At 67.6% G+C, this 55,850-nt stretch carries 57 protein-coding genes (2 of these 57 cut by a window edge); 18 read left to right on the top strand and 39 right to left on the bottom strand.

Going from position 1 to position 55,850, the window contains the following annotated elements:
• The 3 genes in view from ACLBYA_RS17950 to ACLBYA_RS17960 are tightly spaced (each overlapping or abutting the next) and all read right to left on the bottom strand, a layout consistent with a single transcriptional unit that may run on beyond the window.
• A protein-coding gene (locus ACLBYA_RS17950) for a 2OG-Fe(II) oxygenase (protein WP_447710778.1) crosses the window boundary here: on the bottom strand, positions 1 to 627 show its 5' portion. Its footprint begins 48 nt before the window's first position; 627 of the gene's 675 nt are visible here — the first part of the coding sequence; the start codon lies at positions 625 to 627; the stop codon falls past the left edge of the window.
• On the bottom strand, positions 624 to 1,217 hold the full coding sequence (locus ACLBYA_RS17955; RefSeq protein ID WP_447710779.1) for a methylated-DNA--[protein]-cysteine S-methyltransferase: 594 nt from the start codon (positions 1,215 to 1,217) through the stop codon (positions 624 to 626). The genes ACLBYA_RS17950 and ACLBYA_RS17955 overlap by 4 nt, the downstream gene beginning before the upstream one ends.
• Positions 1,214 to 1,690 carry an RNA polymerase sigma factor gene (locus tag ACLBYA_RS17960; RefSeq protein WP_447710780.1) on the bottom strand — a complete coding sequence of 159 codons (477 nt, stop codon included), beginning with the start codon at positions 1,688 to 1,690 and terminating at the stop codon, positions 1,214 to 1,216. Before ACLBYA_RS17960 ends, ACLBYA_RS17955 begins: the two co-directional genes overlap by 4 nt.
• Before the next feature lie 53 nt (positions 1,691 to 1,743).
• On the opposite strand from ACLBYA_RS17960, the gene ACLBYA_RS17965 reads away from it, so the two are divergent.
• The 4 genes from ACLBYA_RS17965 to ACLBYA_RS17980 are packed head-to-tail and all read left to right on the top strand — an operon-like array spanning position 1,744 to position 5,769.
• A complete protein-coding gene (locus ACLBYA_RS17965) occupies positions 1,744 to 2,163 on the top strand; it encodes a hypothetical protein (protein WP_447710781.1) in 420 nt (139 codons plus the stop codon).
• 36 nt (positions 2,164 to 2,199) lie between these two features.
• Positions 2,200 to 3,399 (top strand): acetyl-CoA acetyltransferase, encoded by a 1,200-nt coding sequence (locus ACLBYA_RS17970; protein ID WP_447710782.1) that lies wholly within the window; start codon positions 2,200 to 2,202, stop codon positions 3,397 to 3,399.
• The gene (locus tag ACLBYA_RS17975; protein WP_447710783.1) at positions 3,396 to 4,880 is read left to right on the top strand and encodes a carotenoid oxygenase family protein; all 1,485 of its coding nucleotides are present in this window, start codon (positions 3,396 to 3,398) and stop codon (positions 4,878 to 4,880) included. Before ACLBYA_RS17970 ends, ACLBYA_RS17975 begins: the two co-directional genes overlap by 4 nt.
• A 40-nt stretch (positions 4,881 to 4,920) precedes the next feature.
• Positions 4,921 to 5,769, top strand: coding sequence for a winged helix-turn-helix transcriptional regulator (locus ACLBYA_RS17980; RefSeq protein WP_447710895.1), 849 nt, complete (start codon positions 4,921 to 4,923; stop codon positions 5,767 to 5,769).
• On the opposite strand, the gene ACLBYA_RS17985 is transcribed toward ACLBYA_RS17980, so the two are convergent.
• Positions 5,740 to 6,327: a GNAT family N-acetyltransferase gene (locus ACLBYA_RS17985; RefSeq protein ID WP_447710784.1), complete on the bottom strand. Its 588-nt coding sequence runs from the start codon at positions 6,325 to 6,327 to the stop codon at positions 5,740 to 5,742. The two genes, ACLBYA_RS17980 and ACLBYA_RS17985, sit on opposite strands and share 30 nt — an antisense overlap.
• Positions 6,324 to 6,752 (bottom strand): hypothetical protein, encoded by a 429-nt coding sequence (locus ACLBYA_RS17990; protein ID WP_447710785.1) that lies wholly within the window; start codon positions 6,750 to 6,752, stop codon positions 6,324 to 6,326. Before ACLBYA_RS17990 ends, ACLBYA_RS17985 begins: the two co-directional genes overlap by 4 nt.
• 42 nt (positions 6,753 to 6,794) lie before the next feature.
• On the opposite strand from ACLBYA_RS17990, the gene ACLBYA_RS17995 reads away from it, so the two are divergent.
• Positions 6,795 to 7,265, top strand: coding sequence for a cupin domain-containing protein (locus ACLBYA_RS17995; protein ID WP_447710786.1), 471 nt, complete (start codon positions 6,795 to 6,797; stop codon positions 7,263 to 7,265).
• A 178-nt stretch (positions 7,266 to 7,443) separates the two neighbouring features.
• On the opposite strand, the gene ACLBYA_RS18000 is transcribed toward ACLBYA_RS17995, so the two are convergent.
• From ACLBYA_RS18000 to ACLBYA_RS18025, 6 genes are read right to left on the bottom strand one after another with little or no spacing between them, the layout of a single operon-like run.
• A complete protein-coding gene (locus ACLBYA_RS18000) occupies positions 7,444 to 7,875 on the bottom strand; it encodes a type II toxin-antitoxin system Rv0910 family toxin (protein ID WP_447710787.1) in 432 nt (143 codons plus the stop codon).
• Position 7,876: 1 nt separating this feature from the next.
• Positions 7,877 to 8,161 (bottom strand): Rv0909 family putative TA system antitoxin, encoded by a 285-nt coding sequence (locus ACLBYA_RS18005; protein ID WP_447710788.1) that lies wholly within the window; start codon positions 8,159 to 8,161, stop codon positions 7,877 to 7,879.
• Between the two features lie 10 nt (positions 8,162 to 8,171).
• Positions 8,172 to 10,541, bottom strand: a complete 2,370-nt coding sequence (locus ACLBYA_RS18010) for an HAD-IC family P-type ATPase (RefSeq protein WP_447710789.1) — start codon at positions 10,539 to 10,541, stop codon at positions 8,172 to 8,174.
• The gene (locus ACLBYA_RS18015) at positions 10,538 to 12,094 is read right to left on the bottom strand and encodes a serine hydrolase (protein ID WP_447710790.1); all 1,557 of its coding nucleotides are present in this window, start codon (positions 12,092 to 12,094) and stop codon (positions 10,538 to 10,540) included. The genes ACLBYA_RS18010 and ACLBYA_RS18015 overlap by 4 nt, the downstream gene beginning before the upstream one ends.
• 18 nt (positions 12,095 to 12,112) lie before the next feature.
• Positions 12,113 to 13,222, bottom strand: coding sequence for an MBL fold metallo-hydrolase (locus ACLBYA_RS18020; protein ID WP_447710791.1), 1,110 nt, complete (start codon positions 13,220 to 13,222; stop codon positions 12,113 to 12,115).
• Positions 13,222 to 13,968: an enoyl-CoA hydratase gene (locus tag ACLBYA_RS18025; RefSeq protein WP_447710792.1), complete on the bottom strand. Its 747-nt coding sequence runs from the start codon at positions 13,966 to 13,968 to the stop codon at positions 13,222 to 13,224. The genes ACLBYA_RS18020 and ACLBYA_RS18025 overlap by 1 nt, the downstream gene beginning before the upstream one ends.
• Before the next feature lie 26 nt (positions 13,969 to 13,994).
• Between ACLBYA_RS18025 and ACLBYA_RS18030 the strand changes: the two genes are divergently transcribed.
• Positions 13,995 to 15,440 carry a carboxyl transferase domain-containing protein gene (locus ACLBYA_RS18030; RefSeq protein WP_447710793.1) on the top strand — a complete coding sequence of 482 codons (1,446 nt, stop codon included), beginning with the start codon at positions 13,995 to 13,997 and terminating at the stop codon, positions 15,438 to 15,440.
• On the opposite strand, the gene ACLBYA_RS18035 is transcribed toward ACLBYA_RS18030, so the two are convergent.
• Positions 15,363 to 16,898: a sensor histidine kinase gene (locus tag ACLBYA_RS18035; RefSeq protein ID WP_447710794.1), complete on the bottom strand. Its 1,536-nt coding sequence runs from the start codon at positions 16,896 to 16,898 to the stop codon at positions 15,363 to 15,365. The two genes, ACLBYA_RS18030 and ACLBYA_RS18035, sit on opposite strands and share 78 nt — an antisense overlap.
• Entirely contained in the window at positions 16,898 to 17,701 is an 804-nt protein-coding gene (locus ACLBYA_RS18040) for a response regulator transcription factor (RefSeq protein WP_447710795.1), read from the bottom strand. The genes ACLBYA_RS18035 and ACLBYA_RS18040 overlap by 1 nt, the downstream gene beginning before the upstream one ends.
• Before the next feature lie 130 nt (positions 17,702 to 17,831).
• On the opposite strand from ACLBYA_RS18040, the gene ACLBYA_RS18045 reads away from it, so the two are divergent.
• Positions 17,832 to 18,245 (top strand): DoxX family protein, encoded by a 414-nt coding sequence (locus ACLBYA_RS18045; RefSeq protein WP_447710796.1) that lies wholly within the window; start codon positions 17,832 to 17,834, stop codon positions 18,243 to 18,245.
• Between the two features lie 72 nt (positions 18,246 to 18,317).
• Positions 18,318 to 18,725: a DoxX family protein gene (locus tag ACLBYA_RS18050; protein WP_447710797.1), complete on the top strand. Its 408-nt coding sequence runs from the start codon at positions 18,318 to 18,320 to the stop codon at positions 18,723 to 18,725.
• 30 nt (positions 18,726 to 18,755) lie between these two features.
• Here the strand turns inward: ACLBYA_RS18050 and ACLBYA_RS18055 are convergent, their stop codons facing one another.
• From ACLBYA_RS18055 to ACLBYA_RS18080, 6 genes are all read right to left on the bottom strand, one after another.
• Positions 18,756 to 20,762 carry a YhgE/Pip family protein gene (locus tag ACLBYA_RS18055; RefSeq protein WP_447710798.1) on the bottom strand — a complete coding sequence of 669 codons (2,007 nt, stop codon included), beginning with the start codon at positions 20,760 to 20,762 and terminating at the stop codon, positions 18,756 to 18,758.
• Positions 20,763 to 20,764: 2 nt separating this feature from the next.
• The gene (locus tag ACLBYA_RS18060; protein WP_447710799.1) at positions 20,765 to 21,379 is read right to left on the bottom strand and encodes an ATP-binding cassette domain-containing protein; all 615 of its coding nucleotides are present in this window, start codon (positions 21,377 to 21,379) and stop codon (positions 20,765 to 20,767) included.
• Positions 21,380 to 21,465: 86 nt separating this feature from the next.
• Positions 21,466 to 22,326, bottom strand: coding sequence for a rhomboid family intramembrane serine protease (locus tag ACLBYA_RS18065; RefSeq protein WP_447710800.1), 861 nt, complete (start codon positions 22,324 to 22,326; stop codon positions 21,466 to 21,468).
• Positions 22,327 to 22,347: 21 nt separating this feature from the next.
• Positions 22,348 to 22,737, bottom strand: a complete 390-nt coding sequence (locus ACLBYA_RS18070) for a hypothetical protein (RefSeq protein ID WP_447710801.1) — start codon at positions 22,735 to 22,737, stop codon at positions 22,348 to 22,350.
• Between the two features lie 39 nt (positions 22,738 to 22,776).
• Complete coding sequence (locus ACLBYA_RS18075) at positions 22,777 to 24,384, bottom strand: AMP-binding protein (RefSeq protein WP_447710802.1); 1,608 nt, start codon at positions 24,382 to 24,384, stop codon at positions 22,777 to 22,779.
• Between the two features lie 3 nt (positions 24,385 to 24,387).
• Positions 24,388 to 26,073: an AMP-binding protein gene (locus tag ACLBYA_RS18080; protein WP_447710803.1), complete on the bottom strand. Its 1,686-nt coding sequence runs from the start codon at positions 26,071 to 26,073 to the stop codon at positions 24,388 to 24,390.
• A gap of 58 nt (positions 26,074 to 26,131) precedes the next feature.
• On the opposite strand from ACLBYA_RS18080, the gene ACLBYA_RS18085 reads away from it, so the two are divergent.
• Positions 26,132 to 26,947, top strand: a complete 816-nt coding sequence (locus ACLBYA_RS18085) for a response regulator transcription factor (RefSeq protein WP_447710804.1) — start codon at positions 26,132 to 26,134, stop codon at positions 26,945 to 26,947.
• Here ACLBYA_RS18085 and ACLBYA_RS18090 read toward each other — a convergent pair.
• The 6 genes from ACLBYA_RS18090 to ACLBYA_RS18115 all read right to left on the bottom strand — a co-directional run bounded on the left by ACLBYA_RS18090 (position 26,915) and on the right by ACLBYA_RS18115 (position 32,500).
• Positions 26,915 to 27,907 carry an arsenic resistance protein gene (locus ACLBYA_RS18090; RefSeq protein ID WP_447710805.1) on the bottom strand — a complete coding sequence of 331 codons (993 nt, stop codon included), beginning with the start codon at positions 27,905 to 27,907 and terminating at the stop codon, positions 26,915 to 26,917. The two genes, ACLBYA_RS18085 and ACLBYA_RS18090, sit on opposite strands and share 33 nt — an antisense overlap.
• Positions 27,888 to 28,082: a hypothetical protein gene (locus tag ACLBYA_RS18095; RefSeq protein WP_447710806.1), complete on the bottom strand. Its 195-nt coding sequence runs from the start codon at positions 28,080 to 28,082 to the stop codon at positions 27,888 to 27,890. Before ACLBYA_RS18095 ends, ACLBYA_RS18090 begins: the two co-directional genes overlap by 20 nt.
• A complete protein-coding gene (locus ACLBYA_RS18100) occupies positions 28,058 to 28,222 on the bottom strand; it encodes a MerR family DNA-binding transcriptional regulator (protein ID WP_447710807.1) in 165 nt (54 codons plus the stop codon). The genes ACLBYA_RS18095 and ACLBYA_RS18100 overlap by 25 nt, the downstream gene beginning before the upstream one ends.
• Positions 28,223 to 28,256: 34 nt before the next feature.
• The gene (locus ACLBYA_RS18105; RefSeq protein ID WP_447710808.1) at positions 28,257 to 30,089 is read right to left on the bottom strand and encodes an ABC transporter ATP-binding protein; all 1,833 of its coding nucleotides are present in this window, start codon (positions 30,087 to 30,089) and stop codon (positions 28,257 to 28,259) included.
• A complete protein-coding gene (locus ACLBYA_RS18110) occupies positions 30,086 to 31,900 on the bottom strand; it encodes an ABC transporter ATP-binding protein (RefSeq protein ID WP_447710809.1) in 1,815 nt (604 codons plus the stop codon). The genes ACLBYA_RS18105 and ACLBYA_RS18110 overlap by 4 nt, the downstream gene beginning before the upstream one ends.
• 99 nt (positions 31,901 to 31,999) lie before the next feature.
• Positions 32,000 to 32,500, bottom strand: coding sequence for an ion transporter (locus ACLBYA_RS18115; protein WP_447710810.1), 501 nt, complete (start codon positions 32,498 to 32,500; stop codon positions 32,000 to 32,002).
• A gap of 101 nt (positions 32,501 to 32,601) precedes the next feature.
• On the opposite strand from ACLBYA_RS18115, the gene prrA reads away from it, so the two are divergent.
• Positions 32,602 to 33,315 carry a two-component system response regulator PrrA gene (prrA, locus tag ACLBYA_RS18120; protein ID WP_447710896.1) on the top strand — a complete coding sequence of 238 codons (714 nt, stop codon included), beginning with the start codon at positions 32,602 to 32,604 and terminating at the stop codon, positions 33,313 to 33,315.
• Positions 33,316 to 33,321: 6 nt separating this feature from the next.
• Positions 33,322 to 34,680, top strand: a complete 1,359-nt coding sequence (locus ACLBYA_RS18125) for a sensor histidine kinase (protein WP_447710811.1) — start codon at positions 33,322 to 33,324, stop codon at positions 34,678 to 34,680.
• Between the two features lie 73 nt (positions 34,681 to 34,753).
• Here ACLBYA_RS18125 and arfB read toward each other — a convergent pair whose 3' ends face one another.
• The 3 genes from arfB to ACLBYA_RS18140 all read right to left on the bottom strand — a co-directional run bounded on the left by arfB (position 34,754) and on the right by ACLBYA_RS18140 (position 36,106).
• Complete coding sequence (arfB, locus tag ACLBYA_RS18130) at positions 34,754 to 34,876, bottom strand: channel accessory protein ArfB (RefSeq protein ID WP_447710812.1); 123 nt, start codon at positions 34,874 to 34,876, stop codon at positions 34,754 to 34,756.
• Between the two features lie 7 nt (positions 34,877 to 34,883).
• Positions 34,884 to 35,666, bottom strand: coding sequence for a channel-forming protein ArfA/OmpATb (arfA, locus tag ACLBYA_RS18135; protein WP_447710813.1), 783 nt, complete (start codon positions 35,664 to 35,666; stop codon positions 34,884 to 34,886).
• Positions 35,667 to 35,743: 77 nt separating this feature from the next.
• A complete protein-coding gene (locus ACLBYA_RS18140) occupies positions 35,744 to 36,106 on the bottom strand; it encodes an FKBP-type peptidyl-prolyl cis-trans isomerase (RefSeq protein ID WP_447710814.1) in 363 nt (120 codons plus the stop codon).
• 44 nt (positions 36,107 to 36,150) lie between these two features.
• Between ACLBYA_RS18140 and ACLBYA_RS18145 the strand changes: the two genes are divergently transcribed.
• Positions 36,151 to 37,713 (top strand): phytoene desaturase family protein, encoded by a 1,563-nt coding sequence (locus ACLBYA_RS18145; RefSeq protein ID WP_447710815.1) that lies wholly within the window; start codon positions 36,151 to 36,153, stop codon positions 37,711 to 37,713.
• Here the strand turns inward: ACLBYA_RS18145 and ACLBYA_RS18150 are convergent.
• From ACLBYA_RS18150 to pdxH, 6 genes are all read right to left on the bottom strand, one after another.
• Positions 37,710 to 38,150, bottom strand: coding sequence for a MarR family winged helix-turn-helix transcriptional regulator (locus ACLBYA_RS18150; protein ID WP_447710816.1), 441 nt, complete (start codon positions 38,148 to 38,150; stop codon positions 37,710 to 37,712). The two genes, ACLBYA_RS18145 and ACLBYA_RS18150, sit on opposite strands and share 4 nt — an antisense overlap.
• Positions 38,143 to 39,585 (bottom strand): MFS transporter, encoded by a 1,443-nt coding sequence (locus tag ACLBYA_RS18155; protein ID WP_447710817.1) that lies wholly within the window; start codon positions 39,583 to 39,585, stop codon positions 38,143 to 38,145. Before ACLBYA_RS18155 ends, ACLBYA_RS18150 begins: the two co-directional genes overlap by 8 nt.
• Positions 39,586 to 39,657: 72 nt before the next feature.
• Complete coding sequence (locus ACLBYA_RS18160) at positions 39,658 to 40,959, bottom strand: citrate synthase (RefSeq protein ID WP_447710818.1); 1,302 nt, start codon at positions 40,957 to 40,959, stop codon at positions 39,658 to 39,660.
• 56 nt (positions 40,960 to 41,015) lie between these two features.
• Complete coding sequence (locus tag ACLBYA_RS18165) at positions 41,016 to 41,702, bottom strand: TetR/AcrR family transcriptional regulator (protein WP_447710819.1); 687 nt, start codon at positions 41,700 to 41,702, stop codon at positions 41,016 to 41,018.
• Complete coding sequence (locus ACLBYA_RS18170) at positions 41,695 to 42,405, bottom strand: TetR/AcrR family transcriptional regulator (protein WP_447710820.1); 711 nt, start codon at positions 42,403 to 42,405, stop codon at positions 41,695 to 41,697. Before ACLBYA_RS18170 ends, ACLBYA_RS18165 begins: the two co-directional genes overlap by 8 nt.
• A gap of 63 nt (positions 42,406 to 42,468) precedes the next feature.
• Positions 42,469 to 43,128 (bottom strand): pyridoxamine 5'-phosphate oxidase, encoded by a 660-nt coding sequence (gene pdxH, locus ACLBYA_RS18175; protein WP_447710821.1) that lies wholly within the window; start codon positions 43,126 to 43,128, stop codon positions 42,469 to 42,471.
• A gap of 43 nt (positions 43,129 to 43,171) precedes the next feature.
• Here pdxH and ACLBYA_RS18180 point away from each other — a divergent pair, with 43 nt between their 5' ends.
• Together ACLBYA_RS18180 and ACLBYA_RS18185 are read left to right on the top strand one after the other, a co-directional pair.
• The gene (locus tag ACLBYA_RS18180; RefSeq protein WP_447710822.1) at positions 43,172 to 44,299 is read left to right on the top strand and encodes a citrate synthase 2; all 1,128 of its coding nucleotides are present in this window, start codon (positions 43,172 to 43,174) and stop codon (positions 44,297 to 44,299) included.
• Positions 44,296 to 44,904 (top strand): maleylpyruvate isomerase N-terminal domain-containing protein, encoded by a 609-nt coding sequence (locus ACLBYA_RS18185; RefSeq protein ID WP_447710823.1) that lies wholly within the window; start codon positions 44,296 to 44,298, stop codon positions 44,902 to 44,904. The genes ACLBYA_RS18180 and ACLBYA_RS18185 overlap by 4 nt, the downstream gene beginning before the upstream one ends.
• Here the strand turns inward: ACLBYA_RS18185 and ACLBYA_RS18190 are convergent.
• Complete coding sequence (locus tag ACLBYA_RS18190; protein WP_447710824.1) at positions 44,835 to 46,244, bottom strand: cytochrome P450; 1,410 nt, start codon at positions 46,242 to 46,244, stop codon at positions 44,835 to 44,837. The two genes, ACLBYA_RS18185 and ACLBYA_RS18190, sit on opposite strands and share 70 nt — an antisense overlap.
• A gap of 119 nt (positions 46,245 to 46,363) precedes the next feature.
• Here ACLBYA_RS18190 and ACLBYA_RS18195 point away from each other — a divergent pair, with 119 nt between their 5' ends.
• Positions 46,364 to 46,819, top strand: coding sequence for a VOC family protein (locus ACLBYA_RS18195; RefSeq protein WP_447710825.1), 456 nt, complete (start codon positions 46,364 to 46,366; stop codon positions 46,817 to 46,819).
• Here ACLBYA_RS18195 and ACLBYA_RS18200 read toward each other — a convergent pair.
• The 3 genes from ACLBYA_RS18200 to ACLBYA_RS18210 form a co-directional block, all read right to left on the bottom strand.
• The gene (locus ACLBYA_RS18200; protein WP_447710897.1) at positions 46,800 to 49,268 is read right to left on the bottom strand and encodes a family 1 glycosylhydrolase; all 2,469 of its coding nucleotides are present in this window, start codon (positions 49,266 to 49,268) and stop codon (positions 46,800 to 46,802) included. The genes ACLBYA_RS18195 and ACLBYA_RS18200 overlap by 20 nt on opposite strands.
• Positions 49,269 to 49,351: 83 nt before the next feature.
• Positions 49,352 to 50,995 carry an FAD-dependent oxidoreductase gene (locus ACLBYA_RS18205; protein ID WP_447710826.1) on the bottom strand — a complete coding sequence of 548 codons (1,644 nt, stop codon included), beginning with the start codon at positions 50,993 to 50,995 and terminating at the stop codon, positions 49,352 to 49,354.
• A 17-nt stretch (positions 50,996 to 51,012) separates the two neighbouring features.
• On the bottom strand, positions 51,013 to 52,041 hold the full coding sequence (locus ACLBYA_RS18210) for an AurF N-oxygenase family protein (RefSeq protein WP_447710827.1): 1,029 nt from the start codon (positions 52,039 to 52,041) through the stop codon (positions 51,013 to 51,015).
• Between the two features lie 236 nt (positions 52,042 to 52,277).
• On the opposite strand from ACLBYA_RS18210, the gene ACLBYA_RS18215 reads away from it, so the two are divergent.
• The 3 genes from ACLBYA_RS18215 (at position 52,278) to sepH (ending at position 55,454) form a co-directional block, all read left to right on the top strand.
• Positions 52,278 to 53,273, top strand: a complete 996-nt coding sequence (locus tag ACLBYA_RS18215; protein ID WP_447710828.1) for a membrane protease subunit, stomatin/prohibitin — start codon at positions 52,278 to 52,280, stop codon at positions 53,271 to 53,273.
• 44 nt (positions 53,274 to 53,317) lie between these two features.
• The gene (gene serC / locus ACLBYA_RS18220) at positions 53,318 to 54,424 is read left to right on the top strand and encodes a phosphoserine transaminase (protein WP_447710829.1); all 1,107 of its coding nucleotides are present in this window, start codon (positions 53,318 to 53,320) and stop codon (positions 54,422 to 54,424) included.
• A gap of 67 nt (positions 54,425 to 54,491) precedes the next feature.
• Positions 54,492 to 55,454: a septation protein SepH gene (gene sepH / locus ACLBYA_RS18225; RefSeq protein ID WP_447710830.1), complete on the top strand. Its 963-nt coding sequence runs from the start codon at positions 54,492 to 54,494 to the stop codon at positions 55,452 to 55,454.
• On the opposite strand, the gene ACLBYA_RS18230 is transcribed toward sepH, so the two are convergent.
• A protein-coding gene (locus ACLBYA_RS18230; RefSeq protein ID WP_447710831.1) for a hypothetical protein crosses the window boundary here: on the bottom strand, positions 55,451 to 55,850 show its 3' portion. The gene runs 80 nt beyond the window's last position; only the last 400 of its 480 coding nucleotides appear in the window; its start codon lies beyond the right edge, outside the window — the gene reads right to left on this strand; it ends in the stop codon at positions 55,451 to 55,453. The two genes, sepH and ACLBYA_RS18230, sit on opposite strands and share 4 nt — an antisense overlap.

Here is a 55,850-nt window from a genome sequence, read left to right on the forward strand (position 1 = left end):
GCGCAGCCGGCTCACACCGTGCCGCACCGGGGTGCGCGACCATCCGCGCTTCGAGGGCGTCGGCCGGTCCCTGGTGGTGAAGATCAGCCCGTGCCCTCGCGGCAAGGTACGCACGGTGCCCTTGGACTGGGCCCGCGCCCGCTGCTCGACGAGCATGAACTCGCCGCCGGTGTAGTCCACCTCGGGTTCGTCGAGACCGATGACGACCTGCAGAGGAAACACCAAGTCGCCGTACAGGTCACGATGCAGTGCGTTCCAGTCGCCCGGGTCGTAGCGCAGCAGCAGCGGTGTCGGCTTGTGCTGGCCTGCGGCGTGGCAACGGTCGAGCCAGTCGCCAAAATCGTCTGGCCACGGCGCCGGGTCGCCGAGGCGGCCCGCCCAGTCCCGTGCCAGCGGGAGCAGCAGGCGATAGAACTCGGCACGCAGCCGCACCACCGGATCGGGCAACGGGTCGTCGAAGTAGCGGTACACCCCGCGCCCGAAACGGTAGCGCTCCATATCGATGGTCGAGCGGAAGCGTCCGTCTTTGTGCCACATGGCGGTCAGCTCCGCACATTCGTCGTGGCTCAACAGCGGGCCCGTCGGTGCGCAGCCCTCGGCATCGAGCTCCTGCAGCCAGGCCGTCATACCGACTCCAATTCCAGCAGCCGCGCCTTCACCGCGGCCCCGCCGGCGTACTGCCCGATCGATCCGTCGGTGCGCACCACCCGGTGGCACGGGATCACCAGCGGCAGCGGGTTGTGGCCGCAGGCGGTACCGACGGCGCGGACCGCCTTCGGATTACCGACGGCCGCAGCCACGGTCCCGTAGCTCTCGCGGTGGCCGTAGCCGATATGGCGCAGGTGCTCGACAACTTGGCGGCGGAACCCGTCGGCGAGGCGCAGGTCCAGGGTCAGGTCGAAGCGGGTGCGCGAGCCCGCCAGGTACTCGTCGATCTGGGTGGCGGCGATGTCGAGCCGGCCCGGTGCTCGCAGCACCCGCGGGCTGAGCTTGCTCGCCAGCCGCTCCAACTCGGCTTCTACGCCAGACTGGTCCAGGAACGCGACCCGTACCAGGCCGGCCGGTGTGGTGGCCAGCAGCAGCGGACCGACGGCGGTATCGACGGTCCGGTACGCCACGTCGAGCAGACCGGCTTGTTGCGCGTCACCGGCCAGCCGGTCGTGCAGCCGGGCCAGGGTCGCGTCGTCGGCGGTGAGGCCATCGAAGATCTCGGTCATGGTTGTTCCTTCAGGTAGGTGGTGCGCAGGGTCTTGATGCCGTCCGCGGCGGCCCGGCGGGCGGCGTCGGCGGACCCTCCGAGCAGGCCGGCGATCTCGGCGTAGGGCAGGCCCGCCAGGTAGTGGTAGGCCAGCGTGTGGCGTTGCTTGTCGGGCAGCGCCGCCAGCGCCGCCCAGAGATCCGGGTCGTAGCTGTCGACGTCGTGGCTGTCGATGTGGCCGGTTTCGGGTATCTCGGCGACCGGGGCCGGCGCCCGCGTCCGCGAGCGGCCGATGTCGATGGCGCGGCGGTGGGCGATGGTCACCAACCAGGCCTCGATATTGGCCTGCGGATCCAACTCCGGGTAGGCCCGCATCGCGGACAGGAAGGTCTCCGACCACGCGTCCTCGGCGTCTGCCGGTCCGACCGCGGCCCGGCAGACTCGCAGCACCATCGGGCCGTAATCGGTCACGATGTCTTCGAACGGTCGCACTCTCACATTGTGTAGACGACCGGGATCGGCGGAACGTGAGATATGGAGGTGCCGTGTTGTCAGCACGCTGGGCTGCGGCGGTGGTGGTGTGCCTGTCGGTGGCCGGTTGCGGCGCCGTCCCGATCAAGCTGCCCGGCACCAACCGCGACGTCATCGACGCACAGCTGGCCGAACTGCGCGCCGGCGGGCAGCCGGCGGCGCTGATCACCCTCACCGAATTCGATTGGGATGAGGTGCACCTGTTCGCTGACCGCACACCCCGCCACCAGGTCGAGGCGGTGGTCGGCGGCCACGTGATCGAAGGCAGTCAGGTGACCTCGGGCGGGCTGCTGGTGTTCGAGCAGGACGGACGGATCGTCCGCAAGGTCTACGTCCGCGGGGACTACCTGCGGGCCGACCGCCCGACCTGGGGCGTCGACGCCGTGCTCCGACCCGCCGCAGGCGGCCTCATGCGATTGACCGCACAGAACTGAACTTGTCACTCTCTTAGTTGTAGTAGCGTCCGACGGATGGCCGCCAATGTCTGGATTCTCGGGGGCTACCAGAGCGACTTCGCGCGCAACGTGCACCGCGAGGGTGATGATCTGGCGGCGCTGACGGCGGAAATCGTCCGCGAAACCCTCGCCGCGGCCAAGACCCGCGCGGCCGATATCGGCGTCATCCATATGGCCAACGCCTTCGGCGAGTTGTTCGCCGGGCAGGGTCACCTCGGTGCCATGCCCGCCACCGTCGACCCCGCCCTGTGGGGCACGCCCGCCACCCGACATGAGGCCGCCTGCGCATCGGGCAGCGTCGCGGTGCTGGCGGCCATCGCCGATCTGGGCTCCGGGGCCTACGACAGCGCCCTGGTCACCGGCGTCGAACTGGAGAAGACCGTGCCCGGCGATATCGCCGCCCGCCATCTGGGGACGGCGGCCTGGACCGGAAACGAGGGACAGGACGCCACCTTCATGTGGCCGTACATGTTTTCGCGTGTCGCCGAGGAATACGACCGTCGTTACGGACTCGACGATGCGCACCTGGACGCCATCTCCGCACTGAACTACGCCAACGCCCGCGCCAACCCCAATGCCCAGACCCGGGCGTGGCAGGTGGACCGATCGTCCAATCCGGTTGTCGAGGGTCGGATCCGGCGACTGGACTGCAGCCAGATGACCGACGGCGGCGCCGGTCTGGTGCTGGTGTCGGACAACTATCTGCGCGACCACTCCGGGGTACGACCGATCGGGCTGATCGAGGGCTGGGGGCACCGCACCGTGGGCCTGGGTTTGCAGCGGAAGCTGGACCGCACCGAGGAGTACGTGTTCCCTCACGTCCGACACGCCGCGCTCGACGCCTTCAAACGGGCCCGGGTGAACCTCGATGTCCTCGACGGTGTCGAGGTGCACGACTGCTTCACGCCCAGTGAGTATCTGGCGATCGACCACCTGGGATTGACCGGCCCCGGCGACTCCTGGAAGGCCATCGAGAACGGTGAGATCGAGATCGGCGGACGACTACCGATCAACCCGAGCGGCGGCCTCATCGGCGGCGGACATCCGGTCGGCGCCACCGGCATCCGGATGATCCTCGATGCGGCCAAGCAGGTCGACGGCACCGCAGGCGGCTATCAGGTCGAGGGCGCAAAGACCTTCGGCACCTTGAACTTCGGTGGCAGCACCGCCACCACCGTCAGCTTTGTGATCGGGACAACCCGGGAGATCATGTGAATACCGAAGTCGTGGCGAAATACCTGTCCACCCTGCCCGAGGACGACGACCACCCCTACCGCACCGGCCCGTGGCGCCCGCAAACCTGCGAATGGGATGCCGACGACCTACAGGTCGTCTCCGGTGAGATCCCGACCGATCTGGACGGGGTGTACCTGCGCAACACCGAGAATCCGTTGCACCCGGCCTTCAAGGCCTACCATCCGTTCGACGGCGACGGCATGCTGCACATCGTCGGATTCGGTGAGGGAAAGGCGTTCTACCGCAACAGGTTCATCAAGACCGACGGGTTCCTGGCCGAGAACGAGGCCGGCGGCCCCCTCTGGCCGGGCATCGCCGAACCGGTCGAGTTCGCCAAACGTGACCACGGCTGGGGTGCGCGCACCCTGATGAAGGATGCATCCAGCACCGATGTGACCGTGCACCGCGGCACGGCGCTCACCAGCTTCTACCAGTGTGGCGACCTGTACCGAATCGATCCGCGCACCGGGGACACCCTGGGTAAACCGGATTGGGTGCCGGGCCCCGGTGTCTCGGCCCACCCCAAGGTCGACGACGCCACCGGCGAGCTGCTGTTCTTCAACTACGGCAAGGACGCCCCGTACATGCATTACGGCGTGGTCGACGAGAGCAACACGCTGGTGCACTATGTGGACGTCGAACTGCCCGGCCCGCGGCTGCCGCACGATATGGCGTTCACCGAGAACTACGTGATCCTCAATGACTTTCCGCTGTTCTGGGATGCGGAGTTCCTCAAGCACAATGCGCACATCCCGCGTCTGCATCGCGATATGCCGTCGCGGTTCGCCGTGCTGCCGCGGCGCGGTTCAGACGCCGACGTCAAGTGGTTCGAGGCCGACACCACCTACGTGCTGCATTTCACCAACGCCTATGAAGACGGCGACGAGATCGTCCTCGACGGGTTCTTCCAGGGTGAACCCGAGCCCGTCTCTGGCATCGACAACGGCATGGATCCCAAGTGGCAGCGCATCTTCCGCGGTCTGTCACTGGACGGTATGCAGACCCGACTGCACCGCTGGCGGTTCAACCTGCGCACCGGCGCCACCCGCGAGGAGCAGTTGTCCGACAGCCTCACCGAGTTCGGCATGATCAACTCGGCCTACGCCGGGCATCCCTACCGATACACCTACGCCGCCACCGGTAAGCCCGGCTGGTTCCTGTTCGATGGCCTGGTGCGTCACGACCTGCACACCGGCACCGAAGATCGGTTCCGGTTCGGTGACGGCGTGTACGGCAGCGAGACGGCGATGGCGCCACGTGTCGGCAGCCGCGGCGAGGACGACGGCTACCTGGTGACCATCACCACCGATATGAACGCCGATGCGTCCTATTGTCTAGTGTTCGACGCCGCCGGGGTCGCCGACGGCCCGGTGTGCAAAGTGCAGTTGCCCGAACGTGTTTCCAGTGGGACGCACTCCACCTGGGCGGCCGGGGACGAACTGCGGCGCTGGCTTGTCTGAGACGGCACTGGCCGCCGGTCAGACCAACGCCGTCGGTCGGATGCTCGGCCTGCTCGGCGACGAATGGACGCTGCTCATCGTCCAGCGCGCGCTGCTCGGCGCGACCCGGTACGCCGACTTCGCCGCCCGGCTACCGATCTCGCATTCGGTGCTGACCCGTCGACTGTCCGCCATGACCGCCGACGACCTGTTGCAGCGGCGACAATATCATTGGGGCCCGGCCCGATTCGAGTACGTCGCGACCGCCCGGGCCCGGTCGCTGTGGCCGACGCTGGTGAGCATCTGGGGCTGGGAACGCCGCTGGGTCCCCGAACACGCCGAGCCGATGCCCGCGATGCGGCACACCGGCTGCGGCGCGGACTGTGCACCACAGCTGACCTGCCACGGATGCGGTGTCACGGCGCATTCGGAAAGCCTGCTCGCACACTGGGGTCCGAGTGGATCCTGGCCCCGGTCGATGCCCGTCGGCTCCACCCGGCGCCGCTCCCACGGGGCCCGAGCCGCCGGTGCGTCCGAGCTGTTTCCGCACACCATGAGCATCCTCGGCAACCGCTGGGCGTTCGCGATCATGGTGGCGGCTTTCGTCGGCACCACCCGGTTCAGTGATTTCGCCGGTCAACTCGGCGCTCCCCCAGGCTCGCTCGCCGATCGGTTACAGGCACTGGTGGGCAATGGGGTGCTCGATGCCGACTATCGCCTGACGGACAAGGGCCGTGCGGTGCTGCCCGTCATCGTCACCGCGTTGGACTGGGCGCAACGCTGGTATGTCGCCGCTGAAGGACCCGCCGTGCACATCATCCACATCGACTGCGATGGCGAGTTCCGGGCACGGTTGGTGTGTGATGGCTGTGAGCAGCCGCTACGCGGAACCGAGATCGCCGCGGTCTAGCCGGAACCGCAGATTGTTGCGTACCGCGGGCCATTCGATGTCCAGGATCGAATAGACCACGGTGTCGCGACGCGACCCGTCGGCTAACAGCTGATGGCTGCGCAGCACCCCGTCGAGCTTGGCGCCGAGCCGCTCGATGGCGGCCCGGCTCACCGAATTGTGAAAGTGCGTACGGAATTCCACTGCCATACAACCGAGCACCTCGAACGCATGGGTCAGCAATAGCAGTTTCGCCTCGGTGTTCACCCCGGTGCGCCGCGCCTCGGACGTGTACCAGGTGGCGCCGATCTCCAGGCGCCGGTTGGGCTCGTCGATGTGCAGGTAACTCGACGACCCGATCAGTATCCCGTCCAGCCGGCGCGCCACGAAGGTGAGGCCGCTGGTATCGGCCAGCCTGGTCCGCACCCACGCCTCGGCGCTCGCCCGCGACGGTGCCGTGGTGAACCACAGATCACCGGCGTCGGCCACCGCAGCGATCTCGTCGGCATGCCGCGGGTGCAGGGGTTCCAGCGTCACCCACCGCTGGCCCGTCAGGGTGACCGGGTGCCGAAACGTCATAGCCGCGCCTGTCCCCAGGCGACCACCATCGTCAGCACCGACAGCACGACGGCCAGCACCGTCATCGCGGCGGCGACGTACATGCCGTAGCCGATGGCGATCGGTGCGTGCACATAGAGCCGGAAGTACCAGACGATCAACGCCGCGATGACCATCGAAATCGACAGTGCGCCAGCCGATGCGGCCCGTGCCGACAGCTGGCGGGCGGCCATGGCCGCGGCCACGATCAACAGCGCGGACAGCAACACGATCGCCTGGCCGACCCCGAACCCCGGTGCCGGCACCGCGATGGCGCCGACCTTGCCGCCGATCGCATTGACCCGGCCGCCGCCGTCGGCCGAGGTGGTCAGCCACGGCAGCCAGGCACTCACGGCGAGCACCAGTGCGCAGAACGCAACCAGCCAGCCGGGACGCAATCGAGCCATGCGGCTCAGATTATCGGGTGCGCCTGCGTAGGCTGAATTGCCATGACGGAACTACCCGATTGGGCCCGCCGACTCGACCTGTCGCCGCACCCTGAGGGCGGCTGGTTCCGCGAAACCTGGCGCAGTGACCTGACCTTCCCGCAGTCGGCGCTGCCCCCGGATTACACCGGCCCGCGGCAGGCCGGCACCGCGATCCTGTTCCTGCTGATGCCCGGCCAGCAATCGGCCTGGCACACCGTGCGCAGCGCCGAGCTGTGGCTCTACCACCGCGGGAGCCCGCTCCTGCTGGAGGTAGGCCGCGAGCAGGCCGGCGCGCAGACGGTGCTGCTGGGCCCCGACATCGCCGCCGACGAGCAGCCTCAGTTCGTGGTGCCACCCGGACACTGGCAGCGCGCCACCCCTCTGGGGCGAGCGGAGCGACGGGGGGATGCAGCGGACCAGGAGCCCACGCTGGTCAGCTGCATCGTGGTACCCGGCTTCGATTTCGCGGATTTCGCGCTCGGCGCGGGATGACGCGGCGCACCTGGGGTTAGGAGCTACGCCACTTCAGCCAAGATCGACTCGGCCCGCCCTTGCCTGAATCCAGGTAGCCTCAGCCGCCACGATATGTGCGTCACTACAGCCAAGACGGCTGCTACCCGAACCCGACTGAACGGAGGTAGGTCCATCGGCCGGCCCTCCGCGAGCGGAGCTAGGAGTACACCTTCTTGAACCGCTCCAGCGACTCCTTGATGTCGCCCTTGAGCGCGGCCGCCACCACCATGCCGATCGGCCCGAACAGCGCAGGCCCGCCCAGGTGGATGTCCAGCTGCACCGTCGCGCCGTCGGCCACCGGTTTCACCCGGGCGATCAGCTTGATCTTGACCCCGCCGACGCCGTCACCGTTGAGCGTCATCGACTCCGGCGGTTTGTAGTTCACGATCGTCCAGTTGACGCGGTTGTGCATGCCCTTGACCTCGACGATCGATGAGATCTTGGTGCCCTTGTCCAGGGTCTCGGGCAGCGGCGAGCGCCACACCCGGTGAATGGTCAGCCATTCGTCGAACCGGGACAGATCCGAGGCGGCCTCCCAAGCCTGCTCCGGCGACAGCGGAACGTCGATGGATACCGAAAGCTTCGCCACGTCAGGTGGTCGGGGGTGCCGTCGGCGGCTGGTTAGTCGGCGGCACCTGGTTCGGCGGCTGGTTGGCCGGCGGCACCTGGCCCGACTGCTGGGTCGGCGGCACCTGCGGGCTGCCACCGGTCTGCTCGCGGGCGGCCTTCTTCGCGGCCTCCTGCACCTTGTCCACGTGCTCGGCGTACTTGCCCTGGGTCTTCTTGTCGACCAGGTCACCCGCCTTGTCGATGACGGTGTCGACCTTGTCGGCGTTCTTGGCCACCAGGCCCTTGATCTTGTCCAAGAAACTCATGACAGCAACCCTAGCGCCACAACTTGCGGGGTTCTTTGGACAGACGGCCCTCCACCCACCAGGCCACCTCGATCAGCAGCGCCGCCGCCGCACCGATGATCAGCCCCATCGAGGTCAGCGCGATATTCGACGGATCCAGCAGGAACGTTTCCTGCGCCAGCGGTATGGAGAAGATCACCACGTACGCCAGCCCGGACACCGCCACCAGAGCGACGCGCCACCACTCGTACGGACGGGCGACCACGGCGAGCACCCACACCGAGGCCACCAACAGTGTGATCAGTGCCGTGGTCGAGGCCTGGGTCTGCGCCGCCGGACCGGCATCCTGACCCTCGTAGGCCAGCAGGTAGGAGATGAACGTGCTCGACCCGACGATCACCCCGGCCGGCAGCGCCGAGGTCATCACCCGGCGCACGAAACCGGGACGGGCCCGTTCGTGATTGGGCGCCAACGACAGGATGAACGCCGGGATGCCGATGGTGAACCAGGCCGCGATGGTCACGTGGATCGGTTGGAACGGGTACAGCAGTGGGTCACCGCCGAACACCTTGGCCGACAGGCCGCCCAGACCGACCAGCGCCGCCAGCAGCACCGAGTACACCGTCTTGGTGAGGAACAGGTTGGAGACCCGTTCGATATTGCCGATCACCCGCCGGCCCTCGGCCACCACATAGGGCAACGTGGCGAACTTGTTGTCCAACAACACGATCTGCGCGACGGCCCGCGATGCCGAACTGCCCGAGCCCATCGCGACGCCGATATCGGCATCCTTGAGGGCCAGCACGTCGTTGACACCGTCACCGGTCATCGCGACGGTGTGCCCGCGTGACTGCAGGGCATGCACCATGGCCCGCTTCTGGTCGGGTCGCACCCGACCAAAGGTGGTGTACTCGTCCAGCGCGGTGGCCATCTGTTCGGTCTGCTCGGGCAGCCGGCGCGCGTCCAGCGTCTCACCGTGCAGGCCGAGCGTGCCGGCGACCGCCCCCACCGACTTGGCATTGTCACCGGAGATCACCTTGACGGCGACCTGTTGGGAGGCAAAGTAATCCAAGGTGTCGCGGGCGTCCGGGCGGACCCGCTGCTCCAGGATCACCAGCGCGACGGGGGTGACGGTGCCCGGCGCCGCGGCATCCTCGACGGACAGGTCGGACGAGCCCAACAGCAGCACCCGCAACCCCTGCGCGCCGATCCGCTCGGCCTCGACGGCCTCGACCGAGGCCGGGTCCAGCAGCACATCCGGGGCACCGATCACCCAGTTGCCGTGCTCGGCGTAGGAGACCCCGCTCCACTTCGTGGCCGATTTGAACGGCGCGTTGGCGGTCCGGGTCCAGCCCGGTGCCCGGTCGTAGGCCTCGGCGATGGCGGCCATGCTGGCGTTGGGTCGGGTGTCGTCGGCGGCCATCTGGGCCAGCACATCGGCCGCATCCGTGGCACTGAACGACTTGACATCTGAGAGCCGCATCCCGTTCTCGGTGAGGGTGCCGGTCTTGTCCGCGCAGACCACGTCGACGCGGGCCAACCCCTCGATGGCGGGCAGTTCCTGCACCAGGCACTGCCGCTGCCCCAACCGCACGACGCCGACGGCGAAGGCGATGGACGTCATCAGCACCAGGCCCTCGGGGACCATCGGCACCAGCGCGCCGACCATCCGCAGCACCGATTCGCGCCAGCCGGCGTCGGTGGTGAACAGCTGGGTGTAGATGATCAACGCGCCGGCCGGCCACAACAGATACGTGATGAACTGCAGGATCTTGTTGATACCGCTGCGCAGTTCGGATTTCACCAGGGTGAACTTGCTGGCCTCCTCGGCCAGCTGCGCGGCGTAGGCCTCGCGACCGACCTTGGTGGCCCGGTATGCACCGGTGCCGGCCACCACGAAGCTGCCCGACATCACCTTGTCCGCGGCATCCTTGGCGATCGGGTCGGCCTCACCGGTCAGCAGTGACTCGTCGACCTCAAGGTTGTTCTCCTCCAACACCTCTCCGTCGACGGTGATCTGGTCACCGGGCCCGACCTCGATGATGTCGTCGAGGACGACCTCGCTGGGCGCCACCGCGCGGGTTCCGGACTGCCGTCGCACCACCGGTTTGGCCTGCCCGACGATCGCCAGCTTGTCCAGGGTCTGCTTGGCCCGCAGCTCCTGGATGATGCCGATGGCACTGTTGGCGACGATGAGCAGCCCGAACAGCCCGTTGATCAGCGAGCCGGTGGCCACCACGATGGCGAACAGCACCCCGAGGATCGCGTTGATCCGGGTGAACACGTTGGCCCGCACGATCTCCGACACGCTGCGGGCGGCGCGGATCGGGACATCGTTGGTCTTGCCCTCGGCGACCCGCTGGGCCACCTCGGCGTCGGACAGGCCGGCCAGAACAATCACTTGGTGAACACTCCGTTGTCGTAATACTCGAGGGTGAGCTTCGGTCCGTCGAAGGTGGCCTTCGAAATCGTTCCGGGCGGCGCATTCTCGGTCACCAGGGTGAAGGTGAACACGTTGCCGTCCCAGTGCGTCAGCTCGAACTCGTCACCGCGCGGCCCCAACCCGAGCATCAGCTTGCCGGCCCGCTCGGATACCGTCGCCGGCCCCCAGAACTCGTTGGCATAGCGGCCGGTGTAGCTCGGCAATGGTTGTGCGGCAACCGGATCAGCCGGACGCGCCGCGCCGACGAGCAAGCCCACCGGGTCACCCATAGGCAGCAGTTTGCCGCTGTAGAGCTCGTACCAGGGTTCGCGCACCTGCCCGAATTGGACCAGATCGGCGAACTGCGCGGTCAGCGCCTCCGGTACGCCCGAGGGCGACCCGTTGGTCAATGCCACGATGCCGACATCGGCCGAGGGCAGCATCAACACATTGGTGCCCGCGCCGAGTTCGAAGGCACCCGAGTGGCTCAGCTCGGTACGGGCGCCCGAGGTGGTGCCGACGTTGAAGCCGAAACCGTAGAAGCCCGACCGCATGGCCGGCTCGGCGGCCGGTCCCGACACGATCTGCGGGGTGATGGCCGGCAGCAGGGCCGCCGGATCGATCAGCGGAGCGCCGTCGGCCAGCATCATCGTCAGCCAGCGCGTCAGGTCGTTGGCCGAGGAACTGACCCCACCGGCGGGCGCCTGCTGATCGGCGTCCCGCACGTAGCGCGGTTCGTAGGTGCGCTCGGCGACCCGGATATGCGCGACGGCGCGGTCTTCCCTGGCCTCGTAGTCGGCGAACCGGTAGCTCGTCGCGTCCATGCCCAGCGGGGCGAACAGGGTGTCCCGGCCCAGCTGCTCCCACGGCTTGCCGGCCGCAGCGGCCACCGCCTCGGCTGCAGCGGTCAGCCCGAAGTTGGTGTAGGCGTAGGAGATCCGGAACGGGTCCAGCGGCAGCTGGCGTAGCTTCTCCAGCACGGCACGACGGCCGTAGCCGATGTCCTCCAGCTTGTCCCCGGCGTGATCGGGCAGCCCGGCCCGGTGGGAGAACAGGTCCCCGACGGTGACCATCGGGGTGACGGCCGGGTCGGACAGCGCGAACCACGGCAGCTTATCGACCACCGGGGTGTCCCAACCCACGGTCTCGGCGGCGACCGCACGGGCGACGACGGTGGCGCTCACCGGTTTGGACAGCGACGCCAACTGGAACACGGTGTCGGGGTCGACCGGTTCACCGGTGCGGATGTCGCGCACCCCGAACCCCTTGGCATACAACGTCTTTCCACCATGCACGACGGCAACCGCCATGCCGGGCACCCCGGAGATGTCCATCAGTTCCTGGGCTATCCGGTCGAGCCGGTCGACCGCGTTCTCGACGGCATTCTGCGGCAACGGCATTGCCGGGACCAGCGGAGGCGGTAGTGGCGCCGCCGACGGCGCGGGCGGTGCTGTGGTCGGCGGGGCGGCCGTGTCCGTCGCGCATCCGGCCACCAGCAGCACCACCGCCGCACAGGTCAAGATCAATCTCACCGCGTCAACGCTATCGGGTCAGCCCCGCCACCACGTTTGATTCACCGGCGGGTCGGACTCCACGGCGCTCACCAGCTCACCCGGTCGCGGTGTCGCCACCGCGACGCCCTCGGCGGCTGCGGACGTGAGCATCCGCTCCACCGGCTCCGACCACGGGTGCGGAGCCAGCCGGAAGGTGGCCCAGTGGATCGGCACCAGCAGTCCGGAGTCGCTGAGGTCGCGGTGTGCGCGCACCGCCTCCTCGGGGTTCATGTGGATGTCCGGCCAGCCCGGGTGGTAGGCGCCGATCGGCATCAGCGTGAGGTCGAACGGCCCGTAGGCATCACCGATCCCGGCGAAACCGCCTGTGTACCCGGTGTCCCCGCCGAAGAAGGCGCGATGCCGCGGCCCGATCAGCGCCCACGACGACCACAGCGTGACATTGCGGGTCAGGAAGCGCCCCGAGAAATGCCGGGCCGGTGTGCACACGATCTTCAGCGCACCCAGGTCCGCACTCTCGTCCCAGTCCAGCTCCACGATCCGGTCCGCCGGGATCCCCCAGGTGCGCAGGTGTGCGCCGATCCCGAGCGGGACATAGAAGTTGGCACGCTGACTGCGTGCCAGCACCTTGATGGTGTCGATATCGAGGTGGTCGTAGTGGTCGTGGCTGATGATCACCGCATCGATGGCGGGCAGTTCGTCGAGTTCGGCGGGCACCGGATGCAGCCGCTGCGGGCCGATGATGCGCGACGGGGAGCAGCGTTGGCTCCACACCGGATCGGCCAGCACCCGGTAGCCGTCGACCTCGATGATCGCCGACGAGTGCCCGTACCAGGTGGCGGCCAGCTCGGCCGGGGCCGTGTCCACCGCCGGGCGCACCAGGGGGATCTCCTGCGGCGGGTGCTGGGTTCGGCCTCCGGTGAGCAGATCGCGGACCAGCGCGAACTGGTCGGCCCGGGTCAGCTGCACCGCCGAAGCCGGTTCGCGGTTGGCGAACACGCCGTCGCTCCAGTTGGGCGACGCCTTGGCGGCCGCACCGATATCGGCGGCGCCGAGCGCGGTGGGCGTGCCCTGCACGGCCCGCAGCAGCCAGCCACCGGCGACCACCGCCGCGGTGCCACCCAGGACGCGGGCCGCCGGGCCGATCATCAGGCGCCTTGGAAGTTCGGTGAGCGCTTCTCGATGCGGGCGACCTGCGCCTCGATCACATCCGGGCTGGCCCACGCCTTGTCGAAGCCCTCCTGATGCGCGGGCCACGGATCCTCGTACGCGCCGTCATCGTTGAGCACCCGCTTGGAGTGCGCCACCGACAGCGGGGCGAAGCCGGCGATTTCGGCGGCCCAGGCCTGGGTGTCGGCCAGCGTGCCGACCCGGTTGACCATGCCGGTCTGCACCGCGGTGTCGAGGTCCAGACGTTCGGCGGCGATCAGCATGGCGCGGGCCCGGCCGTGCCCGACCAGCGACACCAGCCGCCGGATCGACCAGTTGTCCAAGGCCAGCCCGTACTTGGCGATCGGGAACTGGAAGAACGCGCCGGGCACGGCGACCCGCAGGTCGCAGATCATCGCCAGGATCACCCCGGCCCCGATGGCCGGCCCGTTGAGCGCGGCGATGATGGGCACCGGGCTGGCGTCGATGGCCAGGTTCAGCTGTTTGGCCTTGTCCGGCAACTCCTTGGCCACGCCCTCGGCATCGGACAGGTCGGCGCCGGCGCTGAACACCGTGCCCTGCCCGGTCAGCACGATGGCCCGGACGCCGCTGGCCGCGGCATGCTCGCTGGCCTTCTCGATCTCGGCACGCAGGCCGTCGACGATAGCGGCGTTGAGCGCGTTGCGGCGTTCGGGGCGCTGCATCTCCAGGGTGAGGACGTTGCCGTCGCGGGTAACTCCAATCATGGCCGCCAGCCTATTAGCCTTCTCATGTGAGTAGCGCGCTGGCACTACGTGACGCCGTCCTGGACGAGGGCTCGTTCCGCAGCTGGGACACCGCTCCGCTGCAGGTCGCGACCTCCGACGAGTATCGCGCCGAGCTGGCGGCCGCCGCCGAGAAATCCGGTCTGGACGAATCGGTGCTGACCGGTGAGGGCACCGTGTTCGGCCGCCGGGTGGCCGTGTTGGCCTGTGAGTTCGACTTCCTGGCCGGGTCGATCGGGGTGGCCGCCGCCGAGCGGATCACTGCCGCGATCACCCGGGCGACGGCCGAGCGGCTGCCCCTGGTGGCCTCGCCGGCCTCCGGTGGCACCCGCATGCAGGAGGGCACCGTCGCGTTCCTGCAGATGGTGAAGATCGCCGCGGCGGTGCAGCTGCACAAACGTGAGCACCTGCCCTACATCGTCTACCTGCGCCACCCGACCACCGGCGGGGTGTTCGCGTCGTGGGGTTCGCTCGGCCATGTCACCGCGGCCGAGCCGGGCTCGTTGATCGGGTTTCTGGGCCCGCGGGTCTACGAGCACCTGTACGGCGAGAAGTTCCCGTCCGGGGTGCAGACCGCGGAGAACCTGTACCGGCACGGCGTCATCGACGGTGTCGTCGACCTTCCGCATCTACGCGCGGTACTCAACCGCACGTTGACGGTGTTGTGCGATCCGCCGGGCCCGGCACCGCAGGCACCCGAGCCCGAAACCATCCCCGATATCGAGGCGTGGGATTCGGTGCTGCTGTCCCGGCGTCCGGACCGGCCAGGTTCGGAATATGTGCTCAAGCATGGCTCCACCGACCCGGTGCAACTGTCCGGCGGCAGCACCCAGATGCTGCTGGCGCTGGCCCGGTTCGGCGGTCAGCCCGCGGTGGTGCTGGGTCAGCGCCGCCTCGGCATGCTGGGTCCGGAGGCGCTGCGCGAGGCGCGGCGCGGGATGGCGCTGGCCGCGGGGCTGCGGCTGCCGCTGGTGTCGATCATCGACACCGCGGGTCCGGCGCTGTCGGCCGAGGCCGAGCAGGACGGCCTGGCCGGTGAGATCGCGCGCTGTCTGGCCGAATTGGTGACCCTCGAGGTGCCGACGGTATCGGTGCTGCTGGGTCAGGGCAGTGGCGGACCGGCGCTGGCGATGGTGCCGGCCGACCGGGTGCTGGCGGCCCAGCACGGCTGGCTGGCACCGCTGCCACCCGAGGGGGCCAGTGCCATCGTCTTCCGGGATACCGACCACGCACCGGAACTGTCCGCAGCACAAGGGGTTCGGTCCGCGGACCTGCTGCGCAACGGGATCGTCGACGCGATCGTGGCCGAGCACCCCGACGCCGCCGACGAGCCGAAGGCCTTCACCGAGCGACTGTCGGCGAGCATCGCGGTCGAGTTATACCGGTTGCGGGCGATGTCGGATCTGGAACGGGTCGGCACCCGGCTGCACCGCTACCGCCGGATCGGCCTGTAGCAGCGGCAGCCGCACCGTGAATGTGGTTGTCCCCGAATCCGACTGAGCGGTCAGCGTGCCGCCGTGCGCCTCCACGATAGACGCCGCGATGGACAGCCCCAGGCCGAAGCTGCCCGCCTCCCGGGACCGGGATTTATCGGCACGGACGAAGCGCTCGAACAGGTGCGGCAGCAGGCCGGCATCGATACCGGGGCCGTCATCGGTGACGGTGAGTTCGATATCGTTGCCGCCCAGCGTGATCGCCGCCCGCACCGATGTCCCGGCCGGGGTGTGCACCCGGGCGTTGTACAGCAGGTTCGCGATGGTCTGATGTAGCCGCGCGCGGTCGGCTCGGACCCAGACCGGGTGCTCCGGCACGTCGAGGCTCCAGTGGTGATCCGGTGCGGATACCGCGGCGTCATTGACCGCGTCGGCCAGCATCTCGGTCACGTCGACATCGGCCACGTCGAGGTCCTGGCCCTCGTCGAGCCGGGCCAGCAGCAGTAGGTCGGCGACCAGGGAATTCATCCGCCGGGTCTCGGCCTCGATGCGGGCCAGCGAGTACTCCGTCATCTCCGGCAGCACCGCCGCGTCCTGGCGGGTCAGCTCGGCGTAACCGTGGATGGCGGCCAGCGGCGTGCGCAGCTCGTGGCTGGCGTCGGTGATGAACTGCCGCATCCGCCGGTCGGAGGCAGCGACGTCGGACAGCGCTCCCTCGACGTGGTCGAGCAGCCGGTTCAGTGTGTCGCCGACCTGGCCGACCTCGGTGCGCGGATCGGTGTCGCCGACGGGCACCCGCGGGGTGATGGTGTGGTTGTCGCGGTCCAGCGGCAGGGCCGCGACCTCGGCGGCGGTGGCCGCGACGCGGTGCAGCGGGCGCAACGCGAACCGCACGATCGCCAAAGTGCTCAACGCCGTGACGATCAGCGCCAACACCGTCAGCCCGGACACCACCGCGGTCTCACGCACCATCGCCTCCCACGCCGGGGTGCGCGAGACACCGGTCACCAGCATCTCGCCGGCCTCGCCCGGCTGACCGACCATCCGGTACCAGCCCAGGCCCGGCAGTTCGACGGTGTGGATCTGCCCGTCCGCCCAGGACGTCTGTGCGATGGTCGACAGGGCCTGCGGCGGGGCCGGTGTCGCGTCGTCGGCACCGAAATGTGCCGAGTCGACCACCTGGCCGCCCTGGATCAGTGCGACGACGTTGCCCTGCGCCTGCCCGATGAGGTTGACGAGCGGCTTCATCTCCCCCGGTCCCGGCAGTTCGCCGTCCGGGCCCGGGGTGGACCGGTATTTGATGACGGAGCTGACGCAACCCTGCAACGCGCCCGCGAGTTGGGTGTCGATGATGCCCAGCACCGAGGTGCGCAGGGTCAGCACCGACATGGTGCCGATGGTGGCGACCGCGAGCATGACCGCCAGGGACAGACCGACGACGAGCTGCCTGAGCAGGGTCCAGCTGCGCCAGATGCGCATCACTCCGGTGCCCGCAACATGTAGCCGACACCCCGTACGGTGTGGATCATCGGGTCCCGGTCGGTGTCGATCTTCTTGCGCAGATACGACACGTAGAGGTCGACGATGCTGGTCCGCCCACCGAAGTCGTAGTCCCAGACCCGCTGCAGGATCTCCATCCGGCTCAGCGCGCGCCGCGGATTGCGCATCAGGAAGCGCAGCAGGTCGAACTCGGTGGAGGTCAGCGCGATCGGCTCGCCGCCGCGGGTCACCTCCCGGCTCGCGACATCGAGCGCCAGGTCGCCGACGGTCAGCGATTCGTCCTCGGCCGGGGTCAGGTAGGCGGTCCGGCGCAGCAGCCCGCGCAGCCGGGCGACCAGTTCCTCCAGGGAGAACGGCTTGGTCATGTAATCGTCGCCGCCGGCGGTCAGCCCGGTGACGCGGTCGGCCACCGAGTCACGCGCGGTCAGGAACAGCGTCGGCGTGTAGGTGTCCGATTCGCGGATCTGGGCCAGCACTCCGAGGCCGTCGGTACCGGGCATCATGATGTCGAGTACCAGCAGGTCGGGAGTGTCGGCGCGGTACTTGGCCAGTGCCTCGTCGGCATCGTGGGCGACGTCGATCTCCCAGCCCTCGTACTTGAGCGCCATCCGGATCAGATTGGTCAGCGCACGTTCGTCGTCGACGAGCAGCACACGGATCGGGGATCCGTCGGCGCGGTACATCCGGGGCAGTTGACCGAGGATGGCCCGACGCGGCCCTTGGTCGTCGGTCGTCACGGAAGTCACTACTCCATTGTCGCGGCTATCGGCCGCGCAGAACATTTGAATCGTCTATGAGAGTCGCGGCCAGAAGCGCCGCGCCCAGTTGACTTGGATGCGAGCCGATCTGGGTATCCGTCAGCGGGGACGGCCCGAGGCAGCACTCATATACACAACCGAAAGGTCGATCATCATGTCCACCATTTCCGCCCGCGCCGCCGCGACGGCCGACGCACGCCTGTCGTCGAATGCGCCCACGGTCCTCGGCGTGTTCCGGATTCTCGTCGGCCTGATGTTCGCGATGCACGGCACCGTCAAGATCTTCGGTTTCCCCAGCGGGTCCCCGGTGCCCTTCGGCGCATGGCCGGGATGGTGGGCCGGCGTCCTGGAGATCGTGCTCGGTCTGTTGATCACCGTCGGATTGTTCACGCGGATCGCAGCTTTCATCGCGTCCGGCATGATGGCCGTCGCCTACTTCTGGATGCACTTCCCCGAGGCGTTCTGGCCGATCGACAACGGTGGTGAGACCGCGGCGCTGTACAGCTTCGTCTTCTTCCTGCTGGTTTTCACCGGCCCGGGTGCACTGGCGGCATCACGCCGACTGTAATTGACTGTTCGGCAATATAACCGGGCCGACGTAGCGGCCACATTTCGTTACCGGCGTGCCACCATCTGCGTCATGTCCACATCCACGATCGATACCGTCGCGAAGTTTCAGGATCCGCTGACGGCGCGAGTGCCGGTGGCACTGGGCGTCTTCCGGATTCTCGTCGGCCTGATGTACGCAATGCACGGCACCGTCAAGCTTTTCGGTTTCCCCAGCGGCTCGACGGTGGCCTTCGGGGTCTGGCCGGGCTGGTGGGCCGCCGTGTTGGAGGTGGTGTTCGGGTTGCTCATCGCGGCCGGATTCGCCACTCGGGTCTCGGCATTCATCTCCGCCGGTGTGATGGCCGTCGCTTATTTCTGGAAGCACTTCCCGGACGGCTTCTGGCCCATCGACAACGGCGGCGAGACCGCGGCGCTGTACTGCTTCATTTTCCTGGTGCTGGTGTTCACCGGGCCGGGGGCATTCGCCGCGCGGCGGTAGGCCTCCGCGAACGTACGTTCGGCGCCGATATCAGACCTCGATCGGCGGGTTCAGTCGCTCCATCGTGTACTGCCGATCACGGCGCGCCGCGTAAGAACTGACCGCCAGCGCCGCTGCCAGCAGGCCGCCGAGCACCGCGATCGCCACCACCATCCGGGAGTCGAACCCACCGGAGATGGTCTGCCGTAAACCGTTGACCGCATAAGTCATCGGGTCGAACGGGTGCAGTATCTGGAAGGGTCTTGCCGTCGTCTCGACCGGATAAATACCGCCGGCCGAAACAAGTTGCAGCATCAGGAATGCCAGCGTCACCACCCGACCGACCGACACCCCGAAGAAGGCGTTGAAGGCCTGGATGATGGCCAGGAAGGTGGCCCCGATCAACAGCAGGAACGCCACCGTCGCCAGCGGATACCTGGCTTCGAGCCCGACCCCGAAGTGCACCACCACGTACATCACCGACACCTGGCAGACCACGATCAACAGCGCGGGCCAGTAGGACGCCAGCACCACTCGCAAGGCCCCGAGGCCGTGCACGATGGGCCGGGACTGGATGGGTTTGAGCAACATCCAGATGATCAGCGCCCCGATGAACAGTGCCAGCGGCAGGAAGAACGGCGCGAAACCGGTACCGAAGGTGGCCGCCGGATTGTCGGTCTGCACCTCCAGCGAGACCGGGGCGGCCATGGTGGTGGCCACCGCGGTGCGTTGCTCGGGCGTCCAGGACGGCACCTGCGCCGAACCCTCCTTGAGCTTGCTCGCCAACTCCGCACTGCCGTCGGCCAGTTTCTGGGTTCCATCGGCGAGTTCACTTGCACCACCGGACAGCTGCCGTCCGCCGGCCGCGAGTTGCACCAGACCGCTGTTGAGCTGATGCGCACCATTGTTCAGCTGGTCGACACCGTCGCGCAGTGCCTCGACATCGTCACGCAGACCGCCGTTCAGCGCGCGGGTGATGAACACCCGAAGCTTGCTGTTCGGGTCGCCGAGCTCGCCCTCGAGCCGGGATGCGCTGTCGCGCAACCGTAGCAGCCCATCGTCGGTGGCCGGGTCGATACCGTTGGCGCGCAACAGTCGCTGCGCCCCGGCCAGCACATCACCGGCATGGCGCACCGTCGGGTCGAGATTGGTCTGCAGCATGCCGACGGCCTGGTCGACCATGGCCGCCGCGTGCACCTGGTCGATGTTCAGCGCGGCGATCCGGTCGGTGGTGGAACGCACTGCGGCGCTGAGCCGCTGGGCGAGCAACCCGACCTCGTCCGGATTGAGTTCCAGCCCACCGACCCGGTCCAGCATCTCCAGCAGCGGGCCGGTCGCGGTGTCCACCTTGGATGCCAACTGCTGGGTGCCGGCCATCAGCTGTGCCGACCCGTCCCGGGCGGTGACCAGTCCGGTGGTCAGTTCCCCGGTTCCGGTGGCCAATTGCTGGGCACCGTCATTGGCCTGGGCATTGCCGGTGGCCAACTGCTGGGCGCCGTTTGCGGCCTGCACCAGCCCGTCACCGGCGTCGGTCAGTCCGGTGAGCACGGTGCTCAGGGTCTGCTCGCCGATGCTGGCGTTGACCTGGTTGATTACCTCACGGGCGGCGTTCTGCCCGATGATCGAGCCCAGGTAGTTGTTGGCGTCGTTGAATTTGAAGTCGATCTGCGCCTGCTGCGGCGACCCGCCCGACGGTGAGGCGATATCGGCGCTGAAGTCCTTCGGCAGCGTCACGGTGAAGTAGAACCTGCCACTGCTCAGGCCGGCGGCGGCCTCGTCGGCCGAAACCCGATGCAGCTGCAGCTGTCCCGACTCGATCAGCGCGTCGGCAACCTGGGTTCCCGCGTCCAGGCGTTTCCCGTCGACTTCGGTGCCGGTGTCCTCGTTGACCAGGGCGACCGGCACCTTGTTCACCGCGTCGAACGGATTCCAGAACGCCCACAGGTACATCGCGCCGTACAGCAGCGGCATCAGCACCACCGTCACCAACGCGATGCGCGGCATCGCGCCCCGGGAGAAACGTTTCAGGTCGGTGCCCAATGACATTCCGGCCAGCATGGCTACTCACTCACTTTCGAGTCGACGGGCAGGGAACGCACGCCGGCGACGGGATTGGCGGACGCGGTGATGACGGTCTGCTGCTCGCCGAGAGCGATCAGCCGGTCCAGCACGACGGCGCGGTTGCCGTAGTCGGTGATGCGGTCGAGATCGCCGACCACCAGTAGCGGCGGTGTGCCGGTATTCGCCAGCGCGATCCGCAGTAGCACCTGGGCCAGTTCGCCGATCTGGTCGAAATATGCACCCAGGTCCGGCAGCGGGGTGTCCCCGAAGGTGCTCGCGCAGACGGCGGCGAGATCGGTCTCGGTGGCCTTGCCGATGAACCGGTACCAGGGGGCATCCCAGCGCCGCAGCTCGGTCACCAGATCGCGCACCGTCACTGATTCGGCGATCTTGTCGAGCGCGTCGATGTTCGCCAGTGCCGTGTTCGCGAAGATCTTGCGTGCATCGTTGTCACCGAAGGCTGTGACAGTGCCCGATTCCGGTCGCATCCGGCCGGCGAGGGTGAGCAGCAGCGCGGTGCGGCCGGTACCCGCCGGGTGGATAAGAGCGGTGACACCACCGGCGTCCACATCCAGATCGATCGGACCGTACACCGGCCCCCACGGGCCCTTCACACGAATGGCCCGGGCGACGACGGCAGATTCAGCTCGCGGCGGTGTTATTGCATTCGGAACTGACACCGACCAATCTCAGCACAGAGTCAGCCCAGGTGTAGGTAGCCGCCGAACATCGACAACAAGTCCGATGTCCGCCACACGATGAGTCCCGCGAACACCACGAGTAGACCGACCGCGACCGCGGCCTGCACCAGATTGCGGTGTGCCCGCGGGGCGTAGACGAATCCGGCCGCCACCAGGCCGCCGGCGATCAGGCCGCCGAGGTGGCCCTGCCAGCTGATGGCGCCCGCGCCGATCAGTGGCGCGGCGAAGGTGAACACCACGTTGAGCGCGATCAGGCCGATGACCCACTTCACGTCGAGGTTGAGCCGACGCGACACCACGAACACGGCACCGAACAACCCGAACACCGCACCCGAGGCACCGGCGGTCGCGGTGTTCAGCGGGGAGATCAGATACACCAGCACCGAACCGCCGAGCGCGCTCAGCCCGTAGAGCGCCCCGAACCGCACCCGACCCAGCAACCGTTCCAGCGAGGGGCCGATGATGTACAGCGCGTACATGTTGAAGAGGATGTGCGCGATGCCGTAGTGCAGGAAGGCCGAGGTCACCAGCCGGTAGTACTGGCCGTCGGCGACCGCGGGCGGCCACAGCGTCAGTTCGTTCTCGAATCGGCCGGAGGCCATCTGCAGCACGAACATGATGACGTTCACCGCGATCAACCCATAGGTGATCACCGGTTTGTCCCCGGCGACCTTGCCGCCGAAGCGGCCCTGCACGGGACGCACGGTGGCCGCGCCGGCCGACACACACTCCGGGCACTGGTGGCCCACCGACGCCGACTGCATACAGTCCCCGCAGATATAGCGCCCGCAGCGGGTGCACGCGACGTACGACTGGCGGCCGGGATGGCGGTAACAGACCGGGGCCTGCGGAGGCGTCATGACACCATTCTGTCGGATCGCTCAGACCAGGTCGGCGGCCCGTCGTCTGGTCGCGACGAAGAGCACGACAGCGGCGATGGTGGCCTCGGCCAGCGCGACCGTCGTCGCCACCCCCATCAGCGCGCTCACGGGTTCGGCCTGCAGCATCGGCGCGCCGTGCTGATGGTCGGGCACCGACCAGTGCGCCCCGACCATCGCCAGGCTCATCACCGCCACCACACACCAGGTCCGTAGCGAGCCACCGCGCCACAGCTCGTAGCCGCAGTACAGGCACATCAGCGCCATCGCGGTGATCAGCGCCCCCAGAACGATGTGCCCGGCGTGGCCGAGCATCGCCAGGTGCAACGCCGCCGAGGTCGCCGCCAGCACCGCGCACAACCGCCGGCCGAGGACGGCGGACGCGGCGGACATACCCGATTTTCCCACCGCCGGGCCGACGGCGCAGCGGAACTACAGCCCCAGGATCGTCACGCTCTCCTCGCGCATCTGCACTTTGCGGATCTTGCCGGTGACGGTCATCGGGAAGCCGTCGGTGATGTGCACGTAGCGCGGGATCTTGTACCGGGCCAGCTTGCCCTCGGCGAACGCGCGCAGCCCCTCGGCGTCCAGCGGTTCGGCGCCGGGCTTCATCTTGATCCAGGCGCAGATCTCTTCGCCGTACTTGGCGTCCGGCACGCCGATCACCTGGGCGTCCTCGACACCGGGATGGGTGTAGAGGAATTCCTCGATCTCCCTTGGGTATACGTTCTCGCCACCGCGGATCACCATGTCCTTGATCCGGCCGACGATGGTGCAGTAGCCGTCCTCGCGCATGACCGCGAGATCCCCGGTGTGCATCCAGCCGTCCCCGTCGATGGCCTCGGCGGTCTTGTCGGGGTCCTCCCAGTACCCGAGCATCACCGAGTACCCCCGGGTGCAGAACTCGCCGGGCTCACCGCGCGGCACGACCGACCCGGTGTTCGGGTCGATGATCTTGACCTCGACGTGCGGGTGGGCGCGGCCGATGGTCGCGGTGCGGCGCTCCAGATCGTCGTCGTGCAGTGTCTGACACGACACGGGGGAGGTCTCGGTCATGCCGTAGGCGATGGCCACCTCGGCCATGTGCATCTCGTTGATGCAGCGCTTCATCACCTCGATCGGGCAGACCGCGCCGGCCATGATCCCGGTCCGCAGGCTGGACAGGTCGCGGTCGGGGAAGCTCGGATGGTTCTGCATGGCGATGAACATGGTCGGCACCCCGTAGACGCCGGTACAACGTTCGGCCTCGATGGTTTCCAGGGTGATGCCGGGATCGAAGCCGGGTGCCGGGATCACCATGGTGACGCCGTGGGTGGTGCAGCCCAGGTTGCCCATCACCATGCCGAAGCAGTGGTAGAACGGCACCGGGATGCACAGCCGGTCACCGGGTTTCAGGTTGATACCCTCGGTGACGAAGTAGCCGTTGTTCAGGATGTTGCGATGTGACAGCGTCGCGCCCTTGGGGAACCCGGTGGTGCCCGAGGTGTATTGGATGTTGATCGGGTCGGTATTGGCGAGCGTCTGCTGCCGTTCCGCCAAGGCTTCCGGTGCCACCGCCGCGGCGCGCAGCGCGTCCCAGTCGTCGGTGCCCAGGAAGATCACCTCGGTCAACCCCGATGCGTCCGGCTTCACCTCTTCGACCATCGCGACATAGTCGCTGGTCTTGAAATCCGTTGCCGAGATCAGCATCCGAATACCGGACTGGTTGAGCACATAGGCCAGCTCATGGGTGCGGTAGGCGGGGTTGATGTTGACCAGGATCGCGCCGATCTTGGCGGTCGCGTACTGCACGATCGTCCACTCGGCCCGGTTGGGTGACCAGATGCCGACCCGGTCACCCTTGTTGATCCCGCGACCGATGAGACCCCGCGCCACCACGTTGATCTCGTCATCGAGCTCGCGGTAGGTCCACCGCTTGTTCTGCGCGACGTCGACGAGCGCCTCGATATCCGGGTGGGCCGCGACGGTGCGTTCGAAGTTGGCACCGATTGTGTCGCCCAGAATGGGCACATCGGTCGGGCCGGCGTCATAGCTGTCCATCGCCTAATCCACCAGATCCTCGTAACGGTGCTCGGTGTCGATCGGGGTGCCCGACCCGTAGGCCTCATCCTCGCGCTTGCGCAGTTCGACCCGCCGGATCTTGCCCGAGATGGTCTTTGGCAGCTCGAAGAACTCGACGCGGCGCACCTTCAGATACGGCGCCAGATGATCACGGGCGTATTCCATGATCGCCCTGGCTGTTTCGGCGTCGGCGGCCCAACCCTGCGCCAGCGTGACGTACGCCTTCGGGATGGCCAACCGGGTGTCATGCGGTTGCGGGACAATGGCGGCCTCGACGACGGCCGGGTGCTCGATGAGCACACTCTCCAGTTCGAACGGGGACACCTTGTAGTCACTGGATTTGAACACGTCATCGGTGCGGCCGATGTAGGTGATGTAGCCGTCCACGTCGCGGCTGGCGACATCGCCGGTGTGGTAGTAACCGCCCGACATCACCGCGTCATTACGTTTCGGGTCACCGAGATAGCCGGTCATCAGGTTCAGCGGTCGGGTTCTCAGGTCCAGACAGATCTCCCCCTCGTCGGCGAGTTCCCCGGTCAGCGGATCCACCAGTACCACCGGCACACCGGGCATCGGCCGGCCCATGGAGCCCGCCTTGACCGGCTGGCCAGGGGTGTTGCCCACCTGCAGGGTGGTCTCGGTCTGCCCGAACCCGTCCCGAATGGTCAGCCCCCAGGCCCGCTCCACCGCGGAGATGACCTCCGGGTTCAACGGCTCACCGGCGCCCAGGATCTCGCGCAGCCCTTCAGGTTTGGCGCCGAGGTCGGCCTGGATCAGCATCCGCCACACCGTCGGCGGCGCACAGAACGTATTGACGCCGGCGCGCCGGATCTGGCCGAGCAGCGCGGTGGCGTCGAAACGGCTGTAGTTGTAGACGAAGATGGTCGCCTCGGCGATCCACGGGGCGAAGAAACAGCTCCATGCATGCTTGGCCCACCCCGGTGAGCTGATCGCCAAGTGCACATCGCCGGGCGTCACCCCGATCCAGGCCATCGTCGACATGTGCCCGACGGGGTAGGACACCTGGGAATGCTCCACGAGCTTGGGCTTGCTGGTGGTGCCGGAGGTGAAGTACACCAGCAGCGGGTCGTCGGTCGCGGTGACGGTCTCAAACGTCCCGGGTGCGACGTCGTAGGCGTCGGCGTAGCGGTGCCAGCCCGGTGTGTCACCGACCGAGATCCGGATGTACTCGCCCGGCACCTCTTCGAACTTGGGGGCGTCGGCGGCGTTGGCGATGACGAACCGGGCCCCGCCACGGCCGATCCGGTCGGCCAGGTCCGCCGACCCGAGTGCCCCGGTGGTCGGCATGACCACCGCCCCCAGCTTTGCGACGGCCAACATGGCCTCCCACAGTTCGACCTGGTTGCCGAGCATGACGAGAACCCGCTGGCCCTTCCGCACACCGAGACCTTTGAGCCAGGTCGCGACCCGGTCCGAGCGCTGCGCCATCTCCGCGAAGCTGACCTTGGTCTCACTGCCGTCCTGCTCGACGATCCACAGCGCGGTGCGATCGTTACCGGCCGCGATGACGTCGAACCAGTCGATCGCCCAGTTGAACGAGCCCTCGATATGCGGCCACTCGAAGCTGGCCTGCGCCTTGTCATAGTCGCTGATCACGGCCACCAGCTGGTCGCGGGCGGCACGGTAGCGATCGGTGTTGTTGCTCATGCAGACTAGGATCTACGTCACACTTACCCACCCGCTACCCCCGAAAGAGGGGACACCCGTGCAGGCACTGCTGCGGCCCCGCGACACCGATGTCGTTCGTGCCGAGCTGCGCCGGGTGGCCACCGAGGGCGGTGTGCCGGTGTTGTTCGGCGGTGAGGTGCACGGCGACGCGCTGCTGCTCACCGAGTTCGTCGGCACCCGGACGGCCGGGCTGCGCGGCCTGGTGGTGCGCTCGTCCTCGGGGTTGGGCGGGGCCAGCATGGTCGCCGGCCGACCGCTGGCGGTGTCGGACTACCGCAACGCGGCCTCCATCACCCACGACTACGACACCCCGGTGCTCACCGAGGGCATCCAGTCGGTGCTGGCCGTTCCCGTCGTGATCGACGGGGTGCCGCGGGCGATGCTCTACGGTGCCTACCGCTCCGGTGCGCCGTTCGGTGGACAGGCCGCGGACTTGATGGTGGGCTCGGCGCGGCGGCTGGCCACCGAGCTCCGCATCCGCGACGAGGTGGACCGCCGGCTGCGGTTGCGCGAGGCGCAGCTGACCGGCGGGGCGAACCCGGAGACGGTCCGCGAGGTATATGCCGGGCTGCGCACGCTGGCCGCCCGGTCCGACGCCGATACCGGCGCCGAACTGAACCGGCTGGCCGAACTGCTGGCCAAGCCCGAGGTCTCAGAGCTGCAGCTGACCCCGCGCGAGCTCGACGTGCTGGCCCAGATCGCGCTGGGTTGCACCAATGCCGAAGCTGCCGAGCGGCTTTCGCTCAGGCCGGAGACGGTAAAGAGCTATCTGCGCAGTGCCGCAACAAAACTGGGCACCCACAGCCGCCACGAAGCGGTGTCACGGGCCCGGCGGGCCGGCCTGCTGCCCTGAGTCCGGTGCCAACCGCGGCACCAGCCGGACGTAGATCACCATCCCGACCAGCTCGACCAACGTCTGTGTCACCACGATGACGGGCGTGATCGCATACGCCTCGGGCAGCTCCAACGCCAGCGGGAGCACCACCAACGAATTACGGGTCGCCCCGGAGAAGATCAGCGCCCGGGCCCGGCCGGCGTCCAGTCGCAGCAGCCGCGAAACAAGCACACCGACAAGACCCATCACCAGCAGGAACCCGGCGTAGATCGGCACCACCCGCAGCACCTGATCGGTCCGATCACTGATCCTCGGGAACTGACTGGCCACCACCACGAACAGCGTCGCGGCCATCAGCGGCACCATCGCCGCCGTCATCGCCGAGGTGATGGCCGCACCGCTGCGGTGCCGACCCGACAGCGCCTCGGTGGCCCAGGCCAACCCGAGAGGCAGCACGATCAGGATCAGAAACGCCTCCAGGAAGGGCCCGATCTCGGCGATGTCAGCCAGCTCGGCGCCGACGAACAGCCACAGGTACACCGGTAGCAGGGCCATCTGGGCCAGCATCAGCAGCGGCGCCGCGGCCAGCAGGCGTTGACTGTCCCCGCCCGCCAGACCGCTGAACACGATGACGTAGTCGATGCACGGGGTCAGCAGCGTGAGCAGCACGCCCAGCAGGACCGCCTGCGGTAGCGGCAGCAGCAATGTCAGCGCGGCCACCACCAGCGGCACGATGACGAAGTTGACGACGAGCACCGCGCCCAGGAACCGGCCGTCCCGGAAGGCCGCGGTGAGCTTGGTGAACGGCACCTGCAGAAACGTGGCGTACAACAGCGCACCCAGCACCGGGTAGATCGTGGCTTCCCAGATCGACCCGCCGGACGGCCACAGCAGCCCCACCCCGGCGCCGACGACGAGCGCGCCGAGATAGATGGCGATCTGGTGGTGTTCGAGTTTGTCAGTCAACGAGCTGGGCATGGTGCCTTTCACTCAGGAAGGTGCAGCCGGGATCGCAGGGTGTGGACCGGTCCGGCAGGTCGTCGAGCTGAGACAGCGCCGCCTGCAGGGAATCCGCGAACTCGCGCAGCGCGGCGATCCGGGCGGTGACATCGTCGAGCCGGCGGGCCATCATCGGTCGGATCCGGCCGCGCACATCGACTCAGGTTCGTCATAGATGCGGTAGCCGGCCGCGGTCCGCCCAGCCCGCAACAGCCCGGCGGATTCGTAATAGCGCAGCGTCGTCGCCGGCACACCACTGCGCGCGGCGAGCTGCGAGATCCGCATGTCGGTCATCCGGTGACCCTAAACCTTCGAGTCCACTCGAAGGTCAAGCCAGCGAGTCCACCCACGCCTGATGCAGCCCGGCGAACCGCCCGCCCGCGTCGATCAACGCATCCGGGGCGCCGTCCTCGATGACCTCGCCGTGTTCGAGCACCAGCACCCGGTCCGCGCTCAACACCGTCGAGAGCCGGTGCGCGATGACGATCGCGGTGCGCTCGGCCAGCACCGTGGTCATCGCCCGCTGCACCAGCCGCTCGCTCGGGATGTCCAGCGACGAGGTGGCCTCGTCCAGGATCAGCACCGCCGGGTCGGCCAGGAACGCCCGGGCGAACGCGATCAACTGGCGCTGCCCGGCCGACAGCCGTCCACCGCGTTTGGCCACATCGGTGTCGAACCCGTCGGGCAGCGCGGCGATGAACCGGTCAGCGCCCACCGCCGCCGCGGCCGCGTGCACCTCGGCATCCGACGCCGAGGGCTTACCGAAGCGGATGTTGTCAGCGACGGTGCCCTCGAACATCACGTTCTCCTGCGTCACCATCACCACGTAGTGGCGCAGCTCGGTCTGAGCCACCTCGCGCAGATCGGTACCGTCCAGCGTCACCGTCCCGGCGACCGGGTCGTAGAACCGGGCCACCAGCTTGGCGATGGTCGTCTTACCGGCACCGGTGGTGCCGACCAGCGCCACCGTCTGGCCGGCCGGAATGTCCAGGGTCAGCCCGGGCAGCACCGGCCGGTCCGGCACATAGGAGAACCGGACGTCGTGAAAACCGATGGCGCCGTGCACCGTTCCCAACGGTGTGGGCTGTTCGGGGTCCTTGATCCCCGGCTCCTCGGCAAGCACACCGGCGATCTTCTCCAGCGCGGCCGATGCGGACTGGAAGGTGTTGAAGAACTGCGAGATCTCCTGCATCGGTTCGAAGAAGATGCGCAGGTACAGCAGGAACGCGGTCAGCGTGCCGAGCGTCATCTGGTCCTGGAGCACCAGGTAACCGCCGTATAGCAGCACCACTCCGGTGGCGATATTGCCGACCAGGCGCACCGCCGGCATGAAGATCGCCAGCAGTTTGAAGGCCCGCTCGTTGATGTTCTTGTAGCGGTCGGCGACGTCCTCGAAGATCTCCTGGTTACGCGGTTCGCGCCGGTAGGCCTGCACGGCCTTGATCCCGGTCATGGTCTCGACGAACTGCACGATGACCAGTGCCGCCGCCTCGCGCACCTTCAGATACGTCTTCGACGATTCGGTACGGAACCACCAGACCAGCGCGACCAGCACCGGGAACACACACAGCACCGTCAGCCCGAGGCGCCAGTCGAGCACCACCAGCAGCACGGCGGTGCCGAACATCGTCAGCACGGCGGTGATCAGCCCGTCGAACCCGGTGGCCAGCATGTCCTGGATGGCGTCGACATCGTTGGTGGACCGGGCCACCACCCGACCCGAGGTGTAACGGTCGTGGAAGGCGACATCGAGGCGCTGGAAATGCCGGAACAGCCTGCGGCGCAACTCCATCAGCACCTGCTGGCCGATCCGGCCGGCCCGGCGCAGGAAGTACATCCGGCTGGTCGCCTGCAGCGCCACCACCGCGCACAGCGCGGTCAGGACGGTGATCAGCGCCCCGGCACCGGCACCGTCGACGATGGGCGGGATGCCGTGGTCGATACCGCGTTGCACCAGCAGCGGCACCGACAGTCGGGCGGCATTCTCGATGACCACGATGACCGCGAGCACCGCGATGGCGCGCTTGTACGGGCGCAGCAGCGAGCCGAGCAGTGACCGCGCCTCGCGCCGGCGCGAGATCGACTCGTCGATGGGCAGGTTCTCGTCATCGGCGGCGACCGCCTGACCCCGCCAGTCGGTGTTGCCCTCAGGTTTACTCATTGTTCGGCCCCCACGAAGTCCTCGTCGGCGGCCAGCAGGTACCGATACTCCGGCACCTCGGCGAGCATGTCGGTGTGGGTGCCCACGTGGGTTATGGTCCCGTTCTCCAGCAGCGCGACCCGGTCGGCGAGCAGCACCGTGGAGGCACGGTGGGCCACCACGACACCGGTGACATCGCGCAGTACCCGGCCCAACGCCTCGGTGACCTCGGCTTCGGTATGCACGTCCAGCGCCGAGAGGGTGTCGTCGAGCACCAGGATGCGCGGCGCGGCGATGATGGCGCGGGCCAGCGAAAGTCGTTGCCGCTGACCACCGGACAGGCTCATCCCCTGCTCGCCGATCCGGGTGTCCAGGCCGAACGGCAGGTCGTAGACAAAATCCGCCGCCGCGACACCGATGGCCTCGGACAGCCGCTCGCTGGACGCATCGGGCGCACCGAGCCGCAGGTTCTCGGCCACAGACATGGAGAACAGCGTCGGATCCTCGAAGGCGGTCGCCACGGCCTGGCGCAGCGCGGGCAGCGACAGCTCGCGGATATCGGTGCCGTCGAGCAGGATCGCGCCCTCGGTGACATCGTGCAGGCGGGAAAGCAGCGCGGCCAGCACCGACTTGCCCGAACCCGTCGCACCGACCAGCGCGACCGTCTCACCCGGTTCGACCGTCAGGTTCACATGGCGCAAAGCCCAATTGTTCGGCTCGCCGGACGGCGCCAATCCGCCGCTGTCCGGGAATCGGAACCCGACGTCGACGAGTTCCAGCCGCCCGCCATGGGGCGGTTCGGCAACCGGCCCGTCGATGATCGGGCGGTCGGCGTCGAAGATCTCGGCGACCCGGTTGGCCGCCGTCATCGACTCCTGGGTCATCGACAACAAAAAGCCCAGCGAGGCGATCGGCCACACCAGCGACAGCATCATCGTGATGAATGCGACCAGGGTGCCCATGGTGACCAGGTCGTTGCCCGCGGCGTAGGCGCCGACACCCAGCACGATGATCAACGTGACGTTGGGGATGACCTCCAGCAGCGTCCAGAACTTCGCCGACACCCCGACCTTGCGGATCTCGGTGTCATACAGCCCGGTGACCCGCTCGTCGAACTTCGCGTAGGAGTAGTCCTCACGCCCGAAGGCCTTGATGACGCGCATACCGAGCGCGGATTCCTCGACATGGGTGGCGACATTGCCCGCCTGGTCCTGGGACTGCCGCGACAGCCGGGTGAACTGCCGCTGGAAGTGCAGCACCGTCGCGGTGATCGGGATGATCGACACGACCACGACGACACCCAGCGGCCAGTACATCGACAGCAGCAGCGCAGTCACCACGATGATCTGCACGACGTTGAGCATCAGGAACAGCAGCCCGAAGGACAGGAACTGCCGGATGGCACTCAAGTCGTTCATGACACGGCTGAGCAGCTGACCGGACTGCCAGTTTCCGTGGAAGGACATCGGCAGGATCTGCAGCCGGGCGTAGAGGTCCTTACGGATATCGGCCTCGACGCCCATGGTGGCGCGCGCCACCAGCCAGCGCCGGATGAACCACAACACGGCCTCGGCGACCAGCAGCGACATGGCCGCCAACCCCAGCGTCCACAGACCCGAGACGTTGCGGTCGGTGATGGGGCCGTCGATGACAGCCTTGGTGAGCAGCGGGATCGACACCGTGGCGCCCAGGCTCGCGAACGCCGCCACGACCATCGCGATCCAGCGCATCCGGTACGGCTTGAGATACGGCAGCAGCCGCAGAATGTCAGATGACGACCTGATCCGACGCGGAGGTGGGGCGATCGCCGGTTCCGATCTGAATCCCTGCATGCGCAACCACCTCCTCCCCCAACCCATCTTCGGTTCTAACGCATGGCACCGACAACTGGTTTAACCGGCGCCACGCCACCGTAAAACCTCAACAATGATTCAGGTCAACTCGATTCCCGGCCGGTCACCGGTCGTTGCGATGGACCGGGCATCCTCCATGGAGTTGAGCACGATGCCGATGGACGGGTTGAAGATCAGGAAGCTGGCCAGCACGGCGTAGGAGACGAAGAACACCATCGTCCACGGCGAGATCTCCATGCCCATCGCGGTGTTGTCCGGCAGATTCTCCAGCGTCAGCATCAGGAACATCGTCAGCATCGCGACCCCGGTGTTCCCGTAGATGTAGATCAGCAGCAGTGTGCCCATCGCCGGCGAGGTGACCACCACCAGGAAATCGAAGATGTTCCAGCCGTCGCGCACGAACACCCGAAGATTCCAGCCACACGCGGTGATCCGGATCAGCAGCTCCACGACGTAGATGCCGATGACGACGTTGTTCAGGGTGCCGAACAGACCGTGATGCGCGCTCGACAGCGATGCGAAAGTCATCATCACGATGCCGAAGACCGGGTTGGCGACCAGCGCCTTGGCCCTTGCCACCAGGGCCGGAGTCGAATTCCCCGTATGTATCCAGCACGCTCGGATGACTCCGCAGCGCCGACTGCCCGGCCTCCCCCAGCCGTGGACCACGATCAGGCAGTATTGGCGGCATGGAAAGTGGTGCCTCGACCTCGCCTCGGGTCCTCGTCGTCGACGACGACCCCGACGTACTCGCATCGCTGGAACGCGGGCTGCGACTGTCTGGGTTCGAGGTGTCCACCGCCGTCGACGGGGCCGAGGCCCTGCGCAGCGCTACCGAGACCCGCCCGGACGCGATCGTCCTGGACATCAACATGCCGGTGCTCGACGGAGTGAGCGTCGTGACCGCGCTCCGCGCGATGGACAACGATGTCCCGGTCTGCGTGCTGTCGGCTCGCACCAGCGTCGACGACCGGGTCGCCGGTCTGGAGGCCGGCGCCGACGACTACCTGGTCAAGCCTTTCGTGCTGCAGGAGCTGGTAGCCCGGGTCAAGGCGCTGCTGCGCCGCCGCGGGTCGACGGCCACGTTCTCCTCGGAGACCATCCAGGTCGGCCCGCTGGAGGTCGACATCCCCGGCCGGCGTGCCCGCGTCAACGGCACCGACGTGGATCTGACCAAGCGCGAGTTCGATCTGCTCGCGGTGCTCGCCGAGCACAAGACGGCGGTGCTGTCCCGGGCCCAGCTGCTGGAGCTGGTGTGGGGTTATGACTTCGCCGCCGATACCAACGTCGTCGACGTGTTCATCGGCTATCTGCGCCGCAAGCTGGAGGCCGGTGGCGCGCCCCGACTGCTGCACACCGTGCGTGGCGTGGGCTTCGTGCTGCGGACCCAGTAGCCGCACGTGGATCTCAACGATCGGCTGTACCGGGCGCTGGGCCTGCCCAAGCGCATCCTGTCGCTGCGCACCATCGTCGTCGTGGCCGCGCTCGGGGTGGTCGCCGTGGTGGTCGTCATCGGCACCTGGGTGTGGATCGGCATCACCAACGAGCAGTACAGCCAGCTGGACCGCCGGCTCGACTCGATCAGCGGCCTCGGCGATGTCAGCACCCTGCTCTCCGACGCCATGCGCAACGACGAGGATGCACCGGTGCTCGATCCGGATCTGGTGCGCACCGCACGTTTCGGTGGCACCACGGTGTCGGTCCCGGCCGATGTCGTGCTGCCCGAGTTCCCGGTCGGTTTCGAGACCACCACCATCAACGGTGTCGAGTACCGGGTCCGCACCTTCACCGCCGGGCAGGCCTCGATCGCGCTGGGTTCCACACTCACCGATACCGAACGCCAGATCGACAATCAACATCGCCGGGTGCTGCTGATCTGCGGCGGTGTCATCGGCGGCACCCTGGTTGTCGGCTGGATCATCTCCGCGGTGATGATCACCCCGTTCCGCCGGCTGGCCCAGCAGGCCCGCGCCATCAACGCCCAGTCCAACCCGGACGAGGTGAACGTGCGTGGTGTCTGGGAGGCCAGCGAGATCGGCGAGGCCGTCGAGGGCATGCTGGCCCGCATCGGCGACGAGCAGCAACGCACCAAGGCGGCGCTGGAATCGGCCCGCGATTTCGCTGCGGTGGCCTCCCATGAGCTGCGCACCCCGCTGACCGCGATGCGGACCAATCTGGAGGTGCTGGCCACCCTGGACATGCCCGAGGAGCAGCGCACCGAGGTCCTCGGCGATGTCATCCGCACGCAGTCCCGGATCGAGGCCACCCTCTCGGCGCTGGAGCGCCTGGCCCAGGGGCAGCTGTCGACCTCCGATGACCATGCGCCCGTCGACCTCACCGATCTGTTGGACCGGGCCGCCCATGACGCCATGCGGGTCTACCCGGAGCTGGATGTCTCGCTGGTGCCGGCACCGTCGGTGCTGATCCTCGGCTTGGCCGCCGGCCTGCGACTCGCGGTCGACAATGCGATCGCCAACGCCGTCAAACACGGGGACGCCAGCCGGGTCCAGTTGTCGGCGGTCAGCTCGCGAGAGGGTGTCGAGATCGCGGTCGACGATGACGGCTGCGGCATCCCGGAGGAGGAGCGCACCAAGGTGTTCGAGCGGTTCTCCCGCGGCTCGACAGCGGGCACCTCGGGTTCCGGCCTGGGCCTGGCCCTGGTGGCGCAGCAGGCCGAACTGCACGGTGGCACCGCCTCTTTGGAGGAGAGCCCACTGGGCGGCACCCGGCTGTTGTTACGGCTGCCCGGCCCGCACTAGGGGGCTCGGCGCACGGTGAGGACGACCGTGCACACGATGCCCAGCAGGAACGCCAGGAGCAGCAACCAGATGTTCACTGTCGCTCCGTCTTCTCACCCGACCGCGCCGGGATCAGCAGGACCGTCGCACCCCACGCCACCGCCGACCCGAGGACGAAGGCGAGCAGGTAGCCGAACCACTGCATGATGAAATCCACGTACACCTCAGCTCACGGTGATCTCGATGATGGCGACCCCGCCGCCCTGGGCGGTCACCCGATCGGCCGCGACACCGTTGGAGATCAGGGCGTCGGCAACCGCATTCGCACCGGTGACACTGGCACCGGTGATTTGCACCCGCGCCTGCGGGCAGGCGTTCAGCTCGCCGGCGATCTCCGCGACCAACGGACCCGCCCCGACCGCGACCGTCGCACCACCGGTGTCGAACTCGATCGGTACCCGTAGCAGTTCGGTGACATCCCGCTGCAGCGTCGCGCATTCACCGGTCAGCGCCGACGGCGCCGCCGGATTCGCCGACAGCACGGCAATATCGTTCAACACGTTCAGATCCGGCCACGCCGAACGCACCGCCTGCTCCAACCGGATGCTCGCCTCCTCCGAGGTTGCGGTGCCGAACAGCGTCACGGTGTCACCCTCGATGCTGAACCCGAAGTCGGACAACGCCTCCCCCGCCTCCAGCACACCGTCCAAGCCGGTCAGATCGGCCGCGGTGACCCCGGCGATCGGGGTCAGCTGGGCGAGCACCGTCGTCCCGGGCAGTAGCGTCCGGGTCCGGTCCAGAGCAAACGCCACCGAGGCCGGATCGGGCAACTGACCGGACAGGATGACGTCATTACCCTTGCGTCGCAACGAGAACGGCGCCAAGTTCGCGTCGGGTACGGTATCCGCGCCGCTTGTCGTGACGGAGCTGCTGATCGGCGGCAGAGCCTGCTCGGCATCGTCCGACGCTCCACCGAACCAACCGACCAGGGCGATCAGCAGCGGCACCGCGAGCAGCGCCGCCAGCCAGCCGGCACCAGGCGGGCGCCGGTACAGGCGCGCCGCCGGAGCCGACGTCGAGGTGCTCAGCGGGCGCCGAGCAGATCGATGACGAAGATGAGTGTCTTGCCGGACAGCCGGTGTCCGCCACCGGCCGGGCCGTAGGCCTGCTCGGGCGGGATGGTGAGCTTGCGCCGGCCGCCTACCTTCATGCCCGGGATACCGTCCTGCCAGCCCTGGATCAGGCCGCGCAGCGGGAACTCGATGGACTCACCGCGATTCCACGAGCTGTCGAACTCCTCACCGGTGTCGTATTCGACGCCGACGTAGTGCACCTCGACGACGCCGCCCGGCACCGCCTCGGCACCGTCACCGACGGTGATGTCCTCGATGGCCAGCTCGGTCGGTGCCGGGCCGTCCGGAAATTCAATCTCAGGTTTCGTTGCCACGGTTTCTCACCGTAGTCGGGCAGACTGCATTTGTGGCTCCGGACATGAAGACGGACACGGATCTGGACATCGTCATCGTCGGCGGTGGGCACAACGGCTTGGTCGCGGCCGGATATCTGGCCCGGGCGGGTCGACGGGTCCGCCTGTTGGAACGACTCGACCACGTCGGCGGCGCGGCGGTATCGGCACACTGTTTCGACGGGGTCGACGCCCGGTTGTCGCGATACTCCTATCTGGTCAGCCTGCTGCCACGGCACGTCATCGACGATCTGGGGGCCCGGTTCCGGCTGGCCCGACGCCGCTATTCGTCCTACACCCCCGACCCAGCCACCGGGGGTGCCACCGGCCTGCTGATCGGGCCGCAGAACACATTCGGCGCCGTCGGGGCGGCCGCCGACGAGGCCGGTTTCGCCGAGTTCTACCGGCGCGCAAGGCTGGTCACCGGGGCGCTGTGGCCGACCCTGCTGTCACCGCTGATGACCCGCTCGGCGGCCCGGGACCGGGTGCTGGCCTCCGGTGATCCCACCGCCGGCGCGGCCTGGCATGCCCTCGTCGAACAACCCATCGGACGGTCCATCGGCGCAGCGGTGCACAACGACCTGGTTCGCGGCGTCATGGCCACCGACGCGCTGATCGGCACCTTCGCCGCCACCGATGATCCGTCGCTGATGCAGAACATCTGCTTCCTGTATCACCTGCTGGGCGGCGGCACCGGCGACTGGGATGTGCCGGTCGGCGGAATGGGCGCGGTGACGGGCGCTTTGAGCGCGGCCGCATGCGGGTACGGCGCCGAGATCGTGACCGGTGCCGAGGTCTATGCGATCAACCCGGACGGTGAGGTGCGCTACCGCACCGCCGATGCCGAACACACCGTGCGCGGCCGCCACGTGCTGGCCGGCGTCACACCGGCAGTCCTGGCCCGCCTGCTGGGTGAACCGGAACCCGCCGTCGCACCCGGCGCCCAGATCAAGGTCAACCTGATGCTGAAGCGTTTACCGCGACTGCGGGACAACTCGATCACCCCCGAGCAGGCGTTCGGTGGCACCTTCCACATCAACGAGACCCTCCAGCAGCTCGACACCGCCTATGCCGCAGCGGTTTCCGGGACCATCCCGGAGCCGCTGCCGTGCGAGATCTACTGCCATTCACTGACCGACCCGAGCATCCTGTCCGAACCGTTACGACAGGCCGGCGCCCACACCCTGACGGTCTTCGGGCTTCACACCCCGCACCGTCTACTCGCCGGCCTGGATCCGGACACCGCCCGGCTGCGACTGGCCGCCGCAGCCCTGCATTCGCTGAACTCCGTGCTGGCCGAACCGATTCAGGATGTGGTGATGTCGGACCGGCACGGCCGGCCATGTGTGGAGGCCAAGACGACCACCGACCTGGAGGACGCGTTGGGCATGACGGCCGGCAACATCTTCCACGGCGCGCTGGGCTGGCCGTTCGCCGGGGACGACGAGGAACTGGACACTCCGGCGCGGCGCTGGGGGGTGGCCACCGATCACGAGGCGATCCTGCTTTGCGGGTCGGGAAGTCGTCGCGGTGGCGCGGTGTCCGGCATCGGCGGCCACAATGCGGCGATGGCGGTACTGGAAAGCTAACCCGCGCGCATCTTCAGCAGGATCGCCTGCAGCGCAGCCAGATCCGCATCGTCGAGGTTGCGCAGCGGGAAGGGCGCGGGATCGGCGACGGCGTCGATGACGGCCAGCAGTTCACGTCCGGCTTCGGTGAGCGTGACGATCTTGCAGCGCCGGTTGGCCGGGTCGGTCTCGCGCACCACCAGCCCGCGTTCGGCCAGATCGTTGACCGCGACCGTGGCCGCGGGCGCATCGATGGTGGCGGCCTCGGCGATCTGTTTGACCGACAGCGGTTGCCGGTCCAGCCGACTGAGGATACGAATGCGACTGAACGGCAGACCCGTACGCTCCACCACGGCGCGCTTCCAGCTGTCGTGATTGTTGATGACCAGTGACGCCATCAGCCGCCAGACCTCGTCGGCGGGCCGACCATCAGACCCCGTGGCCGGGTGCTCAGACATCGGCACGCTCCCTCGGCGCTTCGATCAACGGGGCGAGTCGACGCGCGGATTCCATCGCCTGCGGCGTTGTCGAACGCACCCCGAGCACCACGATCACCACACCGAGCACCGCGCAGGTCAGCCACAGCGGCCGGGCCGACGCGGCGAAGTCCGCAGTGTCTGCCAGCGCCGCACCGGCCACCGAACCACACAGCGCCACACCGATACTCACGCCGATCTGGCGACTGGTGCTGGTCACCGCCGAGGCGGCACCAGCCCGGTCCAGCGGCATCCCACTGACCGCGGCGTTGGTGATGGGGGCGTTGACCATCGAGAATCCGATACCGAACAGCCCGAACACCAACAGCAGCGCCCACACCGGCGCGTTCTCCGGCAGCAGCGCGAGCATCGTCGAGGCGATCGTGATCATGATGCCGGCGCTGAGTAGTGAGGGACGGGCTCCGTAGCGACCCACCAGCCGCCCGGACAGCGGTGAGAACACCAGCGCCCCGACCGCGATCGGCAGATAGATCAGCCCAGTCTGCATGGCCGAAAAGCCGCGTGCACCTTGTAGATACACCGACATCATGAACAGCAGCGCACCCCACGAGGCGAATGCGCAGATGGCGATCACGGTGGACGAGGCGAACGGCACACTACGGAAGAAGCGCAGGTCGATGAACGGGTCGGTGCGGCGCGATTCGTAGCGCAGGAACGCGACGAAGGCCACCACGGCGGCGATCCCGACGGCGATGACCCGCGGTTCGTCCCAGCCCAGTGCGGGGCCCTCGATCAGGGTGAACACCGCCCCGAACAGGAACAGCACCGCCAACAGCTGACCGACCGGATCGACATTGCGCATGGTGGCCGACCGCGTCTCGGGCACGAACACCGCGGTGAGGATGATGGCGGCCAGACAGATCGGCAGATTGATCCAGAACACCGCCCGCCAACTGATCGAGTGGATCAACAGGCCACCGACCGTCGGACCCAGCGCCATCGAGATACCGACCACCGCACCCCAGATGCCCAGGGCACGGGCACGTTCGACGCGCTCGGTAAAGACCTGCGAGATGATGGACAGCGCCACCGGATTGAGCATCGAACCACCCACCCCCTGCAGGAAGCGGGCACCGATCAGGGCGTCGATACCGGGGGCCAGGCTGCACAGCAGCGATCCGAGGGCGAACACCGTCAGGCCGATCTGGAAGACCCGGCGCCGGCCGAACCGGTCCCCCATCGCGCCGGACAGCATCAGCAGCGAGGCAAGCACCAGGGTGTAGACATCGACAACCCATTGCAGCTGGGAGGCGGACGCGCCGAGGTCCTCGCGGATCGACGGGATCGCGACGTTGACGATGGTGGCGTCCATCGACACGATCAGCAGGCTCAGGCAGCACGACGCGAGAACGATCGCCTTGCGCCGCGGCGTGAGCGTACTGATAGTTGTATTCACACAACTATTGTGGAACTACAACTGTTGCTGGGGCAAGCCCCACCCGGAGGTGAGGTTGGGCACAGCGTGGGGTCAGCGGCCGCCGAGGTCGGTGTAGTCGCGCTCGGTGTAGCCGGTGTAGATCTGGCGCGGGCGGCCGATCTTGCCGGGCTCGGAATGCATCTCCCGCCAGTGCGCGATCCAGCCGGGCAGCCGGCCGAGCGCGAACAGCACGGTGAACATGCGGGTCGGGAAGCCCATCGCCCGGTAGATCACGCCGGTGTAGTAGTCGACGTTCGGGTAGAGCTTGCGCTCGACGAAGAACTCGTCGGTGAGCGCGATCTCCTCGAGCTCCTTGGCGATGCCCAGCAGCGGATCGTCGACCCCGAGCTTGCCCAGGATCTTGTCGGCCTGCTCCTTGACGATGCGGGCGCGCGGGTCGTAATTCTTGTAGACGCGGTGCCCGAAGCCCATCAGCTTCACACCGTCCTCGCGGTTCTTGACCTTCTTGACGAAGGTCTGGACATCGTCGCCGCCGTCGTGGATCTTGGTGAGCATCTCCAGCACGGCCTGGTTGGCGCCACCGTGCAGCGGGCCCCACAGCGCGTTGATACCGCCGGAGATCGAGGTGAACAGGTTGGCCTGCGAGGAGCCGACCAGGCGCACCGTCGAGGTCGAGCAGTTCTGCTCGTGATCGGCGTGCAGGATCAGCAGCATGTCCAACGCGCGAACGATTTCGGGATCTACCTCATACGGCTCGGCCGGGAAGCCGAACGTCATCCGCAGGAAGTTCTCGACCAGCGTCAGCGAGTTGTCCGGGTATAGGAACGGCTGCCCCTCGGACTTCTTGTACGCGTAGGCGGCGATGGTCGGCAGCTTGGCCAGCAGCCGGATGGTGGACAGCTCGACCTGCTTGTTGTCCAGCGGGTCCAGCGAGTCCTGGTAGTAGGCGCTCAGCGCGTTGACCGCGGAGCTCAGCACCGGCATCGGATGCGCGTTACGCGGGAAACCGTCGAAGAAGCGCTTGAGATCCTCGTGCAGCAGGGTGTGCCGCTGGATCTGGTTGGTGAACTTCTCCAGCTGCTCGGTGGTCGGCAGCTCACCGTAGATCAGCAGGTAGCTGACCTCGATGAACGTCGACTTCTCGGCCAGCTGCTCGATCGGGTAGCCCCGGTAGCGCAGGATGCCGGCGTCACCGTCGATATAGGTGATCGCGCTCTTGGTCGACGAGGTATTGACGAACCCGCCGTCGAACGTGGTGTATCCCGTCTTGGCGAGCAGCGGCCCCAGCGCAATGCCGTCGGAACCCTCCGTGGCCTTGACGATGTTGAGGTCGATCTGACCACCCGGATATGACAGGGTCGCTGTCTCGTCAGGGCTGGAGTTTTCGGCCACTGGAACCCCTTCTGCGATGTGGGCTGCGCGTCTTTACTGGACGGTAGTCGCTTACGTTACGTCGCGCTTGCGGGGGGTTCGACGCCGGGTGCACCCTCCCCCGGGACGGCCGATGTCCACGGTCGCCAGGTACGGACCAGCAGGTCATAAGCCGCCTGGATGCGCGAGGAGACGATCTCCGGCTCGATCGGTGGGAATCCCGGAGTGCCCAGACCCCGGCAAGCTGTGTTCATCACCACAGTCCAGGTCTCCAGGACCAGGTACACCGCGTCGTGATCAGTGGACAAGCCCATCCGCCGGGCGACGGCCAGCACCGTCGGGAACCGATCCTGCTGCTCACGGAACGGAATGTTGGTCACACCGAAGCTCGCCGAGGAGTTGACGATCTGGATCAGCGCGGCCATCCGGCGGAAGATATCGGTCTGCTCCCCGCCGGGACCCGGCCGCAGCGCGATCAGATGGGCGCGCAGCATCGCCTCGTACTCAGTGATGTCGCGGGGCAGCACATCCATCGCGGCCGCGACATAGGCCGCCGTCTCCTCGACGATCGCGATGACCACCGCGTCCTTGGTCGGGAAGTAGCGGCTGAAGGTGCGCGGGGAGACATCGGCGGCGGCCGCGATCTGCTCGACGGTGGTGTTGTCGTACCCCTGTCGCTGGCACAGCTCGGCCGCGGTGGAGATCAGGGTCGCGCGGGTCCGCAGCTTCTTGCGCTCCCGCAGCCCCTCGGGCTGCTCAGACATTCGCGATGACCGCGGCGCCTGCGATCGGTTCGACTTCGGTCAGTACCACCGGAGCCGGGTCGGTCCGGAACAACTCGCCGGCAAATCCGGCGACCTGTTCGCAGGCCTGGTTGAGCCGTTCGACCATCACCAACGGACCCAGCTTGACGCCGTCGGAGTCCGCCACCAGATCGCCGCAGGCGGCAATGATGATGGCGGAGAACAGCGAAACGCCGAGCAACATCCGGCGATCATCCTTCGGCACACCCATCTGTTCGGACAGCACCGCGATGACGCTGTCGTCCTTGAATTCGAATGCGCCCTGCCGCAACGCATCTGCGCCGTTGATGATGCGCAGGATCAACACGATCCGCTCACTGGTCAGCCGGCCCGCCCCACCTTCGGCGGTCCGGGTGAGCACCGCCACATGGGCGGCGCGCAAAGCTTCGACCGGACCGACCATGCGCGGGAGCCGACGCAGTTCGGCCGCGATCTCCTCGGACAGCTCCTCGAGCAGGGTGAGGAACACCGCCTCCTTGGTCGCGAAGTAGCGGCTGTAGGTGCGCGGTGAGACCTCGGCCGCAGCGGCGATCTGGTCGACAGTTGTCAACTCGTAACCCTGGCGCAGGCACAGCTCGAGCGCGGCGTCGATCAGCGTCGCCCGGGTCCGCTGTTTCTTGCGCTCGCGCAAACCGAGATCGGTTTCTCTGTTCGCCGCCGCCACGTCTGGCATATTAACCCGAGCACCTATGAGTACATGGGATGTTCCGGATCGCTTCGATGCCGACTAGGGCTGCAAGCGCTCGACGCGGGCACCGGAGTCGGTGACCCGAATCCTGTTATGCACCCGGTTCTCCCGGCCCTGCCAGAACTCCACCACCTCGGGCGCAATCAGGTAGCCGCCCCAGTTCGGTGGTACCGGAACCGTTTCGGAGTCCGCGAAACGCACGGTGACATCGGCCAGCTGATCGAGCAGGACAGCGCGTGAGGCGATCGGTCGGGATTGCTGCGAGGCCCAAGCGCCCAGCTGCGATCCGCGCGGACGTTTGGACCAGTAGTCGGCGGTAGCGGCGGCCGAGACCTTGGACACCGGACCGCGGATGTGGATCTGACGGCCCAGGGCATACCACGGAAAAGTTGCTGAGGCATACGGCTGTATTGCCAACTGCTCGCCCTTGGCCGAGTCGTAGTTGGTGTAGAACGTGATGCCCTCCGGGCCGGCGGTCTTGCACAGCACGGTTCGGGTGACCGGCCGGTGCTGGGCGTCGACCGTGCCCACCACCATCGCGTTGGGTTCGGACAGCCCGGCGGCCCACGCCTCGGCCAGCCACCGGTCGAACAAGGCAGGCCAACCGTCGGCCAGCCAGTCGGCGTCGAGGTCCGCGCTGCCGTCCTTCTCCACCGATCCGTATTCCGCGCGCATCCGGGCGAGCTCATCGGGTTCCATCGGCAAAACGGTACGCCCGCGCAGATGGTGCGAGAATCTGCCTATGACAGAGCGGTCAGCGGTTCCGGCGGATTTTGTGCCCGGACTCGAGGGAGTCATCGCGTTCACCACCGAGATCGCCGAGCCCGACAAGGACGGTGGCTCGCTGCGGTATCGCGGGGTCGACATCGAAGACCTCGTCACCCGACAGGTCACCTTCGGCGATGTGTGGGGGCTGCTGGTCGACGGCGATTTCACACGCGGCCTGCCGCCCGCCGAACCGTTCCCGCTGCCCATCCACTCCGGCGACGTCCGCGTCGACGTGCAGGCCGGGCTGGCCATGCTGGCACCCATCTGGGGCTACCGCCCGATGCTCGATATCGACGATGACACGGCCCGGGAGCAACTGGCGCGCGCGTCTGCGATGGCCCTGTCCTATGTGGCCCAGTCCGCCCGCGGCATCTACCAGCCGGCGGTACCGCAGCGATCCATCGACGAATGCCCTACCGTCACTGCACGTTTCATGACCCGCTGGCAGGGCGACCCGGACCCACGCCATATCGAGGCCATCGATGCCTACTGGGTGACTGCAGCCGAGCACGGGATGAACGCGTCGACGTTCACTGCCCGCGTCATCGCCTCGACCGGGGCCGACGTCGCCGCGGCGCTGTCCGGCGCGGTAGGCGCGATGAGCGGGCCGCTGCACGGCGGGGCACCGGCCCGGGTGCTGCCGATGATCGACGAAGCCGAACGCACCGGGGACGCCCGGGCGGTGGTTCGCGCCATCCTGGACCGCGGCGACAAGCTGATGGGATTCGGGCACCGGGTGTACCGGGCCGAGGATCCGCGCGCCCGGGTGTTGCGGGCCACCGCACAGCGACTGCAGGCGCCGCGGTTCGAGGTGGCGGCGGCCTTCGAGCAGGCCGCGCTGGCGGAGCTGCGGGAGCGACGCCCCGACCGCGCCATCGAGACCAACGTGGAGTTCTGGGCCGCGGTCATGCTCGACTTCGCGCAGGTGCCGGCGAAGATGATGCCCGCCATGTTCACCTGCGGCCGCTCGGCGGGCTGGTGCGCACACATCCTGGAGCAGAAGCGCCTCGGCAAGCTGGTGCGGCCGTCGGCGCTCTATATCGGGCCGGACCCGCGCCCGCTGCATGCGGTCGCCGGCTGGGATCGGATCAGCCGACCGTGAGCGCTTCGGTGTTCGCTTCGACGGCGGGGTCTTTCGAGGATCTCGTGGTATCGCTGCGGGACGCGGACTGGGCCGGGCCCGGGCTGGGTGACTGGGATCTGCGCGCGCTGGTCGGGCACACCTCACGGTCATTGGTCACCGTCATCGACTATCTGAAACAGCCCGCACCCGGCGGTGACGCGGTGGACGCCGCCGACTATTACGTGGCCATCCGCGAGTTCAGCGCCACCGCCGGTGCCGAGGCCATCGTCGAACGTGGCAGACAGGCCGGCCGCGATCTGGGTTCCGACCCGGCGACCGCCGTCGGCGCACTGGTCCGCACCGCGCGCTCGGCCGTCGAGCAGGCCGGCGACCCGGCGCTGACGGTCATCGGTGGGATCGGTATCCGGTTGTCGGAGTATCTGCAGACCCGGATCTTCGAGCTGGTGGTGCACGGACTGGACATTGCCCGCGCCACCGGGGTGGCGTACACCCCGCCTGCCGATGCGCTGGAGGCGGCCACCGTGCTGGCTTCCCGGGTCGCGGCACGGTCGGGTCAGGGTGAGCAGCTACTACTGACGCTCACCGGGCGGGCGGCGCTGCCGGCCGGGTACTCGGTGGTCTGACGGCGCCAGGTCACCTGCGCCCAGATCGGTGCGGCGGCCACCATGGTGAACGGTGTTGCCGTCGGGAATTGTGGACTTTCCGAACGGACCTCGGTACCGCGAACAATGGTGGCGAGCGCCAGGGTGGCCTCCAGCATGGCGAAGTGGTCACCGATGCACGAGCGCGAGCCCGCCCCGAACGGCAGGTACTGCCAGCGGTTGATGGTCTTGGCAACTTCCGGACCGAACCTGTCCGGGTCGAAGATGAGCGGACGGTCCCACAGGTCCGGATCACGCTGTACCGCATAGATTCCGAACAGCAGCGTGGTGCCGGCCTCGACCCGGTGGCCGTCGACGATCATGTCCTGCAATGCGGTGCGCGAGGTCCCGGCGGCCGGCGGACACAGCCGCAGCGCCTCGCGGAGCACCTGCACGGTATAGCCCAGCCGGCCGACGTCGTCGGGGGTCGGTTCCCGATCTCCCAGGTCGGCCACCTCGTCGCGTACCCGCTCCTGGATCCGCGGATTGCGCCCCAGCTGCCACAGCGCATACGTCAGTGTGGTGGCGGTGGTGTCATGTCCGGCCGCGATGAAGACCAGCAGTTCGTCCCGGATCTCGTTATCGGTCAACGGCTTTCCGGTATCCGGATCGGTGGCCGCCAGCAGCGCCCGCACCAGCGGCGCGTCGAGCGTAGGGTCCCGCCGGCAGGCCTGCAGCACATCGTCGGCCAGCTCGTGCAGGATGACGCCGGCCGCCCGGGCTCGACCGCGGGCCGGGGTGGGCAGCCAGCGCGGGCTGCGGATCGGGGTGGAGGCCCGGTCGGCGATATAGGTCAGCACGACGCGCAGCGGCCGGTCGATGGCGTCGGCGCGGTCGTCCAGGTCGATCCCGAGCACCGAGCGGCCCAGTGCCCGCATGGTGAGCCGGCGGCATTCCACGTCCAGATCGATCCGCTGCCCCTCGACCCAGCCGTCGACCACCGATTGCGCGGCCTGCGCCATATGGCCGCCGAAACTGCCCACCTGCTTCTTGGTGAACACCGGCTGGACGGCCCGCCGACGCGGCAGCCATTCGTCGTGCATCAGGTCGAAGAGGTTGGCGCCCAGCACATGGCGCATCTCGCGGTGCACATCGGTCTTGTCGACCACCTCGGCGGACTGCCCCAGGATGTCGCGGCCGCCCTGCGGCGAGGTCGCCACCACCAACTCGGGCATCAGCCAGCGCGGCGCCAGTTTGAGCCGGGTCACCGGACCACCGGCGTCCCGGAGCTCCTCGAACCCGGTACTGAAAGTCCGCAGCGCCTTGATCTGCCGACGCAGGGACAGCGGATTGCGCGGTGCCAGGGGCGGTGACTCGGTCATGGTTCCAGCGTCACGCCCAAGGTGTCGGAGCCATAGCGTAGGTATCTACCTGTATTCGCGATGAGATTCCGGACCGAGCCCGGTCTACAGATCGTCCACTACCGCGAGAAGGAGCAATCATGGCCACTCCAGAAGTCACGCCCGCCGTCATCCCGCACCTCGTCGTCGGCGACGGCGCCGCCGCCATCGACTTCTACGTCAAAGCGTTCGGCGGTACCGAACTGGGCCGCATGCCGGGACCGGACGGCCGGTTGGTGCACGCCGCCGTGCAGATCAACGGATCGACCGTGATGCTGGCCGACGATTACCCCGAGTATTGCGACGGGCAGTCCGAGACCCCGCGGGGACTGGGCGGGACCCCGGTCACCATCCACCTCGTCGTCACCGATGTCGACGCCGCCTTCGCGCAGGCCGTCGACGCCGGCGCCGAGGTGGTGATGCCGCTCGGCGACATGTTCTGGGGTGACCGCTACGGTGTCGTACGGGACCCGTTCGGGCACAAGTGGTCTCTGGGCCAGCCGGTGCGCGAGGTCAGCGACGCGGAACTGCAGAAGGCTATGCAGGAGTTCCCGTGACACCCGGCAGGTAGAGCTCCAACAGGCCCGTCGGAAGGGCGTTGGCCCCGGTGATCTGGCTGATCGCCGAAATGCTGGCGGGCTTGGGTGTGCGCTCGAGTTCCGGTGTGCTCGGGTCGGATCCGTACAACCCGAACTGCAGGTGATAGCCGTCGGCCCATTCCAGGTTGTCGACGAACGACCAGTAGGTGTAACCACGGATATCGGTGCCGTGGGCCACCAGGTCCTGCACGACCGCGATGTGGTTGACGATATAGCCGGGCCGCTTGGTGTCCTCATCGTCGGCGACACCGTTCTCGGTGATCCACAGCGGCTTTCCGTAGGAGGCCGCGACCTCGAGGACCTCCCGGAAGCCACCCGGATCGATCGGCTGATTGAAATCGCTGCAGGTCTGCTCGGCGGCCTCGCAGCGGAACGGGATGCCCTGCAGGAAGTTGAATCCCGGCAGCGGTGCGAACCCGAAGCCGCCCATCGGCTGTGTGCCGTAATACTGCACGCCCATGAAGTCGACCTTGTCGGCGAAGCCGGGGCGGATCTCGTCGGCGGTCTTGCGGCCGTCGAAGTTCAGGTCCACCCAGCCGTCGATGACGGCGTTGGGGAACCATTCGTTGAACACCCGGTTCCAGGCGTCGGCGGCGGCGACGTCCTGCGGGTTGACCGGGTTGGCCGGCCGGGCCGGCACCATGTTGTTGGCGAAACCGACGAACGCGTCCGCGTCGTATTTGTGGATGGCGTCGTAGGCGGCGACGTGCCCCTTGGCCTCGTTGACCAGGAAGCGGATCGCCAGGTCGGGGCGGATGACACCGGGCGGCCAGGTCGGTACCAGCCCCGGGATGGACAGGAACTCCGTCATGATCGGCGGCACCGGCTCGTTGAGGGTCACCCAGTTGTCCACCTGGTCACCGAATGTGTAGGCCAGGTACGCGGCGTATTTCTCGAATTCGATCGGGGTCTCGTCGGACAGCCAGCCGGCCCGCTGCACCGGCAGGCCCAGCTGGATCAGCGGGCGGGCCGTCACCGGATCATGGATCCAGATCGGCAGCGTGAAGTGGTTGACGGTCACCAGCGGTTCCAGCCCGTGCGCGCGCAGCGCGTCGAAGACCGCGCGATAGTGCGCCACCTCCTCCTGGTTGGCCAGCGCGTTGAGCGCCTGCAGGTCGGCCAGGCTGACGCCGCCGCCCTCATCGGTGATGTCGATGGCCGCGGTCGAGTTCGGGAAGATCCGGCTCCACTCGATGGACATCCGGAAGGTGTTCATGCCCAATTCGTTTCGGGCGAGCTCGGCATCGGATTCATAGGACACATAGGTGCCCGGGCCATTCTCCGGCACCCCGTTGGTCAGCCCGAGCAACTGGTTCAGCGGGTGATGTACCCACTTGTACCAGTCCGAGTTCGGGTCGACCGGGGAGCCGGGGCCGCCCTCGGCCTGGAAGCCGGCATGGGCGACGCCCCAATGGAAATCGTCGGGGAAGGAAAGGTCGATACCCTCGACCGGGGTGACGTTGACGGTGATCGTCTTGGCCACCGCGTGGCCGCCACCCGGATTCAGCAGGTGGCCGATGATCGGGACGTGCTGCAGAAAGCCGAGCGGCCCGTGCCAGTGCGTGCCGGCGCGTTCGTCGGAGACCACGACGGTGAACGTGTCGGTGCCCCCGGTCGCGGCCATCGCGTTCATCGGCCGGTAGACGAAATTGCCGGTGTCCTGGTCGATCACGACGACACCGCCGTTGCTGGGCCGGCCTACCACGGTGTAGGTCAGTGGGTCACCATCGGGGTCTGAGGCGCCCACATTGCCGAGCACCAGTCCGGTGGTGGTCTGCGTGGTCTCGCCCGAGTAGTCGATGCGTGGGCCACCGTTGAAGAACTCGCGGCGCACGAAGGCGAGCATCGCCCACAGCGACGGCGGGCCGGTGGGTCCGGCGGGCAACCCGGCCGCGAACGGGCTGAGTACCGCACCGACGACGCTGCGCACCAGGCTGGTCACGTAGCGCACCGCAGTCACCGGATTGGGCAGTGTCGACGTCCATTTGGGCTTGGGAGCGGCCAGCGGGGCCGCCGCGGGCACGGCAGCGGCGGGCACCACCTGTGCCGCGACGGGAGCGATGGTCGTCGACTCAGTGGTCACCGGAGTCGGGATGGATGCGCGGTACTGCTGCTGTACCGGGGCCGGAGCCTCGGCACGGCGGGCCTCGGTCACCCGGGTGACGCTGCGCGGCGACGTCCGCGCCGACGGATGCTCGCGCTTGAGCACGGGCTTGTCGGGATCCACCGCCGCACCAGCATCGTCGGCCTCTTCAGCGTCCTCGGGCTCAGTGTCCTCAGATTCCGCGGTGTCCGGGGTATCGGCGTCCGCCGATTCCTCCGACTGCGAGGTCGAATCGGCGCCAGGCTCATCGGCCCATGCCACACCCGGCGAACCGGCTGCCGCGGCCGTCCAGATGCCGACCACCAGTGCCAATCCCGCAACCCGACCACAACGCATGCACTTTCTCTACACGCTCGGTCAGGTCGGCTACTGCACTTTCGCCGAGGTCAGTGCCGCAAACCCGACAGCAGGCGTCGGCCGAACGACGGACGGGGTGCCGTCGCAGCTGCCGCCAGCATGTCGGCGATATCGGTGAACTTGTCCCGGGGCCGCCGCCCGCCGCCGCGGGCGATCTCGGCGGCATCGATGGCACGCCAGCCCGCGGCGTCAACAACCGCGGGCTGACGGCCTCGGACCAGCTTGTCCAGTGCCGCCGGCTTGTGGGCCGGGTCGCCGAGCTGTCCTCGGTTGTAGTCCTGAACCAGATTGCGCACCGTCTCGGCCGCGCACGATTTGTTGGTGCCGATGAACCCCGACGGGCCGCGCTTGATCCAGCCGGCTACATACGTGCCTGCCGTGCCGGTCACCCGGCCACCGTCATTGGGTACGACCGCGGCGGCGTCGTCGAACGGCAGATCGGCGATCGCCTTGCCGCGGTAGCCGATCGAGGTCAACACCATACCGGCGTCCAGCCGGGCGCCCTCAGCGAACTCGATACCGGCGACCCGGCCATCACCGGGTACCCGCTGCGGTGTCATGTTGTAGGCCAGCCGGATTCGCGGCCGGGTGATCGGCGCCGCCGCATCACCCAGCTTGGCCAGGATCTCCAGCTTGTTGCTGGTCAGCGGGTCGGTCTCGGCAGCCAGATCGGTGATCACCCGTTGATGGTCGGCGGCGTCGAGGACGACATCGCAGGTAGCGGTCAACCCGATGAGCTCGGGCAGCGTGAACGCCGAGAACGCGGGACCGCGGCGTGCCGCGATCACCACCTCCTGCACCCGGGATGCCCGCAGTGCCGCCAGTGCGTGGTCGGCGATATCGGTGCGCGCCAACACGTCCGGATCCATGGTCAGGATCCGCGCGACATCGAGTGCGACATTGCCATTACCGACGATGACGGCCCGCTCGTGGCTGAGATCGACGTTCAGCTCCGTGAAGTCGGGATGCCCGTTGAACCAGGCGACGACCTCGGTCGCCGTGCCGGTGCCCGGCAGACCCATGCCCTCGATCTCCAGCCTGCGATCATTCGGCGCGCCGACCGCGTAGAGCACCGCGTGGTGATGCTCGAGCAGCTCGGCGTTGCTGAGGTGCTTGCCCACCTCGACGTTCAGATAGAGCGCCAGGCCGTCGGCCTCGGTCATCCGGTCGAACAGCCGGGTGACCCGCTTGGTGTTCTGATGGTCGGGGGCGACCCCGGCGCGGACCAGACCGTATGGCGTGGGCAGCTTTTCGAACATGTTCACCCGGACCCCTCGCTGGGTGAGCAGTTCGTCGGCGGCGTACATCGCGGCCGGGCCGGAGCCGACGATCGCGACGGTCAGCGGGCTGGTATGCGGTTCGATCCGCGGTGCCGCCAGCACCGGCGCCAGCTTCGACGTCGGCGGCAGCTTGCCTTCGCGTTTCGGATAGAACGCGGCGTTGAGTTCGATGAACGGCAGCTGGTTGTCGGTCAGCTTGCTGTCCGGCGAGATGGCCCCGACCGGGCACGCGCTGACGCACGCGCCGCAGTCGACACAGGCCGCCGGATCGATGTACAGCATCTCGGCGGTCGCGAAGCCCGGCTCATCCGGTGAGGGATGGATGCAGTTGACCGGACAGGCGTAAACACAGGACCCGTCGCTGCAACACGACTGGGTGACGACGTGGGGCATGGGAGACTACGCGGCCCTCACGCCACGCTGACCAGATGCTCGCGTTGCGGCTCGCTGCGGTACCGACTGGCCGGCCCGTCGATCTTGCAGATCTTCCACATCAGCTTGGCGAACGGGTTCATCAGGCCGGTGTCATGGCACAGCATGCGGACATCGGAGAACATGTCGCGCAGCATCTTCCGCGATTCGGGTGCGTCGAAGAACAGCTCCTTGCGCACCGAGCGTGGGATGTCGAATTCCTTCCAGAACGCCTTCGGCGGAACGATGATCGCCGAGCACAGGATGCGCATGGTCAGCGGCACGAACAGCGACAGCGCCCAGCGCTGGCGGCGGTGCAGATGCGGCACCCGCTTGTGCAGGTACTGATGCGCGAACGAAATGTGCCGGGCCTCCTCGGCGACGTGAATCGCCATGACCCGCTCCATGATCGGGTGCAGGGCCTTGCCCTCGCGCAGCACGTTCTTCTGGGTGTGGTCGATGGGTTCCTCACCGGCGAGCACGCCGAAGAAGAACGGGATCGGCATCGGACCGGCGACCAACGGGATGACCGGCTGCACCCATTTGAGCAGCTTGGGCATGCCAGGCACGTCCATGCCGATGTGGTTGACCATCTCCTGGAACATCAGGGTGTGGTTGCACTCCTCGACCGCCTCGTGCAGGCAGTATCGGTACTCCGGGGAACCGTTGGGCACCCAGAACGAGTACTCCATGAGTCCACGGATCAGGATGTTCTCGAAGTGCAGACCGACCTTGGCGACATTGGCCTGACGCCACATGCCGATCTCGATCTGGCGTTCCACCGGCTGCGACTGATACCAGGCATGACCGCCCATCGGGTCGGTGGCCGGCAGGATCCAACGCGGGTCATTCGGAATGACGGCAAACTCGGGGGTGTCCCACTCGATGTCCTTGTACGGATTGAAGTTGCGCCGCACCGACCCCTCGGAAAGCGTCTGCAGCATGTCCACGTACTCGGTGTCGTCGAACACGTCCATGTTCTTGCGCCACCGCCGGATCACGCGCGTCTTGGCTTCCTTGACCACCATGTCGAGGCCTCCCGTGTGGTTTACATTCGATCGCTCGGTGTCTAGAGACAGTACCCGCGGTCCCAGTAAATAAACAGCGGCTTTGCCCAGCTGTGGCATTATTACGTTACCCACGTCACATGTGATCCAGGCCACTCGAAAACGGTCACTGATCCGGCAAAATTGCCACAGTTCTGACTAAAATCTGGCCGTCACTGTCAGCGATTCACCGCCGACAGCTCGGAGGCGGGGAGTCCATGAACATCAAGAAGCGTTTCGACGCGACTGGCACCGGGGTCAAGACCGGCAGCAAAAAACGGAAGTTCGTGCTCGGCAGCCTCGGGCTGATCGCGGTGGTCATCGGCGGCATCATGCTGTCGGCCTGCGCCACCCAGATCGGGCCCGGGCAGACCGCGGTCAAGGTGGACGACTATGTGCTGATCCCCACTGACCCCAAGGTCGAGGGCTGCATCGAACCGGAGACCTCCGAGTTCAACCCGCCCGGCGGCTTCAAGGCCTACCGGTACCCGTCGCGGCAGATCAGCTGGGATGCCACTGGCAGCCCGGACTCCGAAGCCGACCCGACCATCGTGGTGTCCAATGCCACCGCCCCGGCCGAGCTGCGGGTGCCGGTCGTCATCACCTTCGATCTGACCACCGACTGCAACATGTTGATGGACTTCCATCGCGATTTCGGCACCAAGTATCAGGGTTGGCTCGACGATGACGGCCTGGTCACCACCGGTTGGGTGAACCTGCTGCGTTATGCCATCGGCCAGCCCGCCGAGCAGGTGCTGATCAGCGTCGCGCAGAAATACACCTGGCGCGAGATCTGGAACGACGAGAAGGTGCGCATCGAGTTCCAGAACGCGCTGCGCGACGCGCTGCCCGGGGCGTCGCGGTCGCGCACCGACGGTAAGGAGTTCTTCACCAACTTCCAGGTGACGGTCATGAAACCGGACCCCGTCGACCAGGGCCTCAAGGACGCGATCATCGCCGAACAGAAGGCCATCGCCGATGCGCGGGCGGCCGAGGCCAAGGGTGTGGCCGATGCCAATGCCGCGCGCGCCAAGGCCGAGGCGGACAAGGCCGCCGCGCAGGCCCAGACCGAACTGGCCCGTCAGGTGGCACTGCAGAAGCAGGCCGAGATCGCCGGTTATCCCGATGTCGATGCCTACCTGCGGGCGTTGGCCATCGAGAACGGGCAGAACCCGTACCAGCCGACCTACGTCGTGCCCCAGGCCCAGGGCTGACCCAGCGGTCAAAACGAACTGGGCGGGCCGATAATCTTGGCCCCATGGCCGAACTGACGATCCCCGCCGATATCAAGCCGAACGACGGACGTTTTGGCTGCGGCCCGTCCAAGGTGCGGCCCGAGCAGCTGACCGCACTGGCCGCCGCCGGTGACCTGTTCGGCACCTCGCACCGGCAGGCGCCGGTGAAGAACCTGGTGGGCCGGGTGCGCGATGGGTTACGCCGGCTCTTTGCGCTGCCCGACGGTTACGAGGTCATCCTCGGCAACGGCGGTTCGACGGCGTTCTGGGATGCTGCGGCGTTCGGCCTGGTCGACAAGCGTTCGCTGCACCTGACCTACGGCGAGTTCAGCGCCAAGTTCGCCTCGTGTGTGGCCAAGAACCCGTTCGTCGGCGATCCGATCATCATCAAGACCGATCCGGGCACCGCGCCGGATCCGGTGTCCGATCCGACGGTCGACGTGGTGGCCTGGGCGCACAACGAGACCTCGACCGGTGTGGCGGTGCCTGTGCAGCGCCCGGCCGGTGACGCGCTGGTGTTGATCGATGCCACCTCGGCAGCCGGTGGCCTGCCCGTCGACGTCCGGGATGCCGACGCGTACTACTTCGCCCCGCAGAAGAACTTCGCCGGTGACGGCGGCCTGTGGATCGCGCTGCTGTCGCCGGCGGCGCTGGCCCGGGTCGAGGCCATCGCGGCGAGCGGCCGGTGGGTGCCCGACTTCCTGTCGTTGCCGATCGCGATCGAGAACAGCGTCAAGAACCAGACCTACAACACCCCGGCCATCGGCACGCTGATCCTGCTGGCCGAGCAGCTCGACTGGCTCAACGGCAACGGCGGGCTGGACTGGGCCGTCAAGCGCACCGCGGATTCGTCGCAGCGGCTGTACTCATGGGCCGAGGCGTCGCAATTCGCGACGCCGTTTGTTGCCGATCCGGCACACCGGTCGCAGGTGGTCGGCACCATCGATTTCGCCGATTCGGTGGATGCCGCGGCGGTGGCCAAGGTGCTGCGTGCCAACGGGATCGTCGACACAGAGCCGTACCGCAAGCTCGGCCGCAACCAGCTGCGGGTGGCGATGTTCCCGGCCGTCGACCCCGAGGATGTCAGCGCGCTGACGAAGTGCGTCGACTACGTGGTGGAGCGGCTGTAGAGCTCACCCTGCGTGTCTGCACGGTAACGGCCCGATAACGCAGTAGGGTCTGTGAAGGAGGTGCATCATGCGTGAACTGAAGGTCGTCGGTCTCGACGTAGACGGCAAGAGGCTCATCTGCGAGGCCCCCGATTCCGGTGACAATTTCGCCATCCGTGTCGACAATCGGCTGCGCGCCGCGGTGCGCGGCGACAAGGCCACCTCCAATCAAACCGAGATCGAGGTCGAGGTGAGCCAAGGGCTGCGCCCCAAGGAGATCCAGTCCCGGATTCGCGCCGGTGCATCGGTCGAGCAGGTGGCTGCGATCGCCGGTGAGGACGTGGAACGGATCCAGCGGTTCGCCAACCCGGTACTGCTGGAGCGCTCACGGGCGGCCGAGCTGGCCACCGCGGCACACCCGGTACTGGCCGACGGGCCGTCGGTGCTGACCCTGCTGGAGACGGTGACGACGGCGATGATCTCGCGTGGTCTGGACCCCAACTCGACGAGCTGGGATGCCTGGCGCAACGAGGATGGTCGCTGGACGGTGCAGTTGGCGTGGAAGGCAGGTCGGTCCGACCTGCAGGCGCATTTCCGGTTCACCCCGGGCGCCCATGGCGGGACGGTGACCGCGTTCGACGAGAGCGCCTCCGAGCTGATCGATCCGAACTTCGCGCCCCGGCCGCTGCGCCCGGTGGCTGCCGTCGCGCAACTCGACTTCGATACGCCCGCGGCCCCGGTTGCCGGTCCGGTCACTCCGCCGGTCCCGGCGCCCGCCCCTGCTCCGGTCACCGCGCCCGCCCCGGCCGCCACGGCGCTGCCGCAGGCAGCGGCACCCACAGTGGCGCCGACTCCCCCGCCGGCTCCGGCCCCCGAGCCCATGCCTGCCGCTTCCCCGGCGCCTGCTTCGGCGTCGTCCGAGGCGGACTCCGATACCGATGCCGCCGCCGAGCCCGCTGCGCCGAAGCCGCGCCGCGCCCGCAAGGCCAAGCCGTCCGTCCCGGCCTGGGAAGACGTGCTGCTGGGCGTGCGATCCGGGACCCAGCGCTAGATCCTTCGACCCGCGCCGAGTGCCGGAACCTCGTTGACGGCGAAGAGGTTCTGCTGCAGTGCCTCGGTGTCGCCGGCGTAGTCGATCGGCACCGGGTTCCGCACCGTTCCCGCCAGGAAACTCCACTCATTCAGCTCCGTCGGGACATTCGGGTTGATCGCCTCGACAACCAGTACGCCGGGCGCGATCTTCACCGCGACAACCTGCATCGGGTTGGCGCCGACCTTGTCCGAGATCGCCGCGTACGCGTTGTTGATGCCCTCGGCGGTGAACACGTCGCCGGCGACGGCGTTGGTGATCTGCTCGGTGCCCGACTCGACAACCTGCTCAACCAGATCCGACGCCTGCTGCCTGATATCGCCCGCCCCGAACAGCCACTCAACGCCGTCGCGGCAA

It is taken from the genome of Mycobacterium sp. C31M (assembly GCF_053345865.1).

What these genes read in the sequence shown, in the direction of transcription:
- ACLBYA_RS17955 (WP_447710779.1), bottom strand. Translation starts at nt 1,217, where the DNA reads ATGACCGAGATCTTCGATGGCCTCACCGCCGACGACGCGACCCTGGCC.
- ACLBYA_RS17970 (WP_447710782.1), top strand. Translation starts at nt 2,200, where the DNA reads ATGGCCGCCAATGTCTGGATTCTCGGGGGCTACCAGAGCGACTTCGCG.
- ACLBYA_RS17980 (WP_447710895.1), top strand. Translation starts at nt 4,921, where the DNA reads ATGCTCGGCCTGCTCGGCGACGAATGGACGCTGCTCATCGTCCAGCGC.
- ACLBYA_RS17985 (WP_447710784.1), bottom strand. Translation starts at nt 6,327, where the DNA reads ATGACGTTTCGGCACCCGGTCACCCTGACGGGCCAGCGGTGGGTGACG.
- ACLBYA_RS17990 (WP_447710785.1), bottom strand. Translation starts at nt 6,752, where the DNA reads ATGGCTCGATTGCGTCCCGGCTGGCTGGTTGCGTTCTGCGCACTGGTG.
- ACLBYA_RS17995 (WP_447710786.1), top strand. Translation starts at nt 6,795, where the DNA reads ATGACGGAACTACCCGATTGGGCCCGCCGACTCGACCTGTCGCCGCAC.
- ACLBYA_RS18005 (WP_447710788.1), bottom strand. Translation starts at nt 8,161, where the DNA reads ATGAGTTTCTTGGACAAGATCAAGGGCCTGGTGGCCAAGAACGCCGAC.
- ACLBYA_RS18020 (WP_447710791.1), bottom strand. Translation starts at nt 13,222, where the DNA reads ATGATCGGCCCGGCGGCCCGCGTCCTGGGTGGCACCGCGGCGGTGGTC.
- ACLBYA_RS18025 (WP_447710792.1), bottom strand. Translation starts at nt 13,968, where the DNA reads ATGATTGGAGTTACCCGCGACGGCAACGTCCTCACCCTGGAGATGCAG.
- ACLBYA_RS18035 (WP_447710794.1), bottom strand. Translation starts at nt 16,898, where the DNA reads ATGCGCATCTGGCGCAGCTGGACCCTGCTCAGGCAGCTCGTCGTCGGT.
- ACLBYA_RS18040 (WP_447710795.1), bottom strand. Translation starts at nt 17,701, where the DNA reads ATGTTCTGCGCGGCCGATAGCCGCGACAATGGAGTAGTGACTTCCGTG.
- ACLBYA_RS18045 (WP_447710796.1), top strand. Translation starts at nt 17,832, where the DNA reads ATGTCCACCATTTCCGCCCGCGCCGCCGCGACGGCCGACGCACGCCTG.
- ACLBYA_RS18050 (WP_447710797.1), top strand. Translation starts at nt 18,318, where the DNA reads ATGTCCACATCCACGATCGATACCGTCGCGAAGTTTCAGGATCCGCTG.
- ACLBYA_RS18055 (WP_447710798.1), bottom strand. Translation starts at nt 20,762, where the DNA reads ATGCTGGCCGGAATGTCATTGGGCACCGACCTGAAACGTTTCTCCCGG.
- ACLBYA_RS18065 (WP_447710800.1), bottom strand. Translation starts at nt 22,326, where the DNA reads ATGACGCCTCCGCAGGCCCCGGTCTGTTACCGCCATCCCGGCCGCCAG.
- ACLBYA_RS18070 (WP_447710801.1), bottom strand. Translation starts at nt 22,737, where the DNA reads ATGTCCGCCGCGTCCGCCGTCCTCGGCCGGCGGTTGTGCGCGGTGCTG.
- ACLBYA_RS18075 (WP_447710802.1), bottom strand. Translation starts at nt 24,384, where the DNA reads ATGGACAGCTATGACGCCGGCCCGACCGATGTGCCCATTCTGGGCGAC.
- ACLBYA_RS18080 (WP_447710803.1), bottom strand. Translation starts at nt 26,073, where the DNA reads ATGAGCAACAACACCGATCGCTACCGTGCCGCCCGCGACCAGCTGGTG.
- ACLBYA_RS18090 (WP_447710805.1), bottom strand. Translation starts at nt 27,907, where the DNA reads ATGCCCAGCTCGTTGACTGACAAACTCGAACACCACCAGATCGCCATC.
- ACLBYA_RS18100 (WP_447710807.1), bottom strand. Translation starts at nt 28,222, where the DNA reads ATGACCGACATGCGGATCTCGCAGCTCGCCGCGCGCAGTGGTGTGCCG.
- ACLBYA_RS18105 (WP_447710808.1), bottom strand. Translation starts at nt 30,089, where the DNA reads ATGAGTAAACCTGAGGGCAACACCGACTGGCGGGGTCAGGCGGTCGCC.
- ACLBYA_RS18110 (WP_447710809.1), bottom strand. Translation starts at nt 31,900, where the DNA reads ATGCAGGGATTCAGATCGGAACCGGCGATCGCCCCACCTCCGCGTCGG.
- ACLBYA_RS18145 (WP_447710815.1), top strand. Translation starts at nt 36,151, where the DNA reads ATGAAGACGGACACGGATCTGGACATCGTCATCGTCGGCGGTGGGCAC.
- ACLBYA_RS18150 (WP_447710816.1), bottom strand. Translation starts at nt 38,150, where the DNA reads ATGTCTGAGCACCCGGCCACGGGGTCTGATGGTCGGCCCGCCGACGAG.
- ACLBYA_RS18165 (WP_447710819.1), bottom strand. Translation starts at nt 41,702, where the DNA reads ATGTCTGAGCAGCCCGAGGGGCTGCGGGAGCGCAAGAAGCTGCGGACC.
- pdxH (WP_447710821.1), bottom strand. Translation starts at nt 43,128, where the DNA reads ATGGAACCCGATGAGCTCGCCCGGATGCGCGCGGAATACGGATCGGTG.
- ACLBYA_RS18180 (WP_447710822.1), top strand. Translation starts at nt 43,172, where the DNA reads ATGACAGAGCGGTCAGCGGTTCCGGCGGATTTTGTGCCCGGACTCGAG.
- ACLBYA_RS18190 (WP_447710824.1), bottom strand. Translation starts at nt 46,244, where the DNA reads ATGACCGAGTCACCGCCCCTGGCACCGCGCAATCCGCTGTCCCTGCGT.
- ACLBYA_RS18195 (WP_447710825.1), top strand. Translation starts at nt 46,364, where the DNA reads ATGGCCACTCCAGAAGTCACGCCCGCCGTCATCCCGCACCTCGTCGTC.
- ACLBYA_RS18205 (WP_447710826.1), bottom strand. Translation starts at nt 50,995, where the DNA reads ATGCCCCACGTCGTCACCCAGTCGTGTTGCAGCGACGGGTCCTGTGTT.
- ACLBYA_RS18210 (WP_447710827.1), bottom strand. Translation starts at nt 52,041, where the DNA reads ATGGTGGTCAAGGAAGCCAAGACGCGCGTGATCCGGCGGTGGCGCAAG.
- ACLBYA_RS18215 (WP_447710828.1), top strand. Translation starts at nt 52,278, where the DNA reads ATGAACATCAAGAAGCGTTTCGACGCGACTGGCACCGGGGTCAAGACC.
- serC (WP_447710829.1), top strand. Translation starts at nt 53,318, where the DNA reads ATGGCCGAACTGACGATCCCCGCCGATATCAAGCCGAACGACGGACGT.
- sepH (WP_447710830.1), top strand. Translation starts at nt 54,492, where the DNA reads ATGCGTGAACTGAAGGTCGTCGGTCTCGACGTAGACGGCAAGAGGCTC.